Origin of the sequence: Shewanella sp. BJSY2023SW007, from assembly GCF_047314525.1 — a bacterium.
Taxonomy (GTDB): domain Bacteria; phylum Pseudomonadota; class Gammaproteobacteria; order Enterobacterales; family Shewanellaceae; genus Shewanella; species Shewanella chilikensis.
Window position 1 is genome coordinate 1 of record NZ_JBKORL010000089.1, and the last position, 57,671, is coordinate 57,671.

The following is a 57,671-nucleotide window of genomic DNA, read 5'->3' on the forward strand; positions in this document are numbered from 1 at the left end:
TCGTATGAACACTCTTCATCGAGTTAAATCGTTTTGTCGATTTCTCAATGCCTGTGAGTGTCCACACAGATTGCTTGATATATTGTTAAAGAGCAAAAGAAGCCAGCCAAGCATTTCAACTTAAAGCATTCGATGCTTGAATCTTTGACTTCCAGACCCTGTCGCGGGTCAGTGGTTGCGCATTATAGGGAGCCTGAATTTTTGCGCAACCCCTAAAAGGCGATTTTTCTTATCAAAGCCTTCGAGTGATTACTATTACACCAAGAAGTCCGATAATCCGCCAAATTAGGCCAGTGATGCCAGATATTTAGGTACATCGGCAATGCTATCCAGTACTACGCTCGCCTCATCCATGGCTTCCTGAGTCACCTCTTTGCCACTTCTGACCAGGATCCGCACCGGGATCCCCGCCGCTTTGGCGGCGCGCATATCATCAGCCTTGTCACCAACCATTACACTGGCAGCAAGATCCAGCTTAAGAAAACTGGCAGCACTGTTGATCATTCCTGCCTTGGGTTTACGGCAGTCACAATCCTGCTTGTATTCACCTATGCCCTTCTCCGGATGGTGCGGGCAGTAATAGATACCATCGAGATCCACGCCCTTGTCGGCAAAGTTCCAATCCATCCATTCAGTCAGGCTGGCAAACTGCTCTTCAGTGTAGAGCCCACGGGCAATCCCCGACTGATTGGTCACCACCACCAGCTTATAGCCTTGTTGCTTCAACGCCAGGCAAGCATCGAAGACGCCTTCGATATATTCAAAATCATCTATTTGATGTACATAGCCGTGATCGACATTGATTACACCATCTCTATCCAAAAAAACCGCTCGGTTCACTGTTTGCCTCCCAGAAAGCGAATGGCGATATTATTCCACTCATTGCGGCAAAATGCACTGTGAGAACAGGCTTATGTTGTGAGCTTGACGGCAGAGGATAAGAAAACCCGGGCATTGGAGCCCGGGATAAGTGCCTCACCCGGATGTCTGATGCTCGGGAGCACGCCCGCAGGGAGGCATCAGACTTCCGGGCTCAGCATGACCATTCAAACGGGTCGTAGTCTGCGAGCACTCTGGCATATTCAGGACTCAGACCATCGGTGGAGAAGTAATACCCCTTGCCATCGTTGCCTATGTCATAGCGTATGTCGTCATATTCCGGCATCGCCAGCAACTGTTGTCGCAGCGCTTGCTGCGCTTCGACATCCAGGCTATAAGGGGGATACCCCAAAACCGAAGCCTCAAGCACAGCGGTATGGCGACAACTGGCTTCGCGGATCTGCTGCGCCAGGGTCGCGGCAACCTCGCCGCGTTGCAGTGCCAACCAACGGTTGGCATAGCTGTCGACCATGTAACGGTCTGAATAGAAAAAGTGTTCTCCCTCTGATACACGCATCTTCAGATCCCTGTGTTCAGGCGCCAGGATCAAACGGATATACTCTTGTACCGCATCCACAGCCTTCTCTGTGTCATCCCCTGCCACAGCCAACAGCTGCGGCAGGGAAACCAGACGTCCGTGCTGGCTGAACAACCGGATAAAGTCCACCAGTTCCAGCATGCTTTATCCCGGCAACAAGCCACGGGCCTCCAGCGCATCGGCGGCATAACCCAGGCCGAATTTTTCCAGGGTTGATCTCAGCGGTGCCCCGGTTTGCCTGTCCCAACCAAAATCGTCATAGAACATATCCAACGCCTTTTGAATATCGTCCCTGTCCATCTTGATGGTGCCTTCATCGCCGAAGGCTTTGTCGGGATCCAGGTCGTAAACCCAATCACTGAGCACATCGTGCTCATTGCGCATATTGATCTCATTCATTTGAATGATGGTCAGCGCCCGGTGCAAATGCAGTACCCGCTCGGCCATAAAGTCGAGCTCAGTCTCAGTCACTTCTTTACCTGTGACCAAAGAGAACATCTGGGATTCTATGGTGCTGTCTCCGCGATAGTTACGATTCTTGTCCGGCGAAGCCAGCAAGGGGAACATCCAGTTACAGAGAGTCAATGAGTCGTGCAGCACATTTTTCACCAAAGACCACTTGGCGAACTTAACCTTGGCCGGGTTTATTGGGGTATACCATTTCACCTTATCAAAGGCCCCTTCGCCCCAGAATTCGGCGGCTATGGTTTCTATCATATCCTGAGGCAAGCCACAGTTAACAATATTGATATGGGAGTGACACTGAGCATCGCGGTTGAACACCATGTTGATCAGGGTGCCCACCTGCCCTGCGGTCTCACTGGCATGGTGCACAGCGGCGTTGGTCTTCTTATTGAAAATTTTCACCGAGGATTCTTTGTGGATATCCCAATAACCGAGATCCGGATTACGTCCATCCAGTTTCCAGCGCTCAATGAGATCCGACATGCCATCGGCCATATGGGCAATTTCCCCTTCGCGATAGGCGATACGGCGGTAAAAATCGATAAGAAACGCCGGATCTTTCTTGTCCCACAGATCCCATGGGATGCTGTCAAACTCCTCTTTAGGCAACAGATATTGGAACATATCGTGTTTTTTGAGGTACTTGAACAGGTGCGAAATCAGACCATAGTTACACCAGATGCCGTAATCGTCGATCAAGTTACCACCCAGCGCACCTGTCATAGCATGTTCTTCCGAGCCCTTCTTGGTATCCATCAGATACTGAGGCGCCAGGAATCCCATGCAGACGTTGGAGATATGTTCGCTCTTGCGACCATATTTCTGTTTCAGCTCAGGCACCTTTAGTTCACAGAAGCAGCGAATGGGGCAGGCATGGCAGCCACCGGTACGCTTCATCCATTTGTTGGCGTACTCTTCACCGAAGTACATCTCGGCCATTGAGGTACGGAAGCCTACCTTGTTACGTTCATTCCAAGGCACCTCGCCCAGCTCAATCTGCTGATCCGATTGCCCCCATTTAAGTCCGGGACGCGCCTTCCAGCGGCTAATACCATTGGAATATTCGGCCCAGGACTGCGGAGTAGAAGGCACAACCCCTTGGTTATTGGCGCCTATAATCCCCAGAATATGGTCATCGAGCCGACGCATGTTGGTGTTATCGGCGGCAATGGCCACAGCCCCTGTACCTATGATGCCTATCCCTTTGAAGTTCTTTGACCCTAGTACAGCTCCATGGCCTCCGGCAGAATGTCCACCCTGAGTCATAATCACTGACAGGGGCACCTGATTCTCCCCCGCCTGGCCTATGGCAGCCACCTGGGCATTGGGGCCCATCATTTCGGCTATCATGGCGTGGGTATCAAAAATCCCCTTACCCCAGAGCGCGGCGGCTGATTCCAATGTAACTTTACCGTCTTCAACTCTGAGCCATACCGGTGCAGCGGCGCGACCTTCAATGGCGATGGCATCAAATCCAGCATATTTCATTGCCGGTGAAAAGTGACCACCGAAATGTCCATCAGAAATCAGATGATCTTTAATCACTGGGCTGCGGGAAGTAATAGTAGTACGACCAGTACAAATCACCCCGGAACCGGTTAATGGTCCGGCGGAGAATACAATAATATTTTCAGGGTCTGTGGCCTTAATATTATCTTTATGGCCATCCCAAAGAATCTTATAGCCTATCCCCATACCACCAATATAATCATGATACTTATCGGTTGACTCTGTTGTAATATCACCGGTTGTTAAATTAACTCTTAATACTTTACCGGCCCATCCGCCAAGTTTATCTGTCATTTTCTATTACCTCATTAACCGATCAGGCCAGTATATTTTTCATATTGTTCGAGTGCAGCTTCCGCCTGTTCCCAGGTATAAAACTTAATCGCACCGGTTGGACAAACCTGGGCGCAAGCCGGTTCGCCCTGACACAGATCACACTTCACGGCTTTCATTTTGCTACGCACAACTTTGATCACTTGTTGCGGACATTTATCGGCACAATAACCACAGCCGACACAGCGCTTTTCATCTATCACTTTAGCGCCGGTTTCCGGATGAGTTGAAATAGCCTGCTGCGGACAGACCTCTGTACAAACCTCACAATGGCGACAAGTGGCCGGCACCACAGTGCGGTCGCCGCATTCCCCCCGCTGTTCTGTGTAATTGAACTGCACGCCATGAGGCCCATAGTTCATGTTGTGTTCGACTTTGACCCTTGCCAGGGTTGGGCTGCAATCGCCTTCATGGTTCCAGCCACAGGCGATTTCACAGCGACGGCAACTGACGCAGATAACCGGATTAACCACCATCAATCCACCGGGTAACACCTCAACCTTTTCATCGCTGTCGTTGTCGCTGCCACAACCGGTAAGAAAGCTGATAAGCGTTCCACCATAGACAGTGCCTACGGCAGCTCCCATACTCCCTTTCAGCATTCCTCGTCTGGTAATCATATTGCGTTCCTTAATTAGTTTAAGAAATATTATTTAAATATGCATACACCAAAAACCCGACGACTCATGCTAATTAAATCCAGACATTTTTTCCCAATCTGAGTCACATTTACTCACAGGCAAGTCGGTCAATCTCATTATCTAAAACCACAATCAAATATTAAAATTACAATCTTCTAAAAATAGAAAAACACAATTTAGACTGAACCTGCGCTTATCAGTTATAGCTGGAACATATTGACGATGGTCACAGACAAATTATTCAAATCAAATAGATTAAGCCTCGCATACATTCCTAATTAGAAATCCCGACAGAATCTAAAAACTTAAAGGAATGGGAAATGATGAAATTCAAGCCTAAAAACGCCTGGTGGAAACTATCTCCACTGGTGGTTTGCTTATTGGCTGCATGTTCCGATGGCGATGACGGCCAAGTGGGTCCTCCGGGCGAAGTGGGGATCAATATTGCCAAAGCCAAATCACTGCAGGCCAATATCGAAGCCGTCACCATAGATGAGCAAACCCGGGTTTCGGTCGACTTTTTCTTAAGCGACTCTAACGGTGTTGCCGTGACAGGGCTGGAACAACTGGAACAGGTTTCAGCCTTGGCCATGGGCATAGCCAAATTGGGCAGCGCTCAGCCCATGTACGGCGATTCAAAGCCGGTGGAGGGACGCTATGAAATAAGCCGCGCCCCCCAATGGATAAGCTATATCAATAAACTGGTTGAGCCGGGAACAGGGGCAACAGCAAAGGCCGCAGCACAGTGGCAAGCCGGGATTGAGAGTGACTGTAAACTCGATTGTCTGCAAAGCTTAGGCCAGGGGCGTTACCGTTATCAATTCAGCAAGGCACTCAATCAATACCCAAGCTTTGAAGGGCTAGATACCCAGTATGAGAGTGATAAGACTCACAGGGTCTATCTTGAACTCAAACCCGCTGCCGACAGTTCCCCGAGCAGTATGCTGATCAACAGTGTCTATGACTTTATTCCTGCAACCGGCCAAGCCGCCGCAGCCGAAGACAGCCGGGTACTGATGGATCAGCAGCAAGCATGTTATCGCTGCCACGGCAGTGACAGGGATAACAGTGAGGCGCGTTTGTTAATGCACGGCAGTAAGCGTTTTGCCTTTGAAGGCTGTGTTATGTGTCACACCAGCTATTCAGGCGACCCTGAAACCGGCTCGGCGCTTGATATGGCGACCCTGACTCACAAAATTCACCAGGCCGATTATAAGGTCGTTGGCTATCGAGGCCATGAATATGACTACAGCCAGTTGCACTATCCAGGTGATATCAACGACTGTAAGAGCTGTCATATTCCCGATGCGGCGCCGCAAGCCAACCAATACTTTATTCCCGGCAGTAACAGCTGCCTGAGCTGTCACAGTAAAGATGCCCCGGATGACTGGAATGGCAGTGCCAGTGCTTTATTCCACGATAGAGAACTCTTCCCCAGAGGATGGCAACAGAGTTGCTCAGGCTGCCATCCGGATGCCAGCAATCCAGAAGGCGCAGGTAAAATCCACTTGAGCCTTGGCAAGACAAGTAAACTCATCAAACAGGAGTATGCCTTTACGATCTCCGCTGCCGCTATCGATGGCGACAAGCTGAATATCGGCCTGGATTATCGAAGTCAAGGACGGCTGCCGACTGATGATCCGGCTATTGAGTCTTTGTGGCTGACCGTCAGTGGCGATCCCGAGCCGCTTAATCGTCCGCTCAACAATGGTCAGCACAAGATTTGGAATTTGGCCAAACCTGGGGACGACGTCACCCTTGCCATGCAGGGGCACAGTCTCAGCGCCGCCATAGGCCCGCTTCAGATAGCGGACTTCGGTGAGCTGGACAAGACTCGGGTTCGGGCGAAACTGCTTGTCTGCGCCGATCCCAATACAGGCTTTGCGGTGGCTTGCGATGCCAACTCTACCCGCATCGAGGTGATTGCCGAGAACGCATTGTCGCTCACCGGCGCTCCGGCGAGCAGCAAAGCCATTGCTGATGAAACCGCTTGCCAGCGCTGTCATGACAGCGATATGCAGCAGCGGGTTGTCAGCGCTCATACGCTGGCCAGTCATTTCCAGCCAGCTAATGACAGTTGTGGCAGTTGTCATGCGCCTCAAGGTGCCACGGCCCTGACTGATAAGAGCTGCAACGACTGCCACAACAATGGCACCAATATGTACCTGAATGCCGGGCTGAAACATACTCCGGGCATGGATCAAGTAAAAGCGGTCCGTACCCTGAATAACAGTCTGAATTACAGGGAAATGGTGCATTCGCTGCACAGTGGTACCCGTACTGTAGCCGGTATGGGTGGCGATAGAGAGGCGGCCACTTATCCCAAGCCAGCCAATGATTGCCGCGCCTGCCATAGCAAGGGTCAACTTACACTGGAAGGCCTGAGCCAAAGCGCCTCCGTGTTGGTCGCCACTCCCGGCGCCACCGAGAAAGGCCAGTTGGCTGAATACTCGCCAACGGTTGCAGCCTGTGGTGGCTGCCATATCCAGGTGGATAAATGGGCCAGCCATGCCGAAGCCTTCGGTGGCGTTTTCCAAAAAGATGCCAGTGGTGGACCTGTGTATCAGAGCGGCAGTGAAAGCTGCGCCATCTGTCATGCCGAGGGACGTAATAACGGTGTCGACAAGGTACACGGCCTCAAGGATTGAGCCACATTGTCTTATCGGACAAAACGGCGCTTAGGCGCCGTTTTTGTATGCTGTTTTTATCAATTCAGGAGCTCAAACCTGCCAATCCGACATAGCTGCGATGTTTGCACCAACTTAGCACTGCTCTGCTCGAAATCCACCATCACCTTGAACAACGCAGAAACAGGACCCCCTAGTGGTTTCCCTTTATTTATCTGAATATTCGCTGTAGTCTTAATCGGATCAAAACCGAATAACGTATACAAAGACGGGATCTATGAGCCGAACTACGCCCATCGTTCATAAAACGCGCACTCAGGTTGTGGTCGAAGTGTTGCGGGAAAAAATTCTTTCAGGGGAAATCGCAGCCGGTGAACCGTTGCGTCAGAGCGCCCTGGCAGAAGAGATGAATGTCAGCCGGATTCCGGTCAGGGAAGCCCTTTTGCAACTGGAAGCCGAGGGTTTGGTCAAGTTTGAAGCTCATAAAGGCGCCACGGCTACCGAACTATCGGTTGAACAAGTCAGCGAGTTATTTGAACTCAGAGCACTGATTGAAACTGATCTCCTTGCCAAAGCCATTCCAAACCTGCAGGATGAAGATCTGCGTCAGGCCGAAGCCGTACTGGACAAACTGGAATCCGCCTTTAAACAGGATAATGCCGTGGGCAGTTGGAGCGAACTCAACACAGAGTTCCACACAAGTTTGTACCGCGCCGCCAACCGTCCCCATACCATGGAAGTCGTACATGGTCTGAACACCAACTGTGATCGCTATATACGCTTACAGTTGTTGCTGACAGGCGGGATCCCTCGAGCCGAACAGGATCACAGGGATCTACTGCAATTATGTCGGCAAAAGAAAATAGATGAGGCCGTGGTCCTGTTAAGGGCCCACATACTGCACGCTGCCAATGCCATTCAGGAATTGGTAGCCCAACAGGTGAGCTGAAAAATCACGACCCTTTCCAAGCAATAGCGCTTTAGTTGTCCAAAAGACAGATCTGGCTTCTGTCTTTTTATTTTGAGAGTAAATTCAATGCAGTACGCCACTATTACCGGCTGGGGAAAGTGCGTTCCCCCTGCCGTACTGACCAATCATGATCTGGCTACCTTTATCGATACCTCCGATGAATGGATTAAACCCAGAACAGGGATTAGCCAGCGTCATATCAGCCACGTCAACACTTCTGAATTGGCTACAGTCGCTGCCCAGCATGCGCTGGCCGCCGCCGGCATAGAAGGTAGCGAACTGGACATGATTATCCTGGCCACCGCCAGCCCGGACACTCTGATCCCCAACATAGCCTCGACCGTACAGGCCAATGTAGGCGCAACCTGTGCCGCCTTTGACATTAACGCCGCCTGCAGTGGCTTTCTCTACGGCGTAGGCCTTGCAACCGCCCAGATAAAGAGTGGTCAATGCAAAAAAGTACTGGTTATCGGTGCCGAGCGTCTCAGCTTTTATCTCGACTGGTCAAGAAGAGAAACTGCAGTACTATTCGGTGATGGTGCTGGTGCTGTAGTACTGGAAGCGACAGACAGCCCATGTGGCGTACTGGGCTATGAGCTCAATAATGACCCAGACGGTCGTGACATTCTGAAGGCCAGTTTCGGTACGGGTATGGACAGATTTGTCGCCGAGTCGCTGGACTTCTACATTCAGTTTGACGGTCAGGAGATTTTCAAACGTGCCATCAACGGCATGGGTAAACTCAGCGCCCAAGTATTGGACAAATGTGGCTTGGACAAGGAAGAAGTCGATTGGGTAATCCCCCATCAGGCCAACGAGAGGATCATCGACACTCTGGTGCACAGAATGAAGATCCCCAAAGAGAAAGCCTTCGTCAATATAGCCAACTATGGCAATACCTCGGCCGCGACTATTCCCATCGCCATCTGTGATGCGTTGGAAAAAGGCATGATCAAGCCAGGACAACACATTCTGTCCTGTGCCTTCGGCGCTGGCCTCACCAGCGCGGCCTTGCTGCTGAAATGGGGTGATAGAGTCACACCGCTGAAACAGAGTGATGCCGAGCTGCCGCCATGCGAGCAGACAGGTATTGAACTGGTAAAACGCGCAGTAGACTATTTCTGCCATCGCGATAAGGCTTAAACGAATTAAGCAGAACCCCAAACAAAAATGCCGTTCATGGAAAGTGAACGGCATTTTCGTTTTTAGATGCCATACTTGGCCAGGAATAAGATGTCCGGTAGCTACAAAAAGTTACCTTGACGAATATAGCCTAAAACGCTTACCGGAATACACTAACTCAATTGTGCCGCTTTCTACAAAAGAGAAGGCCTCGAGGACTTATTCGCACCTTCTCTTAGGTCAGTTCTTGGCCCTACTTGAGCGGTTTGCTTATCCGGATGACTACCCGGCGGTTACGGACCCGTTCATCACTGGAATCATTGGATGCCACATGCCGCCGTTCGCCGTGTCCTTCGGTATGGATCCTGTCTCCCGGGATCCCCCTTGCGACAAAAAAATCTTTAACTGAGTCAGCTCTCTGTTGTGACACCTTCTGGTTAATACTGCGACCGCCATAACTATCGGTATAGGCATCAATCAGTACCAGCTCCACTTCAGGATCGTAGGCCAGATATTCCTGCACCCGCGCCAGTTGCGCCTTGGAATAACGGGTCAACTCAGTCCCCCCCATCTCGTAGGTAAGCACGGTAAAAGCGATATCATCGAAACTGTAAGGCAGTAGATTGGCCAAACACTGTTTGAACTCGCGGTATTTCTGGGCAAAGTTGGCCGCGGAAAGACCGACCGCCACCTTGTTGCTTTGGTTGTACCAATCGCTGTAGTAAAAAGTGGGTTCCATGCCGCGGTCCAGCTCTGCCAGCATGGACCAGGCGGCCTTTTTCGGTACTTCACCATTGAAATATTTCTGGTAGCTCAGCTCGGTAATCGCCTTGGACGTCACTCCAGGACGCCAGGCCGGTGCTTTGCTCATCAAGCGGGCATGGGTCACGGCATCGGGCTTTTGCCACATATCCAGAGTAAATTGCAAATTCAGATCTTTTCCCGCATGACTGGAAAATACGGCTTTACCGTAGGCGGGAATATCGTGCTCCAGGCTACAACCTAGAGGCGTGTTTTGCGCCACGCGCCAATGAGAGTCGTCGAGCGACGCCACATAGTGCCTGAGATCCGCCATCGCCGACAGCGGCAGACAAAGAGTCGACAGCAGAAACAGTTTACGCCACATAGAAATCTCTCTTTTCACACACCATGTTGTCTCTATCGGCAAAGAAATTCATTCCTTTAGCCTATAAAAACAACAATCGAACATGACACCCTGTTGATGTTTTAGCATAATAGCCGCTTCGTTATTTTCCAGGGGAAATGCATGACTCAGCCAAGCCTAGCCAACCAACTCAAGCACAGATTCAGGGGTTATTTCCCTGTTGTGATCGACGTAGAGACTGCTGGCTTTAATGCGCAGACAGACGCGCTGCTGGAGATTGCGGTCACCCTGCTGAAGATGGATGCAGAGGGTAATCTGGGCATAGACAGAACCCTGCACTTCCATATAGAACCTTTTGAAGGCGCCAATCTCGAGCCGGAGGCGCTGGCATTCAACGGCATAGATCCCAACAACCCTCTCAGGGGAGCCGTCAGCGAGAAAGAAGCTTTTCTGGAGATATTCAAGGCGGTGAAGAAGGCACAAAAGGCGGCCGATTGCCACAGATCTATTATAGTGGCTCACAATGCCGCCTTCGATCACGGCTTTGTCAGCAAAGCAATCGAGCGCAATGATATCAAGCGCTCGCCGTTTCATCCCTTTGCGACTTTTGACACCGCCACTCTGGCCGGTTTGGCCATAGGCCATACAGTACTGGCCAAGGCCTGCACCTTGGCCGGGATCCCCTTTGACAACAAAGAAGCCCATTCGGCGCTTTATGACACAGAGCGCACTGCCGAGCTATTCTGCTACATAGTGAACCGCTGGAAAGCCCTTGGCGGCTGGCCTTTACCTGCCACTGCCGAAACCGACACCCCACCAGAGGCTATCTAAACCGGCTCAGACATATAAGCCGACTCAAACTGGGGGATTTCCTGGCCTTAAGCCAAACTATTTGAGCGTTTGGCTTAAAGGTGCATCAGCAACCACCGACCAGAAACCAAAGACACCCCGGCTCAAAACCAAGGTCTTGAGCCTCGAGTTTAAAGCCCGGTGCGACTGTCTAATTTCAAGGCTTTAATCAAATCGAACACTTCATGGATTTCTTTAAACACTTGCTCTATGTCTGCGCTGAGATCCAGCGGCTTGAGTAGATCCAGTTGTGGCTCAAAATAGCTGTGCTGACAGGCTATTTTGACAAACAATCGCCCCTGTTTGAAACAAGCTTCCAGCTCACCTTGATAAAATCCTGATAGTGACAACAAACGTTCCATGGTCGCGGTATTAAGCACATATCTGGCTTCGAGCTGATCGTCACTGTAGACCTCAAATCTACGCTCAAAGTCCGGGTCTTCCAACCTCACCCTCGAGAGTTTGCTTCTGAACTGGGCCAAGCCATTGCCCATAAAACCTTTATCGCGGCGCACCTGGATGGTAGCGGAAAATGTCTTCGGCAGCTCAAACTCTATCACTATGCCGTCGAACAGCGTCTTATATTGGGGACCATTATCATTCTTGCCTGTGCGTTCGAGCAACGTCAGTTCCCTAAGCAGAAAAGGCACATTAAGATACTTGCCTCTGACCGAGTTTTGAAAATAACCTTTGTCATAGGAGGGAAAGAGACCATAGTCTTTATAGCTTTCCAGTTCAGGCAATCCCGGAGGATTGAACGCAAAGCTTTTACCGAAATAACCCAGCAGTAAAGGATAGATCTCCTCAACTATCTGGGTACGTAGTTCACCTATCTCACTGCCTGCCCAGATATTGGCCAACACCACCAACCCCAAAGATACCACGGCGCCACCAAAACCAATGAAGAACACCCCATCTTCGAAATCCAGCATGAAAGCGCCGTAGAAACTCATGGCAAAAAACAGCAAAAATGCCGGAATGCCGATAAAGGTGAGAGGCGCAACTATCTTTCTACGCTCTCTATACCTGGCAGCGGCTGCCTCTCGCACCGACTCATAACGTCGGCACTTGGGGGCAATCTGTTTCCCGTAATATTGGCCGAAGGCCAGCTTGTCCTGCTCCGGGATCTCCAACTCCATTGAATTCATCCTGTGTTCTTTATTTTTGCCATTTTTTCCGGGTCACCCCGCGACTATCCGAGAGATAGTCTCTCAGCCTCAGATCAAGCAGTTGCAAAATGCACAACGAACACTAAGACTGACATTTCCCCTTTTACCGCAGCATTTCACCCAATGTCACCTTTACTCCGGTAACCCGGCCCAGAGTACAAAAACGCTGTCGGATAAAACTATTCTTACGTAGGGCTTTAAAGAGACAAAAATCCGATGACTCTTGTCATCGGATAATAATTATTTCGATAAAATTGCCGGTATTACAGCTTTCCTTTTCAACAAGGAGCCACTGCAGGTTTTATACCACAACAACAAACTTGTCTCGCTGTGCCGACAGAACTCAGGCAGCGATCCGCTGTTTCAGTTCTGACCAGGCGTTATCCACCAGACGGTAGTCGGCATCTTCCAGCTCTTTGGCTGCCAGTTTCAGGCATTGCTGCATCCGCTCATTCAAGGCATCCGGCCCTTGCTCTGACTCATTTTCCAGCTCGGCCAGCACCACGGCAAAATGCCCCTGCAGGTAACCGCTGGCAAACAGGGCATCATCGTCACCGCCGGCCACTATCTCGCCAATCCACTGCTCCAATGCCTGTTCGTACTTCTCTAACATGCTCTACTCCGCTAAGTCTGGGTTGGCCACCTGATACATCACGTAATCCCGGTAACCTGTCACAATTCGATAATAGCCACTAAGTTCGCTATCCAATTTCTGGTCGCCACTATCCACGATAAGCGGCCTGCCTTCAAGTGCTTTTAGTTTGCTTTTGGTGGCAAGGATGATGATATTTTCCTTGCCAATGCGCCGGATAAGCTCGGGCGACAACTGTTGATTGCCACGACCAAGAATGTGCCCTTGGCCGCCTATCAGGGTAATGACCAACTTAACCTTTTGATTTTCAGTGGCACTCAATAACTGCGCCGCATTAAGATCCGAGGCCAGCAGGGTCTTATTCTGCACCAGATCCACCCCGAGCAGGGTGTTGTCGAGCCCCAGCTCCTCCATTACGGCCGCCACTGTACTGCCGGAGCCCATGATATAGAGCTCATCTTCCATATCACCGACCACCTCGGCGGCAATATCCGCCAGCACCAGTTCATCCACCTCGCGGCCGCCCATCTTCACCGCCTGGATATATCGCGGCTCGGCAGGCACTGTCATTTCACCATAACGCCGCGCCCTGACAAGGCCTTGGCGGAAGGCCTCTTCGTCTATGTCCATCACATCGGCGCTCATCAAGCTCACCAGGGCGCCTTCCAGCAGTTGCTTCAATACCAGCCCGGATGCATGGGGAGTAATGCCATAAACCCCCGAATGAATTTTGACCCCGGCCGGTACACCAAGCACCGGGAAGTGCTCACCGACAACTCCATAGATATCCCTTGCCGTGCCATCGCCGCCGGCAAACAGCAGCAAGTCCAGCTCCTGCGCCATCAAGGCCTTGGCGGCAGCCTGGGTATCACTGCGACTGGTATCCGTCGCCGCTTGGTAACACACCTTTGTGCGAAAACCCAGCTTTTGCGCCAGGTCGGCGCCCATGTTACCCGAGGCGGTATAGATTTGCAGACGCTCGGCAAAAGGCGCTATCACAGCCAAGGCCTGTTCCATTCGCAGACCGGCCTTGGGGGTGGCGCCAAGGCTAAGCGCCTCTTTTGCCACACCGTCGCTGCCCTTGAGGGCCACACTGCCTCCAAGCCCGGCCAGCGGATTAATGATAAGGCCCAGTCGAAACATTTTACTCATAACTCTCTCCGGCAAATGATGCTCTGCTCTTGTAAGAAATCATCAGGCGTCAATGGGGTCACTTTGTGATTGACGCCTGGAGTCGCTACCCGGAATAGCCAGCACGGCCAACATGGACAGCAAGGCGCACGCGGCGGCAAACACCCAACACCAGAAGGCGCCGCTGCCATCGCCCCAAATCAGGCCGCATACCCAGGTGCCCAAAGCGCCGCCGACGCCAAAGCTCAAACTGGCGTAAAGTGCCTGGCCCTTGCTGCGGTGGCTGATATCAAAATTACGGTGAACAAACTGGATGGATGCCGCATGGGTCAAACCGAAGGTAAAGGCATGCAGCAGTTGGCTGAGCCCCAAAAGCAACATGCTTTCGGCGCCAAAAGCCACCAGCAGCCAACGCAGCACCGTCATGCCTATACTCACCAGCAGCAGCGTCTTGACCCCATAGCGACCGAGTAACCTGGGCGCTATCATAAACATGAAGATTTCCGCCACGGCACCTAGCGCCACAAATATACCGGCGCTGGCCTCTGTGTAACCCACCTGCTTGAGATAAAGCACGAAAAAGCCGTAGAAAGGCCCGGCGCTAGCTTGAAGCAACATGGCAGACAGTAAAAACCACAGCAGCGGCCGCCCAAGTTTGAGTGCCGGTTTATCCTGCCCGGCTCCCGCCGAAGCCCGATTCGATGGCAAGGGTAAGGCACTGCCCAGTAACCCAAGAAACAGACTCAGCCCCACATAGAGCAGTACCTCGGGGCCAAACTCCTTGATGGCCCAGCCGGTGCCCACCACCAGCACGATATAGCCGACACTGCCGAAACTGCGAATGAGGCCATACTTGTTGGCTTCAGTACCCAGGGTTTCCAAGGTGATCACCTCAAGCTGCGCCAGAATCGCATTCCAGAAGAAGGTATAGAGGGCCAGACTCAGCGCCAGATAGAGAAAGCCACCATGATAAAAGAAACTCAGATAGGTCAAGGCGGCGGCAAAGGCGCCGAGCTTGATAAGCTCAGAGCGCATACCGGTGCGATCCGCCACTAGCGCCCAGACATTGGGCGCGACTATGCGGGTTGCCATGAGTATGGCCAGCAGAAAGCCTATTTCGGCGGCGTCGAAGCCACGGTTGTCAAAAAATACCCCCAGATAGGGCACCATGACACCGAGTATGCCAAAGAAGAAGAAATAGCAGGCAGAAAGCCAGGCGAGCTGTCCCCCTGCGGGAAACAGTCCGCGCATTTATCGCATTCCAAGTACAGGTGTAAGACTGCTGACATCCTGGTTTTGAGCCCGATGACGCAGCAAGTGATCCATCAAGACTATCGCCAACATGGCTTCGGCAATGGGCACAGCGCGGATCCCGACACAGGGGTCATGCCGCCCCTTGGTCACCACTTCGGCCTCTGTGCCCTGCACTGTCATGCTCTTGCCTGGCACGCTGATACTGGAAGTGGGTTTCAGCGCCATATGCGCCACTATGGGTTGCCCGGAAGAGATACCCCCGAGCACGCCGCCAGCATGGTTGCTGTCAAACCCGGCAGGCGACATCAGATCTCTGTGCTCTGAGCCCTTTTGGTTAACGACGGCAAAGCCATCACCGATTTCAACGCCCTTGACCGCATTGATCCCCATCAGCGCATGGGCAATATCGGCATCGAGACGGTCAAATACCGGCTCGCCAAGGCCGACCGGCACATTGGTGGCCACCACACTGACCTTGGCACCGATGGAATCACCGGTTTTTTTCAGCTCGCGCATATAGTCATCCAACGCTTCCAACTTGGAGGCATCGGGGAAGAAAAAGGGGTTCAGCTCTACCTGCGCCATATCCAGAGTGTCGGCGCAAATAGGCCCAAGCTGGGAGAGATAACCCTGGATCTCAATGCCGTGTACCGCCTTGAGGTATTTCTTCGCCACGGCCCCTGCCGCCACCCGCATGGCAGTTTCCCGCGCCGAGGAGCGGCCACCGCCGCGATAATCACGCAAGCCATATTTTTGCTGATAGGTATAGTCGGCATGTCCGGGACGGAACAAATCTTTGATATTGGAGTAGTCCTGGCTACGCTGATCGGTATTTTCAATCAACAGACCAATGGAGGTGCCTGTGGTCTTGCCCTCAAACACGCCGGAGAGAATACGCACCTGATCCGGCTCGCGCCTGGCAGTGGTATAACGGGAAGTCCCCGGACGGCGACGGTCAAGATCCTGCTGCATATCGGCTTCGGTCAACTCAAGCCCTGGCGGACAGCCATCGATAATGCAGCCCAGTGCAAGCCCATGGCTTTCACCAAAAGTGGTGACGACAAAGTTCTGACCTATGCTGTTTCCCGACATCCGCTTAATTTCCCCCTGGAGATAAAATGACCGAGCATAGAGGTTCGGCTATCCGAACCTCGGCTTTACTGGCCCATTGGCTAATGGGCCGCTTTATTATTCACTGTCTTTATAGATGGCGAACAGTGATTGATTTTCAACTAACTGATCTTTTGTCAGCACAAACACCCCATCGCCGCCATGTTCAAAGCTGACCCAGGTGAAAGGCACATCGGGGAAAAGCTCAATCAAATGCACCATGGAGTTGCCCACTTCAACCACCAGGATACCGTCATCTGTGAGGTAATCGGCGGCATTGGCCAAAATGCGCTTGGTGATATCCAGGCCATCGCGACCGGACGCCAAACCAATTTCCGGCTCATGGCGATACTCATCCGGCATATCGGCAATATCTTCGGCATCAACATAAGGTGGGTTGGACACAATCAGATCGTACTGCGGCGCTCGTGGCACTGCGCTGAAAAGGTTGGACTGCATGGGAAACACCCTGTCCATCACGCCGAGCGACTCAACGTTTATCTGCGCCACTTCCAGTGCATCCTCACTGATATCCAGCGCATCGACCTCAGCCTCTTCAAACTGATAGGCACAGGCGATGGCGATGCAGCCGCTGCCGGTGCAGAGATCGAGGATCCGTCTTACCGGCTTGTTGTACAGCCAGGGACCAAATCCGTTTTGGATCATTTCGGCAATCGGTGAGCGAGGCACAAGCACCCTTTCATCCACATAGAAGTCCAGCCCGGCAAAACGGGCGGTGTTGGTCAGATAAGGCACGGGTAAACGCTCGCGTACCCGGCGAATGATAAGCTCAACTATCTTGTGTTTTTCGCTGCTGGTGAGATTGGCGTGAATCACCTGCTGACCAATGTCATCGGGCAGATGCAGGGCGTGAAATACCAGGGAAACCGCTTCGTCCCACGCGTTATCTGTACCATGACCATAATAAACATTGGCGTCATTAAAACGGCTGACGGCCCAGCGCAACATGTCGCCTACCGTCCGCAATTCGGTGACGGCTTCATCCACAAAGATCTTATCCAAAATCTGACTCCGGCTTTATTCTTATTCCGCAACCATTGTAACTGAAGTCTGTTCAGAAGAAACAGGATTCAATAAAATAGCCTGATGAACGAAGAAAACGACAAAGAAGGCCTGGCGGAATTTCAGGCACTGGTATCCGGGATCACCCCGCTCGACCAGGATAAGCGCCATTTCCGCCCGCCGAGCAAAACCAAAAAACAACTGGCTGAAAAAGAAGTTCAGATCCAGGCGGATAGTTATTTTTCAGACGTTTACCAGCCATTATTGCCAGTAAACGGCCCTATGCGTTGGTGTCGGGACGATGTGGACGCCATGGAAGTCAAACGTCTGCGTAGAGGCGATTATGTGCCTGACTTTCTTTTGGATCTGCATGGTTACCGCCAAACCGAAGCCAAGCTGGAACTGGCGGCCTTGATCCAGGCCTGTATCCGTGAACACAGCCCTTGCTGTAGTGTCATGCACGGCTACGGCACCGGCATTCTCAAACAGCAGTTACCCATGTGGCTGGCGCAGCACCCCAAGGTCAAAGCCTTTCATCAGGCCCCCAAAGAATGGGGCGGCGATGCAGCGCTGTTGATACTGATAGATATTGGCGAACATCCCCACAGACGCTAACCGCAGTTGAGCTGCTCCCTTTAAATACTTAGCACTATAAATACGAAGAACCCGGTCATTGCCGGGTTGCTTGTTTTGCTGGTACTTTGTCCAAGGATCACCTTTTTAATAACGTAAGGCGCTTGAATTCAGGTTAATTGCAGCCCTGAAGGCAGCTTTAATCTGGAACCACTAGGCGATATTGTACGGCCCTTGTTGCCACATTACACTTGCCTGCTGTCCATGCACATCAATAAGTGCCACTGACGAAGTCGCAAATAACGGCGGCTCAATACCGGCCACCAATTCACTGACCATATAACCCAATAATGGCATGTGACCTATCACCAACACTTTGTCTGCCTTAAATTGTTCGGCGTAGGCCTTCACCAGGCTGGCAGCCATTTCCGGGTCAGCCGATGGTACCAATTCATCCAATACCATCCATTTACGCGGTTCTGGAAAGTGTTTTCCCAGCTCCTGCCAGGTCTGCTGCGCTCTGAGGTAAGGGCTCACCAACACCAGATCAAAGGCAGAGACTGAATCATTCAGCCAGTTGCTCATCTGTGTCGTATGGAGGCGTCCGGCATCAGTCAGTATTCGCTCCCGATCCGAGGGTGCGTCGAAACTGGCCTCACCATGGCGCATTAGAAAAAGCTGCATACATCACTCACTACAGAAAAAAGTTCTTATGGTTCTTTGTCAATTGTAGCCCTTTATAGCGCGGCAACAAACCGCACAGCTCTCAATCTTTAGTCGAAAAATCCAAGAGATATTTGCCAAAAAAGCGCAAGGCTATCAATATATAACAATCTGTCTATACGGGAGTTATCCCTTGAGCACATGCCAGTCTGTCATTTCCAGCCCCAATGACCACCGCAGCTATCGTCATCTGACTCTGACCAACGGCCTGCGGGTGCTGCTGGTGCAAGATATGCATTCTGCCCAGGCCGCCGCATCCATGGCGGTTAATGTCGGCCACTTCGATGATCCCCAATCCCGCCCCGGAATGGCGCATTTTCTTGAACACATGTTGTTCTTGGGAACCGCCAAGTTTCCCGAGGCAGGAGGTTATCACAGCTTTATCAACCAGCATGGTGGCAGCAATAATGCCTGGACGGGCACTGAGCACACCAACTTTTTCTTTGCCATAGATCCTCTGGTATTTGCCGAGGCGCTGGATAGATTCAGCCAATTCTTTATTGCGCCGCTGTTCAATCAGGAGTTGGTGGAAAGAGAAAGACACGCCATAGAGTCTGAGTTCAGCCTCAAGCAGAAAGACGATATCCGCCGTATCTATCAGGTATTGAAAGAAACGGTTAACCCGGGGCACCCTTTTTGCAAGTTTTCCGTCGGGAATCTACAAACCCTGGGCGGAGACGAGCAACAACTCAGGGAAGAACTGCTTGCCTTCTACAACAGCCATTACAGCGCCAACCTGATGACTCTGTGTCTGGTGGCACCCATGGCAATCGATGAGCTTGAGCAGTATGCCAGACGCTATTTCTCGTCAATAAAAAACCATAATCTGCAAAAAACCTATCCCGAGTTGCCACTGTTCGCCAGTGAGCAACTGCAAAAGCAGATCCACATAGTGCCGCTTAAAGAGCAAAAGCGCCTGACCCTGAGCTTTGCCCTGCCCGCTATTGATCGATTCTATCGCAGCAAGCCACTGACCTTCATCAGTCACCTACTTGGAAGTGAGAGCCACGGCAGCTTGTTTTCCAAACTCAAGGAAGCCGGTCTTATCAACGGGCTATCTGCCGGTGGTGGCATCAACGGCTACAACTTCAAGGAATACAGCATCAGTATTCAGCTGACAGACAAAGGTTTGAACCAAACCGACAGGGTGGTTGCGGCCTGCTTCGGTTATATCAAACTCATTGCCGATACTGGACTGGAAGATTGGCGCTATCAAGAAAGGGCCAATCTGCTCAAACTGGCATTTCGCTACCAGGAGCAGATAAAAGCCCTGGATCTGGCCAGTCATCTCAGTATCAATATGCAGCATTATCAGGTTGAAGATATTGTCTATGGAGACTATCGCATGGACGGCCTGGATGTCGCTGAAGCCAGAGCACTGATGAGCTTGATGACCCCGGACAATATGCGCCTGCAACTGGTGGCCCAGGATCTGGATACCGAGCAACAAGCGGCCTGGTATCACACCCCCTATCAAATTAAGGCCATAGAAGACGCCAGGCTGGCACTGTGGCGCTGCGCCAAGGCTGAAACCGGGATGGAGCTGCCAAGACCCAATCCTTTCATCGTTGAAGACGCCATAGCCCGCAGTGAACCCAGCAGGCATCCTGAGCCGGTGATTGTCGCCGAAGGTGCCGGTTACCGTATCTGGCACAAGAAAGATGATGAGTTCAATGTCCCCAAGGGGCATCTATACCTCTCGCTCGATTCGGATCAGGCCAGCCCCACGCCGAGACATGCGGCCTTGACCCGGCTGTATGTGGAGATGCTGCTCGATCATCTGACCGAACACACCTATCAAGCGGAAGTGGCCGGCCTCAGCTACAACATCTACCCCCATCAAGGCGGGCTGACCCTGCATCTAACCGGTTTTACCGGCAATCAGGAAACCCTGTTGGCGCTGCTGATAAATAAAGCCCGGGAGCGCAGTTTTACCCAGGAAAGATTCAACCTTATCAAACGCCAGTTGCTCCGCAGTTGGTATAATCATGCCCAGGCCAAACCCATCTCCCAGCTGTTCACCAGCTTGACGGTAACATTGCAAAAACGCAGTTATGAACCACTGCGAATGGCAGAGCTGTTGGAAGATATCACCCTGGACAATCTGCACGACCATGTGAGCGCCTTTTATGAAAAAATCTATCTGGAAGGTCTGGTCTATGGTGATTGGCTGGAGCAGGAAGCCCAGTCTCTTGGTAAACGACTCAGCCATATTCTGTCGCTGGTGTCCAAGCCCAGCCGTGAATCAGCAAGGGAGCTGGTCAACCTTCAGGGAAAAGGAACCGTACTCAGGGAGCTAAACATAGCCCACCCGGACAGCGCCATCATAGTCTATTACCAATCCGTGTTTGCCACCCCGGAGAAAATGGCGCTGTTCAGCCTGCTGAATCACACCATGTCGTCGACTTTCTTCCACGAACTGCGAACCCAAAGACAACTCGGTTATATGGTGGGCACTGGTTATCTGCCGCTGAACCGTCATCCTGGAATGATCTTCTATGTACAGTCACCGACCGCCGGGCCGCTGCAGTTATTGGAAGCCATAGATGAGTTTATCGCCGACTTTAACTACGCCGTGATGCAGATAACCAATGAGCAGTGGGAAAGCACCAAGCAGGGACTGATCAACCAAGTCATGGAACATGACGCCAACCTCAAGACCCGCAGCCAACGTTATTGGGTCAGTATAGGCAATAAGGATTACCACTTTAATCAGCGCGAGCTGGTGGTGGCAGAAATCAAGCGCCAAACCCGGGCTGGGCTGATTAAGTTTATGATGGATAAAATGCGTACCAAACACAGTGACCGTCTGGTGCTGTTCAGCACAGGAGAGCAACACAGGCACCTGGAACGCCTGGAAGCCGGCTCTTTGATCACTGATTTACGTGCCTTCAAACAGCAGGCTGAGCAATTTAACCTTTAATCCCTGGGCTGCTCTTGCTTAAACGGGGGAGTTTTTTCTTCCCTAATCGGTATCGCAGATTATCCCAAGAGTAAGTAAATCAGCAGCTGGAAACAAAAGGTATTATATTCAATATCAGCACAGCGTGCTTTTTAGCTGTCATTACAGTTCAATCTGCCAACAGTGACATTGAACAAATTTGAGGTAAGCTTATGTGATAGAAAGGTTTAATTTTGACAATCGGGTAACTTTCTGAAAGAGTTATCACTCACGGTACTGGCATCACTCATTATAAAATTAACTAAATTTATGCCTAATTTCCTGCTCTACCTCACAATGCTCTGGTGTTTGGTTATCGCCTTTGTCCCGGCTACAGTTGCAGCACTTCCTCTGATTGATACTCCCGCTCCGATCCTTCTAAAAGCAGAAACATACGGCGTTCCTGAAGGGCTCTCACAAAGCACAGTCACATCGATAACCGAGGATTCGGATGGTTATATCTGGGTAGGAACTCTCAATGGTCTTAACCGTTTCGATGGCAAGGAGTTCAAACAATATTTCGCCAATGACGGGACTGGTCTGAGAAGTTCATTCATCCAAAGTTTATACTCACACAAAGACCTTCTTTTAGTTGGCACCAACCATGGTCTCTATACCTATAATAAGGAAAAAAACACTTTTGTACCCATAAGCAGTATGAACAGTGCAGTTTGGTCTCTCCAACGAATGGAAGATTCAATATTAGTTGGTCTCAACGACAAAATAGCTAAAGTAGATCAGATAACTACTACAACCCCTAAAATCACATTATTGCAATCAGAAAATTTTCTTAATGTAAAACAGATTATCTCCTACAAAAATCTTTATATAACGCGCAATCACGATGGTTCTGTCTATCAGACAAATAAAGATTCGCAAGCAAGTAAATTAATATCAAAAGAGTCAATATCAATCAGCCAAGGAACGGAATGCATTTACATTTTAAAAGAAGATGGTATACACAGATGGAAAGATAATAAACTAACAAGCATATCTGTAGAAAAATACAATAACATATTCAGCTTGAAAAATGACTTATACGCCTTAAAAAATAACAAAGTATTCAACATTTCATCTAAAGGAGAAGAAAAGTTTCTAGGTCTAATCAAGGATGTGGTTCTCTCTACGTCAATGAGTTTTATTTATGCAGAAAAAGGCCGCATTTACATTCCATCTCTCAATAAAGGGTTTTCTGCGATAGATATTAAAAGCCAACTCGCTTCGACTCTTGCCAGTAATACTCAAAGCGTCTGGAATATACAAAAAAACCAGAAAAAAGACCTTCTAATATCAGATGACACACAAGTTCTTAAACTGCTGAATGAAGACCTCAACGTGATCTTATCTGTTGATACAGGACTAAAAGGCCCCAAAACAGCAGGACTTGTAAATGACACTATTTTCTACGGCTCTCTAAATGGATTGTATGCTATAAATGTCAATACTGGAACACGGTATCAAATAATTGATAGCCCTATAGTCGCATTAGCTGTCAATGAGGATGAAACACGAATTGCAATAAGTACTGCAAATTCGCTAATACATGAAGTTGATGTAAAAACACTCGGTATCGTCAGCCAATATGAAATAAGTGAAAAGCCATCAATATTCAACATTGCTTACGAAAGCAATCAACTTTATATCGCAACTCAAGTTGGTGTCTTTACTGCCAGTAACACTACAGGCGTCAAACATATTTTTAGTGATGAGATCACTTACAGCATCGCACCAACAAAATCAGGCACATACTTAGGCACTGGGACAGGCCTAAAATTCTACGATAAAGCTACAAAAAAAATATCAACAACGTATATCGCCAACAGTCCCATTTACTCAATCGCAACTGATTCTGATGGTAATTATGTTGCCACATCCATCAGAAAAGTAATAATAGGAATCTCTGGTGAAACATATCTTTTAAATGAAGATTTCGGTAGTCAATATGAATACAATACACAAAGCGCTTCAACTTGGAGAAATGGATTCCTACTGGGAGGGATCTCCGGGTTAACCATTATTTCACCCAATGACATTGTTAACTTCAAAAATAGTCATGCGCCAAAAGCCAACCTCAATGAACTATTGATATTTAATATCCCCCAATTCGTCGATAATAGTAAACTCTCCTCAGTTCTTTCGCTGTCAAATGAGATCAAACTAAAATACTCCGATTACCCCTTCACTCTTAGATTCAATAGCCCAAAGTATTCTCATATTAAACTCGAGTACGAGTACCGGCTACAAGGGCTTTCTGACGACTGGATCAGCTCCAAAGGCATTAATTCTGCAACCTATACCAATCTTTCTCCCGGAAGCTACACCTTTCAGCTCAGAGCAATAGATCCCATCACAGGTAAAAAAGGCCAAAATACCGAACTCCAAGTAGAAATAACCCCACCTTGGTGGCTCTCCAACATTGCCAAGGCGCTCTATGTTTTGATAATGCTGCTAATACTGACGGTTATCACCAAAGCCGTGCTGCGCAAGAGAGAGATCCAGCGCCAAATAGCCTTGAGTGAGGAGAGGCTAAAGCTCTCCCTCTGGGGTAGTGGTGATGAAATGTGGGACTGGGATATAGAAACCGGTCAGATATACCGCTCCAATATCTGGGGCTCCCTCGAGTTTCCCCGCGACGGCCAGCGTTCCGGCCATCATGGTGAAGAGAGCAATATTCACCCTCAAGATAGAGAGCGGGTAAGAGAAGCACTCAACAAACACTTTTACGGTGAAACAGATCATTTTGAAGCAACCTACAGGGTTAAAAGCAAAAATGGTGAATGGCTGTGGATCCTCGACAGAGCCAAAATTGTTGAGCGGGATGAGCATGACAATGCCCTGCGTATGACGGGAACCATCAAAAACATCAACAGTTTCAAGACAGCAGAAGAGCAGCTACGCCTATTCGAGCGGGCGATAGAGAATATCTCGGAAGGCATGTTTATTCTGGATGCCGATTTCCATTATGTTGAGGTTAACGAAGCCTGCTGTGAACTCACCCAACACAGCCGCAACCAGTTGCTCGGCACAACGCTGCAATTCAGCCGTTATCCTGACAATTACAATCAACAAATAAAGCAGTTATTGCAGCAATACGGCCGCTGGAGTAACGATATAGAAGCCATTAAGGGCGACGGTTCAGAGTTCCTGATGGAGCTCACCATAGATGCGATTTACGATGAGCAAGGGATCCTGACCCATTATGTTGGGGTGTTTTCCGATATCTCCCGTCGTAAACAGCAGGAAGAAGAGCTGCGTAAGCTCACCAACAATGATCTCCTGACCGGTCTTCCCAACCGCTCCAACTTGCAAGTCACCCTGGGCAACCTGGTGAAGAAAGATCATCACCACACCCTGATGGTACTTGACCTGGATAATTTCAAAAAAATCAATGATTCACTTGGTCACCAGATAGGTGATGAGCTTTTGATCCTGGTTGCACAGAGGCTACAGCAATCTATACCCGGACACACCAATCTTTATCGCCTAGGTGGGGATGAATTTGCCATTCTGGTGGACAAGAATCCGGACATAGGTTCCAGTGCAGTGATAGCCAGCCGGGTCATAGACGCCTTCGGTCAAGCCTTTGAACTGGTAGGCGAACAGCTAGTTGTCGGCGTTAGTATAGGCATAGTGCTTTATCCCGAAGACGAGCAAAATGAGCAGGCACTGCTGAGAAAGGCCGATATTGCCATGTACCATGCCAAGTCTGCCGGAGGTAACCGCTATCAGTTCTACTCTGAATCCTTGAACCGCAATGCAATTAGGCAGTTGGAGGTAGAGAATCTCATCCGCGAAGGCCTGAAAGACGATCTGTTTGAAGTCTATTACCAGCCCAAAATAAATCTGCGTAGCGGTTTAGTGTCGGGTATGGAGGCCTTGGTCCGCTTGAATCATCCTCAGCATGGATTAATCCCACCCAATGATTTTATTCCGCTGGCAGAGGAAAATGGTCTAATTATTGAAATAGGCGACCTTGTTATGCGCAAGGCCTGCTTTGCCGCCCAGCAGTGGCGTGAACAGGGATTGTTTGATGGCCGTGTGGCTGTCAATTTGTCGTCGCGACAATTCGCCCTACCCGATCTGCAGCAAAGAATCGCGTCAATTTTACGCCTGACACGCCTACCTGCTGCTAATCTGGAACTGGAAATCACTGAAGGGACTGTTATCAAGCATCCTGAAAAAGCCATTAAAGTCATGCAACAACTGGCAAAAATGGGAGTCTGTCTGGCACTTGATGACTTTGGCACCGGCTATTCGTCCCTGTCGTATCTGAAGCGATTCCCCATTCACAGCTTGAAAATAGATAAAGCCTTTGTTGACGATATCGATAAATCGGACAGAGATTTAAAGATGGTCGACTCCATCATCACCATAGCCCACAATATGGGGCTTTCCGTTGTGGGCGAAGGCGTAGAAGAACCCTCACAGCTGAGTATTTTAAAAGCATTAAATTGTGAAGAAATACAAGGGTTTATTTATAGCAAGGCGGTTTCTGAGGCTGAATTCTCTGAATATTTGAAACAAAATATGCCTGAATTATCAAGTAAAAAGAACACAATTTAGCAACCAAGTTCGAACAGCATAAAAACCAAAAAGTCATCAAAGAAAAATCAATTTAAAGTTAAGACAACATTTCTGGCATGACTCCTGCTTTATCTCTCTCAGCGTCAAGAAGTTAACCGCTGACTGTTACCACTACCCTGAGAGAGATAAGATAATGATTAAATTTATAGTTGCTACCGCCGCCGTTGTTACCAGTTCACTGGCTTTTGCCGCTGCACCAAACGTCAAATTCAAACCTGTTGAACTTGCTGCCGCGCCTAATGTGAAGTTCAAGCCTGTCGAGCTGGCTGCTGCTCCGAACGTGAAATTCAAGCCTGTCGAGCTGGCTGCTGCTCCAAACGTGAAATTCAAGCCTGTAGAGCTCGCTGCTGCTCCGAACGTGAAATTCAAGCCTGTCGAGCTGGCTGCTGCTCCGAACGTAAAATTCAAGCCTGTTGAGCTGGCCGCAGCCCCGAACGTGAAGTTCAAACCTGTTGAGCTGGCCGCCGCCCCTAATGTGAAGTTCAAACCTGTCGAGCTGGCCGCCGCGCCTAATGTGAAGTTCAAACCTGTCGAGCTGGCCGCCGCCCCGAACGTGAAGTTCAAACCTGTCGAGCTGGCCGCCGCCCCTAATGTGAAATTCAAGCCTGTCGAGCTGGCTGCCGCGCCTAATGTGAAATTCAAGCCTGTCGAGCTGGCCGCAGCCCCGAACGTGAAGTTCAAACCTGTCGAGCTGGCCGCAGCCCCGAACGTGAAGTTCAAACCTGTCGAGCTGGCCGCCGCGCCTAATGTGAAATTTATATACGCCTGACCCCGGGCCTTGGAGGACTAATTATGATCATATCAATCAAAAAGTTATTGGGTCTAACCAAACCAGAGCGTAAAAGAGTGAAACTGCCGGAGGGTCTGTGTCACCTGGAAGTGGTGCCAGCCAGAGGCTGGTGGAACTAATGGAACAGCGAAAAAACAAGGGAGCATTTATGCTCCCTTTTGCTGTGATTTGGAATCAATAGACAACTCTAGAAAGCATGCTTGCTATCGCCGGGTCGAGTGGTTTTGCGGTGCGCCAATTGCCTATGTGCATTAAATAACAACATGGCAGCGGGTCCCAAAAACAACCCGGCAGCCACCCAACGTTTAACCCCCATCCCCGCCTTGAAGGCTGAATGTCCCAGAGTGTAAGCGGAGACGCCCAAAGTCCCCGCCAAAGCCATCGCGCCTGCCAGTATCAGTGTCAACTTGCCTCACCTCACTTGTTGCAGCGCATCCCTTCACTGTCCAAAAGAAAGCCGGAATACTACCCCAGAAGCGCTCAAAATAACAGCAAAAGGTCAGTAGTTCGCCACCCGAGTCTGGCAAAAAAATGGTTCGACAAAAAATAGCCTGACAACCAATCCCCTGACGCTACTCCAGCCTTAACATCTCACCACAGGACTTTTGCAGCAGACTGCGACAACGCCACAGGCCAAGCAGTGCCACCAACAAGGCGCCACAGAGGGGAGCCAACAGCCACCATTGCCAATGAGGGCTGACTCTGAGTTCAAACACCTGAGTTTTCAAAAGCCAAAGCGCAAACTCCGCCACTGTGACCGCCAGAATGCCCGCCACGGCACCTAGCAGTGCAAACTCCAACGCCGTGGCAAGCTTAAGCAAGCTTCCCGGCGCACCAAAGGTGCGTAAAACCGCCAGCTCTCGTTGGCGACTGGCCATGCCGGCTTCGGTCTGCGCTATCATCACCAGAGCACTGGCCAATACCACCAGCACCAATACCAGCGTCAGCGCCAAAGATACCTGGGCGACTATCTCTTTGAGCTGAGCCACCATAGCCCCCACATCTATGATGGAGACAGTGGGGAAGTTGCGGATAATCTCAAGCACAACGGCCTTTTGGCCATCATCCAGATGAAAACTGGCCATTGAGGTATAAGCAAATGGCGCCAAGGCTTCCTGACTGAAAATCATAAAGAAGTTGGGTTGCAAAGTTTCCCACTGCACAGAACGAATACTGGCCACCTTGACAGTCAGCGTTTGGTTATCGATAACAAAACTCAGGCTGTCTCCAACAGTAATTCCCAAACGCTCGGCCACCCCGGACTCCACTGACACCTCATCGGTTTGCCGATTAAAATGGCCGTCAAGGATCTCATTGTTGGGCGGCAAGGTGTTTCGCCAGGTGAGATTCAGTTCCCTTGAAATCCCAAGGCGCCCTCTCTGCCCCTGTTCCTGCTCTTCGGCAGTAATCACCTCCTCACCATTGATAGCGCTAAGTCGGCCACGGATAACAGGGTAGATATCTGTGGCAGCAATCTGGCGCTGAGCCATAAAGTCCGCCAGCGGCTCTACTTCATCCGGGGCTATGTTAACCAGGAAATAGTTCGGCGCATCCTCAGGCAACTGCTTCTGCCATTCGCTGAGCAAGTCCTGACGCAACGCCATTATAGTCAGCAATAACACCAAGGCGCTGGAAAAGCCCACCAGTTGTACAGCGTTTTGTCTGGCGCGGCGCCGAAGGCCCGCCAGTGCCAGCGACAAGGGGTTGGTCGTGCGCATGCCAACACTCTGCCCCAGGCGGATTAACAAAAAACCCATCAGGCTGAGCAGCACCCCGAGCAACACCACGCTGGCCACCACTGTCAGGGTCAAAGGCAAAGAGCGCGAGTAGAGCCAGCCGAGTAATCCCATGGCCGCCAAACTCAGCAGCAGATGCAACCACATACCCAGACGTATTCCTTCAAGCTGGCGTTGCAACACCCTGAGCGGCGGAATAGCCAGCAGCCGCATCAGCGGATAGGCACTGAACATAAAGGCGCTGATAAACCCTGTAGCCAGCCCCAAGAGAAGCGGTCTGAGCATAGGCGGAGAATAGGCGGCAATTTCCGCGGGTAAGGCTCGGCTGATGAGATAATCCAGCACCAGGCCACCGAAGATCCCCAAGATCACTCCAAGAAAAGTCACCAGCAGCAGATGCAGACCGAACAATAAACGGATTTGTCTTGCACTGGCGCCAAAGGTTTTCAGCATGGCAACAACATCATAGTGACGCTGGCAATAACGCTGGGCGGCAATGCCGATGGCGGCACAGGCAAGGGCTATCCCCAGCAAGCTTGCCAGCAGCAAGAATCGCTCCGCCCGCTGCACCGCCCCGGCAATCGGCGAATCGCCGGATTGTACATCAACCCAACGTTGGCTACTGGTCAGCAGTGGCTTGGCGTATTCTTCAAAACGGCTCAGCGCCTGGTTGTTCCCGACAAACTGATAAAGATATGTCACCCGGCTGCCGGGTTGAATGACCCCGGTTGCCGCCACATCATCAAGGCGCATCAACACCAATGGGGAAGAAGCAAATGGATTGAAACCGGCATCGGGCAGCCTGTCTATCTCCTTGGCCAATGCCATCTGGGCGTTACCCAGCTCAACACTCTTGGGATACCCCAGCAGGCCCCCAAGACGCATTTCAAACCACAGTTCACCTGGCTGCGGCAAGGTACTGGTTTCCCCTTGACGCAAGACAATTTTGCCCTTGAGCGGATAGGCATTATCAACCGCCCTGACAGTGACCAATTGAAAGGCATCACCGCTGTAAACCATAGAGTTGAACTGCAAACTCTGCGATTGCTTCAGCCCTAACGCGTTGGCCTGCTGCAGTATGCCTGCATCTATGGGGACGGGTGAATTAATGATTCGGTCGGCGGCAATAAACTTGGCCGCCTGGCCATTGATGGCGAGCTGCAATCTGTCACTGACCCGGGCCAGACCGGTGACAGACAACACCGCCAGAGTCAAGGCCAGCACAATCAATACCAACTGCCCTTGCTTGAGTTCGCGGCGAAACAGGCGCCATGCCAGCGTCCATTCCATCAGCGCCCCTCCTCTGCCGTTACCGATGCCGCCGACACCTGGCTCTCTGTCTTGGCCTCATGCAAACCGGCCTCTTCCGGCGGGGTTTGCTGCCCCTGTTCATACAATCGCCCTTCGTGCATCTCTAACTGGCGCTCACAGCGACTGGCCAATTGCATATCGTGGGTCACCAGAATCAAGGTGGTCGAACTCTCGCGATTGAGCTCAAACAACATGTCGGCAACCTTGTCGGCGTTGTGTTTATCCAGGTTGCCCGTGGGTTCATCGGCAAACAGCACCTTGGGTTCGCTGATAAAGGCTCTGGCGATAGCAACCCGCTGCTGCTCACCGCCGGAAAGCTGTTTCGGGTAATGATTGAGCCTGTGCCCGAGGCCAACTCGCTCCAGCATGGCTTTGGCCCGCTCTCTGGCATCCTTGATACCCGCAAGTTCAGCCGGCAGCATGACATTTTCCAGAGCGTTGAGGGTATCAACCAACATAAAAGACTGAAAAATAAAGCTGACTTTCTGCTTACGCAGCGCAGCCTTCTGCTCTTCATTCAGCCCGGCCAGGGCACTGCCATCGAGCCAAATCTCACCGGACGAGGGGGTATCCAATGCCGCCAGCAGGCCCAGCAGGGTTGATTTGCCTGAACCTGATGGCCCAAGAATGGCCACACTCTGGCCCGGCTTGACATCCAAATTGATGCCACTCAGGATAGTCAGGTCACCTTCCTGGGTAGTGACAGTTTTTACGAGATGGGAAACCTTAATGGCACTGTTATTCAAAATTGCTTCCTTATGCTTGCGTCCGCTGGCATTGATACCAGTCATATTCTTGTTCTCTGCGCTGCCCGTCAAGGCCGCTGATATACTGATCCTGGGGGATAGCCTGGGAGCCAGTTACGGCATGGCCGAGAAACAGGGTTGGGTCGAAGGGCTGAGACAAGCCTTACCCGAGCATAACATTGTTAATGCCTCTGTCAGCGGCGAAACCACGGCCGGTGGCCTTAGAAGATTGCCTCAATTACTGGAGTCGGTAAAACCCTCGCTGCTATTAGTGGAGCTTGGCGGCAATGATGGTCTGAGAGGCTTTTTGCCAACGGAGCTGAAAAAAAATCTTACAAAAATCATTGCACTGGCCCGTCAATCCGGCGCCAAGGTGCTGCTTTCCGAAGTCATGGTGCCACCAAACTACGGCCCCAGATATGCCAACGCCTTCAGCGCCGTTTATAGTGACCTGGCCAAGCAGCCCAACGTCACCCTAATGCCCTTCTTTATGACAGAGATAGCCCCCTTCCCCGAGTTGATGCAGGCCGATGGGCTGCACCCGAACGAAAAGGCCCAGCCCAAGATCACCGCCTTTGTGCTGCCCTGGGTTGAATCGGCAATCGAAGCCATCAAAGCCCCCGCCACAGACGCATCTGCGCCGGCAACAGGCGGATAAGACTATCGCCGGACATAATAGCAGCCGGACATAATAGCCGCAGGACGACATAGCTAAAAACGACTAAAGGCTGCACCTGAATACCCTCACCTTGTGCCCCATCAGTTCACTTTCTTCCAGCGGCAGCATTCCCAACTTGAGGGCTATCGCTTCCGAGCCCAGGTTGCCATCCATGATCAGGGCTATCAACTCATTCACGGCGCAAATCGCTTTTATTTCTGGCAATGCATGGCTGGCTGCTTCATAACCCAGTCCCTGGCCCCAGTATTCAGGCAGATACCTGTATCCCAACTCAACCTTGCCGAACTCCGGCAGGAACTTGGGGCCGCAAAAACCTATCACCTTGCCATCGGCCTTATGCTCAACTGCCCAGCGACCATAGCCATACTTGCGGTAGTCGGCAAAAATGACCTTTTCAAGCACCTGACCGGCCTCTTCAACATCCTTCAATGGCTCACCAGGGATATACCTCAGCACTTCGGGAATACTGTTCATGGCAAACAAGGCCTGCTGATCACCATCTCGGAACTGTCTCAAAATTAATCTGGGGCTTTCGGTAATCAAGATTAATGACTCCTTTAATTCAGCTTGTTGCCTTAAGGTTGGCTAAAGTTTATTAATGTTTAATAAATCATAACCATAGATTACACTAGGGCGGGCGCGATAAGTCTATAGCCGATCGGATTGAAAGTTGTTTTGTCGCAATGAGAGTGCAGTGCAACCCGGCTAGTATGCCCATACCAGCGTGATAACATGAAACAAGGAAAGCATATGTCCCTGCAAAAAGTCTATATTCCCCTGGCCACCCGTACCAGCCAGTACATCATGGCTGAAATACTGATGACAGATGCGCTGCTCAGTCACTATGCCAGTTACGAAAACTGCTACCGCGAGATCAGCAAGTTGGTATTCCAGTTGGCAGAAAAGGAAGATCTGCACAACATTCATGTGATCGCCAATGACAAACTGCCTGTGGTGCGTTTTCACACCGAGGCCTACTGCTTCCAAACTGCCGAACAGATCCTGTTCTTTTACAACCCGGCCTACCATGAAGCCCAGAATCTTTTCTTCCAGCCGGACTACAAGGCCCGCAAGTTAAGACTGCTGTTTTTGGCTACAGGTAAGGATATTCGCGCTAACGCCGCCAACTTCCACAACCGGGTCAACGCCGTATTGAATGGGGTATTGGACAACCTACCGGAGCAGGAGTTAAAGGTCAAAGTCCGCGATCACCAGCACATGGCCTACGATCTCTTCGCCCGTGCCAAGGGTGAGAAAAAAACCTATGGCTACAAACTAAGAGATATCTATCAGCGCTACAAGTCACGCAGGTGCAAACTGCCGGAAGATCACAGCTCATTGGCCTATGTCACCGTCAGTCTGCCGTTGAGCCGCCGCCTAAAACAGAGCGTACTGGAAGAGGAGCATACCGAGGACTTCAGCCCTCTGTACCAGTTCCTTGAGGACAAGTTCCGCAGCGCGGCGGCCGGCAAGCAATTGCACCGCACCGCCATGGTAGCTAATGGCTTGATGCCTTTGGTTCGCAACAGTAAGTTCGAGAAGGTGGAAAGCACTGCCGAAGCCCAGATGATAGGCTTTGATCCTGCGGCAACCGACACTCAGTTTGTCAGCCATTGGGATGGAGGTAACTTGGTGGAATCGGTGCACTTTTTGCTGGTCGCCGGTAAAGAGGATTATACAGAGCCTGGTTATGGCCGCTATATGAACCAGGTGGAAGCGGCTTTGAAAGACTTTGCCGAAGCCATAGGTTTGGATCCGGAGCGCCATGAACTGGTGTTAAGATTCCATCAGCACATCAGTTACAAGCGTTAAGACTCAAAAAAGCCGGGCTAGTTTTGACAATGCAGCTCAGCCCGGCTTTTACCTTGTTATTATAGGTGTGCTATGAATGAGTCCCCTGGGCTCGGCTATTTCCGCCCCGTGACCACATTGATTCTGGCCACATCCACCAGATCGCTCACCTGATACTTGTCGAACAGCTCCAACAAGGCATCGCTGCCCTGCTCCAGTTTCAACATCATCTCTTCTTCATAAAGCGGCACCAGGCTATAAAAATTGATGCACTTGTCCCGGTCAATCTCCAAGGTGTGGAAAGCGTCATCAAGTAGCAGCGACGGCAGAACTATCATGCCATTTTGACGGGTATTTTCGGCAAAGGGTTCGGCAGGATCACCATTGGGTATTGTGTGTCCCCAGCCCAGCCAGCTGTCGTATTTATGCGGAAAGCGCGCCAAAAACTTAAGCTGTCTTACAGGCCAGTACCACTTTTCATCGCTGAAGGCTTCCTGACTTATCTGCCAGTACGCCGGCAAGGTGATCATCAGCTCCATAAACCTGGGAATATCCGCCTCTTCGGGGGTACTCATAGGCAAGTCACTCATGCCGGAAGTCACCAGAGTATGGAAAGGTCGCTCGTCTGTCGGTGCCACATAATGCACATCAATATGCACAGTATCCGAGATAACTTCATGAAAGACCCAGGTGACTTCACCAATATGGCGCTCAATATGTTCGCTTATCTGGACGATACACTCTTCCCCCATAGGCGATTGCCACTCCTTTTCACCATCCGTGTATCTGAAAATGGGATCACCGGAAAGGCTGTATTCTTGTTCATCCTTACTCATGCCAACTCCTTTTGATTCTGACGCATGAGGTTTTATCACTGCCGGCGAACTAAATCCAGAATAAATGATGAAAAACAAATAGTTGTTAAAATAGTGTTTATATATGGCGATAATGCTTCAATCTGTTATCTGTCGTTACTTGCATTATTTGACGCTAATTTGGCCGGATTTCACATTGTCAGTCGGGAAATCAACCGGGATCTTGTTAACCGAATAATAACAATAATCAGGAGAGATTATGTTCAACAAGAAAAACCCCCTGACTTTGGCGTTGCTGGCAGCCGGGTTAACCCTGGGACTCATTGCCTGCTCGGATGACGACAATACGTCTCAAACCACTGAACCGCCGGTCGTGACGCCACCGCCGCTAACCAGCCCCTTCCCCGAAGGCGCCATCATGGTTGAAGCCGGAGACAATTTGACAACCCGAATTCAGGAAGCTCTGATCAACGCCCAGAGTGGCGCTGTAATCGTGTTGCCAAAGGGCCGATTTGAGATAGATGCCACCTTGTTGTTTGACGGCGATGTCGACGGTGACGGCAGCTATGCCAGCAATGTCACTGTCATGGGCTATGGCCGCGATGAAACCATTCTCGACTTTGCCAATGCCAACGCCGGTGACGGTATTTTTGTGCAAAACGCCCTCAATATCACCATCAAGGATCTATCGGTCTATGAAGCCAAAAACAACGGCATCAAGCTGAAAAATACCAATGGCATCATACTGCGCAATGTCTCCGCCGTGTGGGAAGGTGAGCTGGATCAAGGCAATGGCGCCTACGGCCTTTACCCGGTGGAATGCGAGAATATTTTGATTGAAGACAGCTATGTCCGCGGCAGCGCCGATGCCGGTATCTATGTGGGCCAGTCTGAATACATAGTCGTCAGGCGCAATATCGCCAAGGAAAACGTCGCCGGTATCGAAGTGGAAAACTCGCGCTTTGCCGATGTCTATGACAATGAGGCCATGGGCAATACCGGTGGTATTCTGGTATTCGACCTTCCCATTGGCAACCACAAGTACGGCTCCAGCGTACGGGTATTCAACAACAAGGTTTATGACAACAATACCCACAACTTCGCCAACGCCTCTGCCAACCCGGCCGGAGTGCATATTGTTCCTCCCGGCACCGGGGTGATCATACTCTCCACCAACGATGTGGAAGTGTTCAACAACCAGATCAGCAACCACGATACCCTGGCGGTCACAGTCTCCAGCTTCTTTATCGCCGAGCCGGATGTCTCTGCCTTTGCCGCCAGCTATGCCCAGCCGGGTCAGGCCATTGAAGATGGCTGGCGCGCCACACCGCGCAACATCTATATCCATGACAACCAGATAAGTGGTTTTGCCACCAAGCCCAACGGCTATCTTATCGAGGATATCATCAAGGCCTACATCTACAGCCATGGCCGCTTCCCGGGGATCCTCTACGATGGCCTGGGTGAACTGCTCGCCAACAATGGTACCGGCGCCTATCTCGGCTTTGGTGAACTCCCCTTCAACCCTGACGGCAGTGAAAATGTCTGTGCCAGCAACAATGGAGATGTCAGCATTGGGCAGCTCTACGGCAACAGCAATACCGATGTCAGCATTCCCGATGTCATGTATGAAGCCAAGCAGCAGCAACTGTTGCAATGCTCTTTGGTCAGCCTACCTGTGCATACCGTCACTTTCGGCGAACAGATCTTCGGCTGCGGCGTGGATGATAATACCGAAGGTTGTGACGGCGGCGTTCTGGTCGGCGGTGGCGGTACTATAGGAGAAGGTGAAGGCGGCCTTGAAGGCGATGGCGACCTGTCGCTGTGCAGTGCTCAAGGCTCTGGTGTGAACTGGGATGCTCTGACGGGTGCCAATTGCAGCAGCCTGGCACAGTACCGCCTGTTTGCCGACGCCTCTATGCCGGCGGCCATGCCAAACAGTGGCGGGATCCCTTACAAACTCAACACGCCGCTGTTTACCGACTATGCCAGTAAGTATCGCTATGTGTTTGTGCCGGAGGGGAAACAAGCCAACTACAGCAGCAATGAGGCCTTTGACTTCCCGGTAGGCACAGTACTGGTGAAAACATTTGCCCTGCCCACCGATACCGCAACCAGAGGCGTGGACAATGAAACTATGATTGAAACCCGGTTGTTGATCCACAGAGAGTCGGGCTGGACCGCCCTGCCCTATGTCTGGAATGCCGAGCAAACAGATGCCACTTTGGCCAAGGCCGGTGCCATTCAAGGCAAGAGCGTGGTGCACAAGGGGCAAACCCTGAACTTTGACTATGTTGTCCCGTCAATGAATCAGTGCAAGCAGTGTCATCAGTTCAAGGCCGACAGCGCCAGTCAGGCGGTGTTTATGCCGATTGGTCCCAAGGCCCGCCATCTGAACCGTGACTACCCCTACCAGGATGGCAGCGCCAACCAACTGCTTCATTGGCAAAGCGCGGGTATTCTCAGCGGCCTGCCAACCCTTACCAGCGTCGACAAGGTACCAGCCTATGTGGATGGTGATGAAGCCACTTTGACTCAACTCAGTGACAGCGAGCTGATGCAAACTGCCAAGGGCTACCTGGATATCAACTGCGCCCACTGCCACAGACCCGAAGGTAATGCCTCCAATACCGGGCTGAAACTGGAATACCAGCGCAGCTATGATGAAGACAACGGCTTCAGCCACGGCACCTGTAAATCGCCTGTAGCCTATGGCGGCGGCACTCTGGGCTATGATGTGGTACCGGGTAATCCGGCCGAGTCCATCATGCATTTCCGGATGCAGAGCAATGAGCCGGGCGACAGAATGCCCGAAATTGGCCGTAGCCTCAGCCACGAGGAAGGAGTCGCGCTGATAAGCGAATGGATTAAACGTTTACCAGCGGCCAACTGCTCCAACTGAAGCTGAAGTCAAGCTTGCGTATAAAAAGTAAATCATAGATCCGTACGCACCTGGAAATGCAAACGGCTGTTAAGTCATTGATTCGTTACCAAGTAACAAATACTAACGACTCCAGCCGTTTTTCTGTCGAACCTTTGTCAAAGCTTTGAAGTCGCAATCATAAATATGAGCGCTGCCTTCCAGCTAGCGCACCTGATGCCTTATCTCAAAAGAGCTATGCTCGGCTTGATATTATTGCCAAGTATGACAGGGCTCATTGGCAATGCCGGTCTCAAGCAAACTTGTCGATCAAAGTATGGCTAACCTGACCTCTTGAGCCTACTCAAAACAACCGCAAGCTGACTGATAAACAGACGGGTTATGAGCCAGCAAGCTCTCAAAAAACAACTTAAGCACTATCGTTTTAGGTTAACCAAACAGAAACCTTGACCCAATGCTGACAGCCAATTACTCATCCCCTTGTTTGAGCTGTACCAGGTATCAATTGGAAGGTTTGAATAACAAAAACAAGCTGCTGAAGCGAATAGACTATGGCTAGCGGGATACCGCATACCTCTTTTGGGAAAGTCAGAGTGGCGTTTGAAAGTCAGAGTGGCGTTCGCAGGAGATCAGCGATGAACCAAAAAAAAATAAAGCCCCATACGGGGCTTTATTTAGCTGGCATAGCATTAGAGTGAAACGTTATGGATCCGCGCTTTCTCTTTTATGTATGACAGATAGCTGGTGGCGCTACGTGCTGTCTTGGAGTCTTTTGAGGCCAATTCAGCACGGCGGTATGCCGACTTATAGTCTTTCAGGTTCAGGTAGGCCAGAGCCAGCTCAAACTGAGCTTCGCCAGGATTTTCCAATCCGGCATCCAGCGCTTGCTTGAGTACTGGAATCGCTTCCTTGAACTGCTGATCCAAAGCCAGCAAACGACCTTGTTTCAGGTACAGCTTGCCATCGTTACCGGCAGCTGCTGCTTGACCATAATAAGCCGCGGCCTTCTTCAACTCCTTGGCGTTGTGGAAGAAACCGGCCAACATAGACAGGTTTTTCTCACTTTTTTCGATAAGCCCTTGCTTCATGTGCTTCTCGAAAATCACTGCGCCGCGATAAGCCGAACCTTTGGACGCCAACAGTTGCGACAAACGAGTGATGTTATCAGCAGTTTCCAGGAAACCGTTCTGATAGGCCAAATCGTATGTCACTGTAGCCTTGTCGAAGTCCTCGGTCAGCAGATAGAGCTGAGCCAACTGAACCCAAAGACGCTTATCGTCCTGAAACAGGGGCACCATAGTTTCCAGAACACCAACCGCTTTCTTGTACTGCTTGAGGTTGAAGTAAGCCTGGAACTTAAGCTGGTAAAGGTTCTTATCAGGCTTTTCCGCCAGTGACAAACCTTTATCCGCTGTTTTCAGCACATTTGGATAGTCTTTCAGTTCAGTATAGGCAATACCGATACGACGGTAGACCACAGGATCTTGCTTACAGGAGAAATCCATCCACTTGTTATAGTAGGTGATAGCTTCTTTAAACTTCTTCTCCTGCAGCAGTAGATCCGCATACAACTTCAGAGTTGCACTGTGGTCGGTTCCACCGAGGATATCTGCCTCTACTGCCTGCTTCAGGTACTTGATGGAAGTGCCCATCTGACCTTTTTCAGCGTAGAAGTTACCCAGCATACGGGCGATATAAGCCTTGTCGAAGTCATTACGGGCGTTGGCTTCAAGCAATACGGCGATTGCTTCGTCCAGATTACCGTCCTGATAGGCTTCAAAGGATCTCTGCACCTTTTTGGCAGCAGTTTGACCCACAGCCTTGGCCTGACGTTGGTCAATAGGACATTTCTCAGCGGCCTGGGCGATTGGCGCCATCAGCACTGCACTGCCTGACAAAGTCAACAGCATGGCTGCAGCAAGCTTATTCACTTTTTGCATCTTATCTGTCTCCTTGATTCAGGGTGAAGTCCAGCTGAACTGTCATACCGGGTTGCTTCATCGGCTTACCGTCAACAATCTTCGGCTTGTACTTCCACTTCTTCAGTGCACGAACCGCTTCACGATCAAAGATCCTTCTTGGTTCCGCCTGGATAACTTCAACATCATCAACACCACCGAGTTCGTTGATGGTAAAGCGCAGTTGTACCCAACCTTCTTTACCGTCACGCGCCGCAGCAATGGGATACTGAGGTTCAATCCGCACGATAGGTGTTGCATCACCGTCGCGGGTCATCATGTTGCCCAGCTTAAAGCCTGTGCTTGGACCGCCTGCTTCTACTCCACCCATATTGAATGCCATATTGGTATCAATATCAGAAGAGCTATCCGGTGGCGTTTCCGCTGGCTTCGGTGGCTGCTCTGGTGGTGGGGGTGGCTTAGGTGTCACCCTTGGTTTCTTCTGTGCCTTCGAATCCTGCTTGTCCATTGTGATCTCGATAACTGGCGTTTCGGTTGAGGTGTCGCCACGTTGCGCGCCACCTCCGACCAGGAATGCCATAAACCAGAACAGACCAAAAGTCACAGCAGCACCAATAATGATAGATACTAGTGCTCTTAACATATCAGTCGTTCCCCGCAGATACCGAGACCTTATCAATACCAGCAGCCTTCACCTGATCCAGTACTTTAACAACCAAGCCGTGTTGGGCTTCTTTGTCTGCCTGGATCAGAACGGCGGCTTCTGGCGCCTCTGCCAACATACGTTCTACGTTAGCAGTTACTCGTTCAATATCAACCTGACGGTTTTCCATCATAATCACGCCTGTTTTACTGACGCCGATAAAGATGTTCGCCGAAGGTTTTGAAGTCGCTGTGGACGCCTTGGGTTTGTTGTAGTCCAAACCGGATGGCTTCACAAACGAGGTGGTCACAATGAAGAAGATCAGCATGATGAACACGATGTCGAGCATCGGGGTCATATCGATCTGTGCTTCCTCTTCTACACTGGAATGCTTCTTACGTGCCATGTTCAATCTCTCTCTAGTGGTGTGGCAGGCTGTCTTTCAGCTTTTCCAAGCTGATTTTCATCTTGGCGTCCAAACGAGTGCTGAAGAACACCCCGGACAATGCCGCGACCATACCAGCCATAGTCGGCATAGTGGCCATAGAAATACCAGCTGCCATCAGACGAGCATTACTCGTCCCCTGAACTGCCATAACATCGAACACTGAAATCATACCTGTCACAGTACCCAGCAGACCTATCATAGGACAGATGGCTACCAATGTTTTGATGATCAGCATACGTGCATTCATATCTTGCTTCGCTTGGGATACCCAAGCTTCACGGATACGGTGTGCATACCAGGAGGTGGTTTCCTCCCTGGCATTCCATGCAGTAATGATCTCTTTATGATTCTTAGGTGATACCCAGTTCAGATACCAGAATCTTTCAAGCATCAATACCCACATGAGAAACAGCACCGCCGCTACAAGCCAGAGGACATCGCCTCCGGAGGCCATGAAGCCCCTGACGGAATCCCAAATGTCCATCAGGTATAGCATCATTAGTCAGCCCTCTTCTCTGCGTGTTCAGCAATAATACCGGCACTTTGCTCTTCAAGGATTTGAACAATAGATTTACTGCGAGCCACAACGATAGCATGACACAGCATCAGTGGCAGAGCCGCAATCAGACCCTGTACTGTAGTTACCAGTGCCATAGAGATACCACCGGCCATCAGTTTTGGATCGCCAGTACCGAACAGCTGGATGCTCTGGAAGGTTGCAATCATACCGGTTACGGTACCCAGCAGACCCATCATAGGAGCGATAGCCGCCAATACTTTGATGATAGAGATACGTGTTTCCAGCGCTGGCGTTTCTTTCAGGATGGCTTCATCCAGTTTCAACTCCAGAGTCTCAACGTCAACATCTTTATTCTCTTGGTACACTTTCAGTACACGGCCCAGAGCGTTGTTACCTGGATTGGCAACATTCTTGGCCTGAGACTTAACGCGAGCACCGATAACAGTCAGAGTAACCAGACGCTCCAGCGAGATCAGCAGACCCAGAGCCAGCAAGGCAATGATGATGTAACCAATGGTACCACCGGCCTCAATACGATCTTGGAAGCTGGCCTTCTGAGTGAAGATATTCAGCAGAGTACCGCGGGCAGGGTCTACATACAGCTTGGCTGTACCTGAAGTGGCTTTTTCGAAGTCAGCGATAGGCTTAACCTGATAACCTTCCGGCTGCTGAGACAGCTCCTGGATCAGACCCAGCTCGTGATTCAGAACCACATACTTATTATCAGCCAACAGGTTAAAGGCACCGACACGATAGATGGTGGTGTTGTTCACGTTACCATCAATGTCAGTTACTGAACCTTCAAACTTAACCACTTTGCCAGATTCGGCCATTTCGAAAAGTTGCTCTTCCCAGAAGCGCTCCAGTTCTTCAATCTTAGGTAGTTGCTTACGGGCACCCAGGTCCTGAACGAACTTGTCACGTCCTGGATACTGGGCACTGACGTTGGAGTTGATCAGCTTACCGGCGAAATCGCCTGCTTCGCCTTTAACCACACCAAACATTTCACCCAAGTCACCCTGAGCGGTTTTCAGATCTTCTTCGAGTTGAGCAATTTTACGCTCGTTGTCGAGGAAGGCCTGGTTCAGGTCTTTACCGCGTTGAGTTTCAGCAGCCAGCGCATCTTTTTCACGCTTCAGCAGGGCAGCCTTGTCGCCACGCTCGGCTTGGAACTCTTGTTCACGCTTAGCATTAATTTTGCCTTGAGCGGCACGTTCAACTTTAACTTGCTGCAGCAGTTGATCAATCGTCTTAGGCGCCTCTGCGGCACTGGCCATACCGGCAGACAGTGAGAAACTGGCAGCAACGACGGCGGTAGTGATTAGCTTTTTCATTATTGTGCAGCCTCCGCAGCTGGAATTGGTAGTGCGAACAGATCCAGAGCCCCTTGTTTACGGGCGATACGAATACCCTTGGTGATGTCACGCAGATAGCTGTCATCCAGCTTATCCCAACCCTTGGTTTCAGAGTTGTACATCCAGGCAGTCTTCTGGTCCAGGCTCTGAGCGTACAGAGCTACGCGGCCCAAGCGGAAGAAATCAACCAGCACTTCTTTACCATCAAGGTTCAGCTTACCGGTTTCAACGTCAACAAAGCTGCCGTACTCACGCTCGATGCTGTAAGCATCCAGGATCAAACGGAACTTTTCAGCCAGAGTCACTTCGGCAGTGTTAAGCAAGTCTTTGAGGTTTTTAACGCGCTGTGCACGGTCTTCAGATTTGAATGGCAGATCCAGAGCCACGAACTGCTCCAGGGCATCAACCATTTTAAACATCAAAGGAACAACACCTTGACGCAGTTTGTCTACGCCATTGATATCGTCCTGAATGGATTTCATTGTGGCTTCCTGATCAGCGACCAGTCCTGCCAGATAATCATTGTAGGCTTTGAGAGATTCACGCTCGTCAGCAACGGCGGAATATTCGAAAAGCATATCTTGAGCCTGGTCAAAATACTTATCGATCTTCTTCTGTGACGCAACGGCGTCTGACTGCAGACGACCCGCGGCTTTTTGCGCGTCGGTAAGAGGATCTGCAACGACTAAGTTGCTGCTGGCGAGTGCCAGCGCGCCAACAAGCGCAGAAGCGATTTTTGTTCTATTGCTTACCTTGGACATAGTTCCCAACCAATTTGAAGTGATTAAAAAGGTTTAACTTTTCAGCAACAGTGCCCCGAATATCCCTATTTCAACGGCAGATGGTGCTATCAAGTATGTCTTTCTCTTGTGATTGTTAGTTTTTTATCTTCCCTTTCCTATGCCCCTGAAGGCATAGACCCGCTGGCATCATTTCACAAAATGTTGACCTGTGTCAACATTTGAAATGAGGCGAAAACGCTGGAAACTAAGGCTAACTGTGTGATTAATCATCAATGGCTTTTTTTTACATTTAGTGATCAATTGTCAGCCACCTTCTTAGGCGATGAATAGCGGTAAAAACAGCATAAGCTAATATTTAACCTTATGATTTATATATAATTAAAAAGCATAAGCCGGTGCGATATGTTTTATCAATCTTGAAAGAATTCAATTCGACAGACCGATGGTAATCCACTTTTTCCAAGCGATTACTGTCCTTGGGAAAGCGGTTTAACCACAAAACCATCTCCCCTGCTCTCTTGCCATGAAATCAATTGGCAGCCAGGTTCGATTGCAGTTGTTACGCAATAGTGTTTTGTCAATTTGCGACTATGTCTTACTTATATAGAGTTTAAAAAGTAAAAACCCCGGAAGGTATCCCGGGGTTTCATTCATTGAAGCTGACTTAATTCATCCAAAGATGAAGTTTGTCATTAGAACTTCATGCTGGCACGAACGAAGAAGTAGCGGCCCAACATATCATAAGTATAAGGGTCGGTATTCGAGTCGTTGTTACCAGTGTAGTACGGAGGCTCTTTGTCAAACAGGTTGTTAACACCGCCGGATACACGGATGCGGTCTGTGATATCGTAAGAACCTGACAGGTCATGGTAAACCACGCTGTCTACTGAAGGCGCGTAGCAGCTGCCATCATTTTTCTTACAAGCAAACGAGTCCATACCGTCGATGTAGCGAGCTTCATAAGTGACAGTCCAATCATCACCGGCAGCGGTAATGTTCAGGTTGCTCTTGAACTTGGCATAAGCACCCACGCCACCTGTGATATAGCCACGATAGTCAACCGCATTACCATCCGGGTCAAACTCTTCATACTCACTCAGGATAGAGCTGTCCCAGCCGGCCTTCCAGTCCAATCCAAAGGCATCGAATACGTAGGCAACGTTGATGTCGTAACCTGAGGTATTGGTAGCACCTATGTTCTGCAGACCGTTGTCGAACTTGATACGACCGCTATTGTCGAGCTCAATATTGGAAGACTGACACAGCGCAGTGCCTGTGTTGATCTTGTTCCCACCTGCATCCAGACACTGGTTGGCAATATAGTTGTTGTCAACTGAAGTAATAGTGTTGGAAATCTCGATGTCATAGTAATCGACGGTCAGAGACAGACCTTCTACAAAGCTTGGTGAATACACCAGACCCAAAGTAGTGATATCAGCTTCTTCAGGAGTCAGCATTTCGTTACCACCAACAGTCACTTCAGCCTGATCCTGATCAGTAGCAGGGTGAACAATCTGCTCGAATGATGGTGACTTACCACCATACAGTTCGTATACAGTTGGCGCACGGAAGGCAGTGGACATACCACCGCGGATCATCAGGTCATCATAGACACGCCAGGTCAGACCCAATTTCCAGGTAGTATCATCACCGAAAGTGCTGTAATCGAAGTAACGCATAGCGGCGCTCAGATCCACTTGCTGCGCCAAAGGCAATTCGCTCAGCAGTGGAATCGCCAATTCTGCGTAAAATTCATTAACGCTGAAATCACCGGAGGTTGGCTCAACGCGAGGATCGTTTGCCAAGCCCTGAGAAGTCAGAGAATCCGGAGTATAGTGAGCAGCCTCTTTACGATGCTCGTAACCCGCGGCAAAACCCATTATACCGGCAGGCAATTCAAACAAATCGCCGGACAGAGTCGCCGCAATGATATCCAACTCGCTGCCACCGCTGTTCACTTCGGTATAGATGTATGGCTTGATGCTCTCACCTTCCCATGATGATTGCAGGAAAGGATCGAAAGTGCCTTCAAGAACTGCAGCATTGATGGAACCCAAGTTGTGCAGGTTAGCTAAAGTATCGGTTGAGTCGTTCTTACCTTTGTTGTAAGAAGCATCCCAGGTCCAGCCGTTTTCAAACTCACCTTCCAAGCCAACAACGATACGTATGGTGTCTACTACTTGGTCAAAGTCACGGGTACCGGACTCAACCATACGACGACCATAAGCCAGTGCTTCACCGGGTTGCACCCAAGGCAGCAGCTCATCGGTCATCCAGCCACCGGCTGACTTAGGATTGTAAACCCAAGCAGAGTTGTTCCAGATTGGCTGAGGCGCCATTTGCTGATTGGACCAACGCTTGGAGTACATGGCTTCGGTGAAGAAACGAATCGATTCGGTCAGTTCATAAGTACCCGCCATGGACAGGTTCAAACGCTCCATTGGCGTCGACAGATAGCTGTCTTTGGCATAGTTGTATCTGTCGGCATCGCTGAACTCATGATAAGTTCCACCCAAGCCACTCAGGTCCGCTTCAGACATACCATCAAAGTATTGGAACTTAGGCTTGCCTTCGCCGTTATCGACGTACTCACCATAGTAGCCCTTGTCACCTATGGCATAAGCGCCTTCGGGTCCGGTGCCCACGATACCAAAGTTGTTGTCACCCCAGATGTGACCGCCTTGAGAATAGCTACTACCACCGCAGTACAGGCTACGTTCCCCTTTTGGACCTGTTTCTGCAATAGGACACTTTGAAAAATCACGGTCAGCCTGGCTGGCATCACCGCGCTTGGTGTATTGAGCATTAACAACGACATTACCTTTCTCGAAGGTGTTACCCAATGTCATGTCGATGCTGGACTCGTCAGCGTCACCTTCACCTGAAAGACCAGTTTGAACGTTGATTTCAAAACCGTCGAAATCTCTTTTCAGAATGATGTTAACCACACCGGCAATCGCATCGGTACCATAAATGGCAGAAGCGCCATCTTTCAGTACTTCGACACGCTGGATCATGGATACCGGAATGGTGTTAAGGTCAACAGAAGAAGCAGCACCGGTACCGGATGCAATCATACGGCGACCATTCACCAGAACCAAAGTACGGTTGTCACCCAGACCACGCAGGTTGATACGCGAGTTACCGCCTGAGCCGTTGTTGATACCGGCGTTGGTCATGGCACCACCGGCAGAGGTCATTTTTTGCAGAACGTCGTCAATATTCACTGCACCTGACGCTATGATAGATGAAGCATCGATCACACTGACAGGGCTTGCAGTTTCCATATCGGTGCGCTTGATACGAGAGCCTGTAACCTGAATACGCTCTACATTGTCAGCACCTTCTTCGGCCGCCAAAACGGTTGGAGCGCTAAAAGCAGTCGCTGCAACACCACCAACCAATGCCAGACGCACTGCGTTGGTTAACGAATTATTCTTATACATACTTATCTCCCTTTCGACATCTTGTGTCTTGGTAACGGATCCAAATGCTTTGTCCGGATCCTTTAGTTGTTTGCTGGTAGACACGAGTTTACCCGCAACAATTTCACGCAAATAAAATCACATAACAAACATTTTATCAACATTTGAAACGTTAATATTGCATATAAAATTAACAACAAAAGAGAGATGAGATTATTTCATTTAGCATGAATCTAGTGGCTCTTACACCAAGATTGCCCACTTCAACCAGAGCTGAAAACATTAACACCATGAATTAATAGAGTTTTATAAAAACCATCTCACCCCTCTCAATCGTAACAAACGCGTTACATATCTCTTTCTGGTAAGACGTACGAACACTTTTTTCCCCAATAAAAAAAGCGCCTTTCGGCGCTTTTTTAAACAACTCTATTAACAATCAAAGGGTGTAACGAATACCGATAGCGATACCATCATCTTCAGATAATGACATTCTAGCTTCTTGCGCTTTATCGGCGCTGGTAAAGTCGCTGTAGTCTTTACGTGCTTCAACATAAAGAACCGTATTCAGATCCCAAACAAAGTGTAAACCTACAACCACAAACTGACGCTTGAACACATCGTTAGGATCGGCATTAAAGTTTGGTTGAATAACATAGTCTTTCCCTGCATCCAGAATGTTATAAGACACAAAAGAACGTAGACCATTATCAAACTTGTAAGAAACTAAGGTTTCAACACCATAGGCATCTTTAATCAAGCGTCCGATGTTATCAGTATCATGATTTTCTTCTTTGTGAGCATTTGCGGCAACATATAATCCATTCTTGTCAAAATCACCCCAAGTAGCGCCCACACCATAGATTAAATCAACAGCGGTTTTGTGCTCACCAGTACCATAGACCACATCAAACTCACCTCGGTTTATACCCGCCATTAAGCTGAATTTATCTGTGGCCTTGTAGGTCAAAGACGCACCATAGGTGTAATCGTAAGTAACCTGTTGCGCTTCTTTCTTACTTGCATTCCATTCTGCTTCACAGGCACTCTCAGTGATGTTTTCGATGTCGCATGTATAGAAGCTACTGTTTTTTAATTGTGCCTGAACCGCAAAGCTCACATCACCGATGCTGTTACGGTATTGAACAACTTTATCACCACGACCAACACCGTTTACCGCGCCATCGTCTTTGTTGAAAGTGTAAACACCAGCAGCATTACCATCCCACACAAAACCGTAGTTAGTGTTGTATACCACGTCGTACCAGGCACCCCATTGTTTACCAATAGTGATAGTGCCATATTTATCGTGGCTAATGCCTGCGTAGCCCAGACGGTTGTAGAAGAACTCATCCTGGACTGATTCGAAGCGATTGTTATAAACAATATCGCTGCTGCCAACAGGGTTCACGCCCCATTCCAATTTGGCAAATGTGTTCCAACCGTGGGTTAACTCACGACTAAAACCAAAATTAATCCTGGAAGCACCATTGACGACTTCCGTTTCACCCTGAGTATTGATTACTCGGACATCAACGAAACCACCGATTGAGACTGCATTTTTTTGATCTTTATAGATTTCAATGGCTTGTACCGATGGAACGGCTAAGAGTCCTGCCAGGACGGATGCGATGAGAGTCTTGTTCATTTGTTGTAACCTTAAGTGTTTTCAGCCTGCCTACCCCATTCCGTTGTTTTATTTCCTTCCAAGGGGAGCGAAGATTAGCAAAAGCTCCGTAAAGCGGCAAAGATAAAAATCACATTTTTTATTACTTTTGCCTTAAAAAAAACCATAAAGGTCGTAAAAATCCAGAAATAAAACCACACATTAACTTTGTTAACTTTTTGAAACAACTTTAGTGTCAGATTAAACTCAGCTGTCCAGTGCTGATTGAGGTAAAACTTTCTTTCATTATGGAAAGTATTGGATCGGCTATCGGCTTGATTTGCCTTTCAATATAGTAGTCATAATCAATGGCTGAACGTCTGAGGGAAACTGCTTCGGGGCCATTGATTGTTACCAGATAATTAATCCGGGTGCCCAAACGGCCATAACTCAAATCGCCGGTGTGCTCCAACAGTTGTCTGGCCGCCTTGACATGGGGTGATGCCTTGGCCTGATAGGCATCCAATTTACGCCTTAGTCGCTTGGAGAAAATAAGCTCATTATCATAGTCACCGCGTTTGAGCGCTTCTATTTCTGTGGCCAGAAAGCCCACCACATCCAAATGATTGAACATACGCCGGTACAACTCGTATTGAATCCGTCTGGCCAAAGGGCTCCAGTCACTGCGAACCTGCTCCATGCCTTTGAAGATGATATCCAACTGACCTTGGCTATTGCGGCTGGCACCGACATAGCGCTTTTTGGAGCCTTCTTTCGAATCTCTGAGGGTGGGCATCAGAAACTGTTCATAATGGCGCTCAAACTCGAGTTCCAGATGACTCTGCAGCTGAAAATTATCCGCCAAATGTTGTTGCCACTTGGCGGTTACCCTGGCAGCCAACGCCCTGCCGAAGGCTTGCGGATCTGTAATGTCATGCTGCTGTCCCAGCCAAACAAATGTCGAATCTGTGTCGCCATAGATGACACTCATGCCTTCATCCTCAATCCAACGTTTGGTCTGCTGCATGATTTCATGACCGCGCATGGTAATTGAGCTTGCCAATCGGGCATCGTGGAACACACAGCCCCGAGAGCCCAGTACCCCATAAAGCGAATTCATGATGATCTTGATTGCCTGAGACAGGGGCGCATTGGCTTGGGCCTTGGCACTTTCCCGCTCTTGGGCCAACTTGGCAATAAGCGTTGGCAATATAGGTTGTTTACGGCTGAATCTTGCACCGAGAAAACCGGGTACCGTCTCGGCTTCGGGTTCACCCATACCCAACACCAGCCCCATGGGGTCGATTAAAAAAGTACGGATGATCGAAGGATATAGACTCTTGAAGTCCAGCACCAGAATGTCCCGGTAAAGGCCCGGAATGGAGTCCATCACATAGCCGCCGGGACTCTCCAGGCCGTCACTGGCCGGTGCTGCTGGCGCCACAAATCCGGCCCGGTGCAAGTGTGGCAGGTAGAGATGATTGAACGCCGCCACCGAAGCCCCTACCCGACCAAACTCCAACCCGGTCAGTTGCGCCCGGGCCAAGGCAAAATTCAATAAATCGGTTTTATCGAAAATATCCAGTACCAGACGGCAATCGGTCAGATTGTAGTGGGCCAATGCCAATTTATCCTCTTGAAAGAGCTGGTTTATCTCCTGGCCGCGATCTTCAACTTTATCTATCGCCTTGCCTTCACTCAAGAGTGCGCGGGAGACGAACTCGAGCGAATAGCGCTCAAACTGATAGAAGGCGGCCTTGAGCCAGTCTATACCGTCCAGCACCACTCTTCCGGGCAAGGAGAGGGTTTCCGGCCGATACTTGCCTTCTACCAACCAGGACATGGGCACGCCTCCCCGCCCAAGCCGTGCTTCTATGCCATGATGGACGTAGCGTCGGCTCAGCAGTGCCAGGTCAAAATTGACAACCGACCAACCTATTATGATGTCCGGATCCCAGAGACTGAACCAGTCAATCAAAGCCTGCAACAGAGCTGCTTCATCCCTGACCCAGTGGATATAGTCAGGCCCGCCCTGGGCTTGACCTATCATGTACACCCGCTGAAACAGCGCTCCATCGCGGTCACGACCGTAGAGTCCGGCGGAATAGAGCTCGCCCTGCATGCTGCATTCAAGATCGAGGGAAATAACAGCCAGTTCTATATTGTTGAGCGAGGCTTTCCTGGCGCGGCTGGCAACAAACCGTTGCAGCGCGCCGCTTTCCTCGCTGAAATAACCGTAAAACTCGGCATCGAGCGCAATAAAGCGTTCAATCAAGAAACGCTGCTGGGGTTTAAGATCGGCTTCATATAAGGGCATTCCCTGATCCTGGGCCTGCTTTTGCAGTAACCGCATCTGTTGCCGACTGCGACTGTAAAGCGCCGCAACCTTCTCTTTGGCGAAGTTTCTCAGCGCCAACGGCTGGGCCCGTACCTGGCTTAAACTCTGGCATAAAACCGCCGCATCCTTCTCTTTGGCAAAGCAAACCTGTTCCTGCTCCGGCACCTCAACCAACACAGGCCCCTGCTCGGTGGCCAGATAGTATTGCAGGCATAATCCCTCATTTCTCTGAGCCAGATGACGGGTAAGAATACGACCCTTAAGGGTTTGCGGCGTGTTTTGGGGCATGTGTCGGGACAATCGCGTTTTAGTGGTTTATTAGCATAAGAAATTACTGGTATTATATACAGGATAATTTTCCAGAACCGAGTCTCATGCTAGCAGCCCATGTAAAGACCCAGATCCGTGAGATCTACAAGGACATTGCCTCCGCACTGCCCAACTTCCGTTCCCGCCGGGAGCAGAATTATATGGTGGCGGAGATCTCCAAAACACTTGCCGGTGAATACGACAAGCAGCGGCGGATCATGGTGATTGAAGCAGGCACTGGTATAGGTAAATCCCTGGCCTATATTCTGGGAACCATACCCCTGGCGCTGGCCAGCAAGAAAAAAGTCTGTATTGCCACCGCCACAGTGGCGCTGCAGGAACAGTTGCTGCATAAAGATCTGCCGTTTTTTCTGCAACACTCCAAGCTCAACTTCCGTTACGGTCTGGTCAAAGGGCGTCAGCGTTACGTATGCTTGGCCAAGCTTGAGATGTTGGTCGGTGACGGCAACGGCAGCCAGATGGCCATGTGGCAAACCAAGCCGGATACCTCACAGGTTGAGCAGTTGCAGGCTCTGCTCAAAGACTATCAGGATGGCCGCTGGAATGGTGAACTTGATACCCTCAAAACGCCGCTGCCAGACCACCTGTGGCAGCAGATAGCCTGTGACAAACACAGCTGTCATCGCCAACTGGCCAGTCACAGCCACTGCCCCTTCCACAAGGCCCGCGAAGATATTGACACCTGGGATGTGCTTATTGCCAACCATAGTTTATTACTGGCCGACCTTGAACTGGGTGGCGGTGTGATTCTGCCGGACCCGGAAGAAGTTTATTACGTTATCGACGAAGCCCATCACCTGCCGAATGTGGCCAGGGATTTCTCCAGCGCCCAGGCCACGCTCAGAGGGGCCTGTGATTGGCTGGAGAAAGTCAGCAAGACCACTGCAAAACTGCAAAACCAAATAAAGAGCAACAATATCATCGCCCCGGCGCAGGCGATGTTGGATCGCATCGAAGAGTTAACCGGTCTGCTGAATCAGGTTGCCCACTACTGTGATACCCAACCCAAACTCTTTGCCAACCCGGAAAACCGCCTGCGGTTCGAACATGGCAAGCTGCCGGACGCCCTGTTGATCCAGGCAGAAAACCTGGCCACGGCCTCCAACGATGCCCTCAAGCAATTCAACAAGATGCAGGCTATCCTCAGCGAAAGCGTCAAGGATGGTGAATTGCCAAGGCATCAGGCCGAAGCCCTCTTGAGTGAAACCGGCTTTATGATGCAGCGCCTAGAAAACCTGCAAAAGCTCTGGAAAATGATGGCCAAGGAGGACAACCCCAAAGGTGCCCCCACCGCCCGCTGGATTGAAGCCCTCAGCGGCAAGCAGCAGGACTACCTTTTCAGTGCATCGCCAATCGAGGTCGGCTATATGCTGGAACATATGTTGTGGGAAAAAGCCGCCGGCGTCGTGCTATGTAGCGCCACTCTCAGAGCACTGAACCGCTTTGAGCATTTTGCCTATCAGGTTGGCCTGTCACTCAATGATGGCAGTCGCTATCTGGCGCTGCAATCTCCTTTCGATTTTGAAAACAACGCCACTCTCTACCTGCCGAAAATGCGCACTGAGCCAACCGAAGACACCTACACAGAAGAACTCGCCAGCCAGATAAAGCAGTTGGTGGAGGGTGAAATGGCCACTCTGGTACTGTTTGCCTCCTACTGGCAGATGGAAAAGGTGGCCGATCTACTGCGCAACAAGCTGGTATCAGAACCACTGATCCAGGGCAGTGCCCCACGCCAGCATCTACTCGAGCAGCATAAGCAGAAATGTGACAAAGGTGAGCCCAGCATTATCTTTGGTACCGGCAGTTTTTCCGAGGGTCTCGACCTTCCCGGCGACTACCTGACCAATTTAATAGTGACCAAGCTACCGTTTGCCGTGCCAACCTCGCCGGTAGAGCAGGCCCATGCAGAATATGTCAAAATGAAAGGCGGTAACCCGTTTTTACAATTGACTATTCCGGATGCGTCACGGAAACTCATCCAGAGTTGCGGCCGCCTGTTGCGAAAAGAGCAGGACTATGGCCGAATAACCATATTGGACAGGCGTTTGGTAACCAAAAGATACGGATCGTCGCTGCTCGATGCCCTGCCGCCTTACCGCCGCGTTATCGAATGATGCGCTCAATCAGGATGTAAAGTGGATATTCTGCTCGAACCCAGCAGCTGGGCCATATTGGCCGCAGTCGGCCTGCTGGCCGGATTTATTGATGCCGTAGTCGGTGGCGGCGGCCTGCTGTCCATTCCTGCCTTGCTGACCGTGGGCATGCCGCCTCATCTGGCTCTGGGGACCAATAAGCTGGCTGCCTGCTTCGGCTCCTCCATGGCGGCATTTACCTATTACCGCAAGCAGTTGCTGACGCCAAAGTTCTGGCTGTTCGCCTTTATTGCCACCGCCATAGGCGCCGTTATCGGCAGCATTGCCGTTTATCTCATCGATACCCGTTGGCTGGAAAAAATTCTGCCACTACTTATTATCGCCATCGCACTCTATTCGCTGTTTTCACCCGGAGCCATGGGCTGTAGCCAGTGTAAACCCGTCACCGAAACGCCGGCAAAACATAAACAGATACTTCAGGGGCTGGGGCTTGGCGCCTACGACGGCTTTGCCGGCCCGGGCATTGGCGCCTTTTGGGCGGTCAGCTCGACCGCACTTTACCGCCTGCCCTTCCTGCACAGCAGCGCCTTGGCCAGGGCAATGACTTTTGTCAGCAATATCACGGCATTGATGATTTTCCTGCTGCTAGGTAAAGTGCACCTTTTGGTCGGTGTGGTGATGGGCTTGTGTATGATGCTGGGTTCTTATATCGGCGCTCACTCGGCTATCCGCTTCGGAATGCCGTTTATCAGGCCACTCTTTATTGCTATTGTGGTGCTTATCGCCGCCAATCTAGCCTGGAGTGCCTGGTTTTGAACACTAATCAACTGGTACAACGCCTGCGGGAACAACTCAGGCAGTTGGAGCAAGAAGTGCTGCAACATGATGCTTCTTTACCAGCGGCGCAGCGCAAACTGCTGCAGGATACTGAACGCTTCAACAGCGAACTGTTTATTCAGCATGGTGCCCAGCTCTATCCCTGTGTGGAACAGCTGCACAAGAGCATAGATCAGCTGGAAAAACAGTTGCGCCATCAGTTGGCCCAACACACTATAGCCTTAAGCTGCGAGCGTATTCAGGACAGGTTTGTCGCCCTGAAACGGGCCCTTGGCACCACAGGTCTCAACGCCAGGGTCCAGAAGCTACAGCAGGCCAGCAAGCGGAGAAGCTACCAACAACGTCAGGGCCGCCGACACCAGGAAAGTGGTTTTGGCTGGATAGCTGCAGGTGTTATGCAAAACAGCCATCAATTGTACGAAGAGCTGAACAAACATCTGAACTGGGCCAAAAAAATAGAACAAAAGATTGAACAATTGCAATCAAAGCTTGAAAACTGTCATAGTACTGACAAAATCCCCGTCCAGAATGACATCCTTTTGATGCATCGCCGCCTCGGTAAGTGCAGGCAGGCGATCAGCTATATTGAAGATCGCATTCAGGCATTTGAACGTCCGCATCAGAGTTACAATCGTTAAGGAGCAACAATGAAACTACGCTTGACCGCCTCGGCCATACTGGCCCTGCTCAGCACTTCCTCGGTATTTGCGGCCAATCTGACCATCCCTATGTCTTTTGAATATCTGGCTCTGGATGGCAAAGAAATTGAAACCAGCAACTTCAACCACAAATCTGAGCTGGCACTGTCCGAAGGTGTCCACAAGATTGCTATTCGTTATCATGACATGGTCGATGATGAGTTTTCCGACAGTCAAAGCTTCGTTAAGTCTTCTCCTTTCATTCTGACCTTGAAAGCCGAAGGCGACAACGAGTACATCCTTAAGCCTGCCGATGGTGACTACGTCAAAAAACCCAAAGAGTTTGCCAAAACCCCTCAGGTCGTCATTACCCGCGCCGATAAGGGCCAGGTCAACTACCAGGTGGAACTGACTCAACTGAAAGAAACCACTTTCCTGTCACAGCTGTTCAATGGCAACAAGGGTCCAGATGTTGAAACCGCCGCTGCAGCCGTAACCTCAGGTAACATGGCCGCCAACCAACCTGTGGCACCTGTATCCCAGCCATCACCTGTCAGTGCCATGACAATGCCAGCAGCTTCCAAGGCCAGTGGCCAAGGTGGTGACAGTGCCGCCCATGCCCAGCAAATGCTGCAATACTGGTGGTTACAGGCCGATGAAGCGACTCGCAAAGAGTTCATGAGCTGGGCCATCAAACAGCTCTGATAGATGCTCCCTTTGGTGTATCACGCCAGCTATTCTAGGCTGGCGTTACCATCCCGGCACAGATTTCCAATCAGCAAATATCAACGCCTGTTTGAGTATCTGTGCCAAACTCCATTTTCCGGGCAATTTAGCCTCTGTTCCCCAAATCCTGCAAACCAAACTGCCCTCGCCTCTGTGCATTGTCCTCTATATGTTGCCGGGTTTATGCACAACCAGTTGGTTCCTAAGGCAATGCGCCGCATAGGCTTTCCCTGGAGCGAGCATCTGCTAGCGCGGACACTGCACTCAGTCGCCGGTACTGAGCTGGCGGCGCGAAAAGCGCTCGAGCACGGCATAGCGCTGCATATCAGCGGTGGTTACCATCACGCTCACCAAAACTTTGGCAGCGGTTACTGTATTTTCAACGACCTGGTCTACAGTGCCAGACGCATGATAAACCAAGGGCTGGCGGACAAGATTTTGATTATCGACTGCGACGTCCATCAAGGCGACGGCACAGCCACCATGACAGCCGGCGATGCGAACATCATCAGTTGCTCAATACACTGCCGACAAAACTTCCCCGCCCGTAAAGCAGACTCTCACTATGATATCGAGCTTGAAAAAGGCGCTGCTGATGACGAGTACCTCTCAACGCTGGAGCAGATACTGCCTTTGCTGCTCTTGACTCATAGGCCGGATCTCATTCTTTATGACGCTGGGGTCGATGTGCATGCTGAAGATGAACTCGGTTTGCTGCAGCTCAGCCTTGAGGGCATATTCAAACGGGATATGAGCGTATTGCGTCATGCCAGAGACGCGGCAATACCAATAGCCTGTGTCACGGGAGGCGGATACTGCAAAGACCCTCTACAATTAACATTCAGACACAGTCAATTATTTCGCGCCGCGACTAAGCTGTATCGCTAAAGGCTACGAACCAATTGCTACCAACCAAGCCTAACGCAGCAAAACTTTGGGAGCGTCACCTATGCAGCTAGAGATCCGCAACTACTACGAAGTGATGTTAATGGAAATCCTCACTGAAGAGGGGTTGATGGATGAGCTGCCAACCGACTATGTGGCAGATCTGGCTTGTATCACGCTCAATCAACTACCGGTGCGCTACATTCACCATCTGGTGGACACCTATTTCTACGGCGACTACCAAGAGCAAGATAGAATGCGCAACGAGATCTACCAGGCATTAGAGAAATCGCGGGCGTTTTTGAAATCCAAATTGCCCCCGAAACTGGAAACCGAGCAGCAAGCGCTGGGGTAGCACAGGCCCAGTTATCAAGAAACACGGATAACTCTGGGTTTGAGCCTCACCAGCGGAAATAAAGTCGCCGCTCTGCTGCTATTCTTTTACTTCTTGGCGGTCTTGTTTTGGCCGTTAATGAGGTGGTAGCCAAGCCATCGCAGTCCATGTAGCCAGCTGTTTATACCAAACGAAAGTGTTAATGGTAGCCATTGGCGCGTCTTCTCTATAGAGGGGCTGCGCTTCTGGCGCATCAAATATCGTGTCGGGAGTAACAGAGATAAGGGTGGAAATCGGCTTTAGCTAGACTCAAAGTGTACCACCTTGTGTATCACCAAGGTTTATCTCAAGCTAACCATTTGAAAAGGTTTGGAATTGGAGGTTCCCCCAGAGCCACACCCCGGCACATGAGTCACTTGCTACGGTTGCTCCCTTCCGGGCCTGGCCGGGTTCACAAGTTATCATTGCGGGGAGGACGCGAGGTAAGCATCCATTCACACGCTTGAAGACACCTAAGTGGATTAATCTGTTGAATGACCCACAATTTGTATCACTCATTTAATCCTATGGCAAGGTATGACAGGTTCCTAATCTATTTCATTAGCTGGGCTTCTTTATGTGTGATAGCATGGTTTAGGTGACTGTTTTTTATACTGCAATGTAGTCTAATTTTATTAAGAAGTGGATATGTCTATTTCAGAGGAAGCGTTACAGCCAAAGTGCCCAATCTGTGGTGCTCAACCAGTTCATACTGATGAACATCAAAAGTTTATGATTTGTAAAGATTGCGGTCATAAAGAGAATTTTGATGACTTTATGGAAGAGTTTAAGTCTAAGGTTTTGAATGAAGTAGAGAACTCTTTAACCAAGTCTCTCGAGAAAGCATTTAAGGGTAGCAAGAACATTAAGTTTACTAAAAGGTAAAGTAATGGAATTGACAGTTAGTATGGTGAATTTTATAAGTGTTATAGCTGCGGTGTTAGCAGCGCTTTTTGCTGGCGGCTCTTTATGGCATAGCGTTAGAACGCATAACAAGCAAGAAGATCTAATTAGGGAACTAGGCTACCTACAGCGAGAACTAACGGCATTAGACTTAAGAAATGCTAAAGAGCGTGAGTTAACCAAAGAAAAGGCTGCGTTTACCGCTAGGTTTGTTGGTTTCGGGAGCAATGGTAGTAAGCACTTAGTTATTACTAATGTTGGTTCGACTCAAGCTAGGGATGTTAGGATTGACTTTGATGAGAGAACTCATTTTGTTCTGCCGTCAGAGGTTGATGAGCTATTCCCGTGTGAACTAGATAGTTCAGAATCTGTTAAGTTGCTGGCAACAACCTCGCTTGGCAATAAAGCGACAAGGGAATCATTTACTTTGTCGTGGGTAGATGGTTTGGGTCGTGACAGTAAAAAATTTAATGTCCAGTATCGCTAATTAATTACGCTTGTATCCTGACTACTAGTCACCTTAAAAATACCAAAAATTTCTGAGGCCTTTCTAGATAAGGCGTTTGCCCCAATTCCCCCCCGTACCCCCTATCGATTTATTTTCTGCCCTTCGTTTCCCCAAGACACTCTCAGACCAACCACAGACACCATCCATAGGCTCAACAAACCATCGTTTTATGACACTGGGAATCGTGGGTCTTATCTGGTATCAACAAAATAGCATTTGACATTGTTGAACCCCAAGATCATTCTTGATACCGATTATGACACCACCGAGAGTTAACTCATGAGAACCTTTGCTTACTGTCGTGTTTCCACTGTCGAGCAGAATGCCGAGACTCAAGCCCACCAGCTCAAGGAGCGCATCCCAGAGCTACTGGATAGTCGTATCATTAGCGAGTCTATCTCTGGAGGCGTAGCAGCCATGGCTCGGCCAGCTTTCAAGAACCTAGTAGACCACAAGTTGGAAGCTGGAGACCGCCTAGTGGTCTTGAAGCT

General features: G+C 50.2%; 46 protein-coding genes and 1 other RNA gene (1 of these 47 running past the window's edge). 20 read left to right on the forward strand and 27 right to left on the reverse strand.

The genetic code is table 11. From position 1 onward, the window contains the following. Positions 1-285: 285 nt before the first annotated feature. The 4 genes from gmhB to ACMHXE_RS14610 form a co-directional block, all read right to left on the reverse strand. The gene (gmhB, locus tag ACMHXE_RS14595; RefSeq protein ID WP_096142695.1) at positions 286-840 is read right to left on the reverse strand and encodes a D-glycero-beta-D-manno-heptose 1,7-bisphosphate 7-phosphatase; all 555 of its coding nucleotides are present in this window, start codon (positions 838-840) and stop codon (positions 286-288) included. Between the two features lie 193 nt (positions 841-1,033). Then, positions 1,034-1,558: a hypothetical protein gene (locus ACMHXE_RS14600; protein WP_071237957.1), complete on the reverse strand. Its 525-nt coding sequence runs from the start codon at positions 1,556-1,558 to the stop codon at positions 1,034-1,036. Between the two features lie 3 nt (positions 1,559-1,561). Next, a complete protein-coding gene (locus tag ACMHXE_RS14605) occupies positions 1,562-3,685 on the reverse strand; it encodes an aldehyde ferredoxin oxidoreductase (protein ID WP_101053458.1) in 2,124 nt (707 codons plus the stop codon). A 14-nt stretch (positions 3,686-3,699) separates the two neighbouring features. Further along, a complete protein-coding gene (locus tag ACMHXE_RS14610; RefSeq protein WP_039035623.1) occupies positions 3,700-4,344 on the reverse strand; it encodes a 4Fe-4S dicluster domain-containing protein in 645 nt (214 codons plus the stop codon). A gap of 341 nt (positions 4,345-4,685) precedes the next feature. Between ACMHXE_RS14610 and ACMHXE_RS14615 the strand changes: the two genes are divergently transcribed. The 3 genes from ACMHXE_RS14615 (at position 4,686) to ACMHXE_RS14625 (ending at position 9,105) form a co-directional block, all read left to right on the forward strand. Beyond that, the gene (locus ACMHXE_RS14615; protein ID WP_413732663.1) at positions 4,686-7,013 is read left to right on the forward strand and encodes a multiheme c-type cytochrome; all 2,328 of its coding nucleotides are present in this window, start codon (positions 4,686-4,688) and stop codon (positions 7,011-7,013) included. Positions 7,014-7,269: 256 nt separating this feature from the next. Beyond that, entirely contained in the window at positions 7,270-7,941 is a 672-nt protein-coding gene (locus ACMHXE_RS14620; RefSeq protein WP_101053454.1) for a GntR family transcriptional regulator, read from the forward strand. Positions 7,942-8,028: 87 nt separating this feature from the next. Next, a complete protein-coding gene (locus tag ACMHXE_RS14625; protein WP_101053452.1) occupies positions 8,029-9,105 on the forward strand; it encodes a ketoacyl-ACP synthase III in 1,077 nt (358 codons plus the stop codon). 232 nt (positions 9,106-9,337) lie between these two features. On the opposite strand, the gene ACMHXE_RS14630 is transcribed toward ACMHXE_RS14625, so the two are convergent. Then, positions 9,338-10,210, reverse strand: a complete 873-nt coding sequence (locus ACMHXE_RS14630; RefSeq protein ID WP_101053450.1) for a flagellar protein MotY — start codon at positions 10,208-10,210, stop codon at positions 9,338-9,340. Positions 10,211-10,351: 141 nt separating this feature from the next. On the opposite strand from ACMHXE_RS14630, the gene rnt reads away from it, so the two are divergent. Continuing rightward, positions 10,352-11,020, forward strand: coding sequence for a ribonuclease T (gene rnt, locus ACMHXE_RS14635; protein ID WP_101053447.1), 669 nt, complete (start codon positions 10,352-10,354; stop codon positions 11,018-11,020). 149 nt (positions 11,021-11,169) lie between these two features. On the opposite strand, the gene ACMHXE_RS14640 is transcribed toward rnt, so the two are convergent. The 6 genes from ACMHXE_RS14640 to prmB all read right to left on the reverse strand — a co-directional run bounded on the left by ACMHXE_RS14640 (position 11,170) and on the right by prmB (position 17,317). Then, positions 11,170-12,186: a DUF3137 domain-containing protein gene (locus ACMHXE_RS14640; protein ID WP_101053445.1), complete on the reverse strand. Its 1,017-nt coding sequence runs from the start codon at positions 12,184-12,186 to the stop codon at positions 11,170-11,172. Positions 12,187-12,550: 364 nt separating this feature from the next. After that, the gene (locus tag ACMHXE_RS14645) at positions 12,551-12,820 is read right to left on the reverse strand and encodes a YfcL family protein (RefSeq protein WP_025010460.1); all 270 of its coding nucleotides are present in this window, start codon (positions 12,818-12,820) and stop codon (positions 12,551-12,553) included. Positions 12,821-12,823: 3 nt separating this feature from the next. Continuing rightward, a complete protein-coding gene (locus ACMHXE_RS14650) occupies positions 12,824-13,951 on the reverse strand; it encodes an ATP-NAD kinase family protein (protein ID WP_413732666.1) in 1,128 nt (375 codons plus the stop codon). A 42-nt stretch (positions 13,952-13,993) separates the two neighbouring features. Beyond that, a complete protein-coding gene (locus ACMHXE_RS14655; RefSeq protein ID WP_101053441.1) occupies positions 13,994-15,181 on the reverse strand; it encodes an MFS transporter in 1,188 nt (395 codons plus the stop codon). Continuing rightward, the gene (gene aroC / locus ACMHXE_RS14660) at positions 15,182-16,276 is read right to left on the reverse strand and encodes a chorismate synthase (RefSeq protein ID WP_413732668.1); all 1,095 of its coding nucleotides are present in this window, start codon (positions 16,274-16,276) and stop codon (positions 15,182-15,184) included. It lies immediately after the preceding gene. Between the two features lie 96 nt (positions 16,277-16,372). Further along, positions 16,373-17,317, reverse strand: coding sequence for a 50S ribosomal protein L3 N(5)-glutamine methyltransferase (prmB, locus tag ACMHXE_RS14665; RefSeq protein ID WP_101053439.1), 945 nt, complete (start codon positions 17,315-17,317; stop codon positions 16,373-16,375). Positions 17,318-17,401: 84 nt separating this feature from the next. On the opposite strand from prmB, the gene smrB reads away from it, so the two are divergent. Further along, a complete protein-coding gene (gene smrB / locus ACMHXE_RS14670) occupies positions 17,402-17,932 on the forward strand; it encodes an endonuclease SmrB (RefSeq protein ID WP_039035610.1) in 531 nt (176 codons plus the stop codon). Between the two features lie 171 nt (positions 17,933-18,103). On the opposite strand, the gene sixA is transcribed toward smrB, so the two are convergent. Next, positions 18,104-18,574 (reverse strand): phosphohistidine phosphatase SixA, encoded by a 471-nt coding sequence (sixA, locus tag ACMHXE_RS14675; RefSeq protein ID WP_101053437.1) that lies wholly within the window; start codon positions 18,572-18,574, stop codon positions 18,104-18,106. Positions 18,575-18,746: 172 nt separating this feature from the next. On the opposite strand from sixA, the gene ACMHXE_RS14680 reads away from it, so the two are divergent. The 3 genes from ACMHXE_RS14680 to ACMHXE_RS14690 all read left to right on the forward strand — a co-directional run bounded on the left by ACMHXE_RS14680 (position 18,747) and on the right by ACMHXE_RS14690 (position 26,907). Continuing rightward, on the forward strand, positions 18,747-21,536 hold the full coding sequence (locus tag ACMHXE_RS14680; RefSeq protein ID WP_413732670.1) for an insulinase family protein: 2,790 nt from the start codon (positions 18,747-18,749) through the stop codon (positions 21,534-21,536). 288 nt (positions 21,537-21,824) lie between these two features. Next, positions 21,825-26,117 carry an EAL domain-containing protein gene (locus ACMHXE_RS14685; protein WP_413732672.1) on the forward strand — a complete coding sequence of 1,431 codons (4,293 nt, stop codon included), beginning with the start codon at positions 21,825-21,827 and terminating at the stop codon, positions 26,115-26,117. A gap of 154 nt (positions 26,118-26,271) precedes the next feature. Next, positions 26,272-26,907, forward strand: a complete 636-nt coding sequence (locus tag ACMHXE_RS14690; RefSeq protein ID WP_101053430.1) for a hypothetical protein — start codon at positions 26,272-26,274, stop codon at positions 26,905-26,907. Between the two features lie 208 nt (positions 26,908-27,115). Here the strand turns inward: ACMHXE_RS14690 and ACMHXE_RS14695 are convergent, their stop codons facing one another. From ACMHXE_RS14695 to ACMHXE_RS14705, 3 genes are all read right to left on the reverse strand, one after another. Next, positions 27,116-27,334: a hypothetical protein gene (locus ACMHXE_RS14695; RefSeq protein ID WP_413732674.1), complete on the reverse strand. Its 219-nt coding sequence runs from the start codon at positions 27,332-27,334 to the stop codon at positions 27,116-27,118. 166 nt (positions 27,335-27,500) lie between these two features. Beyond that, a complete protein-coding gene (locus tag ACMHXE_RS14700) occupies positions 27,501-29,954 on the reverse strand; it encodes an ABC transporter permease (RefSeq protein WP_413732676.1) in 2,454 nt (817 codons plus the stop codon). Next, positions 29,954-30,766 carry an ABC transporter ATP-binding protein gene (locus tag ACMHXE_RS14705; protein ID WP_224866400.1) on the reverse strand — a complete coding sequence of 271 codons (813 nt, stop codon included), beginning with the start codon at positions 30,764-30,766 and terminating at the stop codon, positions 29,954-29,956. The genes ACMHXE_RS14700 and ACMHXE_RS14705 overlap by 1 nt, the downstream gene beginning before the upstream one ends. Here ACMHXE_RS14705 and ACMHXE_RS14710 point away from each other — a divergent pair. Continuing rightward, positions 30,705-31,379, forward strand: coding sequence for an arylesterase (locus ACMHXE_RS14710; protein WP_101053466.1), 675 nt, complete (start codon positions 30,705-30,707; stop codon positions 31,377-31,379). The two genes, ACMHXE_RS14705 and ACMHXE_RS14710, sit on opposite strands and share 62 nt — an antisense overlap. Before the next feature lie 63 nt (positions 31,380-31,442). On the opposite strand, the gene ACMHXE_RS14715 is transcribed toward ACMHXE_RS14710, so the two are convergent. After that, positions 31,443-31,943: a GNAT family N-acetyltransferase gene (locus ACMHXE_RS14715; protein WP_412486743.1), complete on the reverse strand. Its 501-nt coding sequence runs from the start codon at positions 31,941-31,943 to the stop codon at positions 31,443-31,445. 207 nt (positions 31,944-32,150) lie between these two features. Between ACMHXE_RS14715 and ACMHXE_RS14720 the strand changes: the two genes are divergently transcribed. After that, positions 32,151-33,212 carry a DUF3083 family protein gene (locus ACMHXE_RS14720; RefSeq protein WP_159353249.1) on the forward strand — a complete coding sequence of 354 codons (1,062 nt, stop codon included), beginning with the start codon at positions 32,151-32,153 and terminating at the stop codon, positions 33,210-33,212. Positions 33,213-33,307: 95 nt separating this feature from the next. On the opposite strand, the gene ACMHXE_RS14725 is transcribed toward ACMHXE_RS14720, so the two are convergent. Then, positions 33,308-34,027 (reverse strand): suppressor of fused domain protein, encoded by a 720-nt coding sequence (locus ACMHXE_RS14725; RefSeq protein ID WP_286996623.1) that lies wholly within the window; start codon positions 34,025-34,027, stop codon positions 33,308-33,310. A 238-nt stretch (positions 34,028-34,265) separates the two neighbouring features. Between ACMHXE_RS14725 and ACMHXE_RS14730 the strand changes: the two genes are divergently transcribed. After that, complete coding sequence (locus ACMHXE_RS14730; RefSeq protein ID WP_413732679.1) at positions 34,266-36,908, forward strand: SO2930 family diheme c-type cytochrome; 2,643 nt, start codon at positions 34,266-34,268, stop codon at positions 36,906-36,908. Positions 36,909-37,576: 668 nt separating this feature from the next. Here ACMHXE_RS14730 and ACMHXE_RS14735 read toward each other — a convergent pair. From ACMHXE_RS14735 to ACMHXE_RS14775, 9 genes are all read right to left on the reverse strand, one after another. After that, positions 37,577-38,827, reverse strand: coding sequence for a tetratricopeptide repeat protein (locus tag ACMHXE_RS14735; RefSeq protein WP_101053416.1), 1,251 nt, complete (start codon positions 38,825-38,827; stop codon positions 37,577-37,579). A gap of 1 nt (position 38,828) precedes the next feature. Continuing rightward, on the reverse strand, positions 38,829-39,449 hold the full coding sequence (locus tag ACMHXE_RS14740) for an energy transducer TonB (protein WP_039035600.1): 621 nt from the start codon (positions 39,447-39,449) through the stop codon (positions 38,829-38,831). Position 39,450: 1 nt separating this feature from the next. After that, on the reverse strand, positions 39,451-39,855 hold the full coding sequence (locus ACMHXE_RS14745) for an ExbD/TolR family protein (RefSeq protein ID WP_025011238.1): 405 nt from the start codon (positions 39,853-39,855) through the stop codon (positions 39,451-39,453). Between the two features lie 13 nt (positions 39,856-39,868). Then, positions 39,869-40,396 carry a MotA/TolQ/ExbB proton channel family protein gene (locus ACMHXE_RS14750; RefSeq protein WP_082014355.1) on the reverse strand — a complete coding sequence of 176 codons (528 nt, stop codon included), beginning with the start codon at positions 40,394-40,396 and terminating at the stop codon, positions 39,869-39,871. Then, positions 40,396-41,751 carry a MotA/TolQ/ExbB proton channel family protein gene (locus ACMHXE_RS14755; RefSeq protein ID WP_039035599.1) on the reverse strand — a complete coding sequence of 452 codons (1,356 nt, stop codon included), beginning with the start codon at positions 41,749-41,751 and terminating at the stop codon, positions 40,396-40,398. Before ACMHXE_RS14755 ends, ACMHXE_RS14750 begins: the two co-directional genes overlap by 1 nt. Next, positions 41,751-42,533 carry a DUF3450 domain-containing protein gene (locus tag ACMHXE_RS14760; RefSeq protein ID WP_039035598.1) on the reverse strand — a complete coding sequence of 261 codons (783 nt, stop codon included), beginning with the start codon at positions 42,531-42,533 and terminating at the stop codon, positions 41,751-41,753. The genes ACMHXE_RS14755 and ACMHXE_RS14760 overlap by 1 nt, the downstream gene beginning before the upstream one ends. Before the next feature lie 674 nt (positions 42,534-43,207). After that, the gene (locus tag ACMHXE_RS14765; protein WP_101053414.1) at positions 43,208-45,961 is read right to left on the reverse strand and encodes a TonB-dependent receptor; all 2,754 of its coding nucleotides are present in this window, start codon (positions 45,959-45,961) and stop codon (positions 43,208-43,210) included. Positions 45,962-46,379: 418 nt separating this feature from the next. Then, positions 46,380-47,588: a porin gene (locus ACMHXE_RS14770; RefSeq protein WP_413732682.1), complete on the reverse strand. Its 1,209-nt coding sequence runs from the start codon at positions 47,586-47,588 to the stop codon at positions 46,380-46,382. A gap of 214 nt (positions 47,589-47,802) precedes the next feature. Then, positions 47,803-50,172: a DNA polymerase II gene (locus ACMHXE_RS14775; RefSeq protein WP_286996625.1), complete on the reverse strand. Its 2,370-nt coding sequence runs from the start codon at positions 50,170-50,172 to the stop codon at positions 47,803-47,805. Positions 50,173-50,258: 86 nt separating this feature from the next. Here ACMHXE_RS14775 and dinG point away from each other — a divergent pair, with 86 nt between their 5' ends. The 6 genes from dinG (at position 50,259) to ACMHXE_RS14805 (ending at position 55,751) form a co-directional block, all read left to right on the forward strand. Continuing rightward, the gene (dinG, locus tag ACMHXE_RS14780; RefSeq protein ID WP_101053408.1) at positions 50,259-52,331 is read left to right on the forward strand and encodes an ATP-dependent DNA helicase DinG; all 2,073 of its coding nucleotides are present in this window, start codon (positions 50,259-50,261) and stop codon (positions 52,329-52,331) included. Positions 52,332-52,352: 21 nt separating this feature from the next. Then, a complete protein-coding gene (locus ACMHXE_RS14785) occupies positions 52,353-53,126 on the forward strand; it encodes a TSUP family transporter (RefSeq protein ID WP_101053406.1) in 774 nt (257 codons plus the stop codon). After that, complete coding sequence (locus tag ACMHXE_RS14790) at positions 53,123-53,785, forward strand: primosomal replication protein (RefSeq protein WP_101053404.1); 663 nt, start codon at positions 53,123-53,125, stop codon at positions 53,783-53,785. Before ACMHXE_RS14785 ends, ACMHXE_RS14790 begins: the two co-directional genes overlap by 4 nt. Before the next feature lie 9 nt (positions 53,786-53,794). Then, positions 53,795-54,490 (forward strand): DUF2057 domain-containing protein, encoded by a 696-nt coding sequence (locus ACMHXE_RS14795; RefSeq protein ID WP_101053402.1) that lies wholly within the window; start codon positions 53,795-53,797, stop codon positions 54,488-54,490. Between the two features lie 3 nt (positions 54,491-54,493). Beyond that, entirely contained in the window at positions 54,494-55,399 is a 906-nt protein-coding gene (locus ACMHXE_RS14800; protein ID WP_413732684.1) for a histone deacetylase, read from the forward strand. 61 nt (positions 55,400-55,460) lie between these two features. Then, the gene (locus tag ACMHXE_RS14805) at positions 55,461-55,751 is read left to right on the forward strand and encodes a late competence development ComFB family protein (protein WP_413732686.1); all 291 of its coding nucleotides are present in this window, start codon (positions 55,461-55,463) and stop codon (positions 55,749-55,751) included. Between the two features lie 363 nt (positions 55,752-56,114). On the opposite strand, the gene ffs is transcribed toward ACMHXE_RS14805, so the two are convergent. Continuing rightward, an RNA gene (gene ffs, locus ACMHXE_RS14810) (signal recognition particle sRNA small type) lies at positions 56,115-56,212 on the reverse strand. Positions 56,213-56,417: 205 nt separating this feature from the next. Between ffs and ACMHXE_RS14815 the strand changes: the two genes are divergently transcribed. The 3 genes from ACMHXE_RS14815 to ACMHXE_RS14825 all read left to right on the forward strand — a co-directional run. Beyond that, positions 56,418-56,654 (forward strand): hypothetical protein, encoded by a 237-nt coding sequence (locus ACMHXE_RS14815; RefSeq protein WP_100145522.1) that lies wholly within the window; start codon positions 56,418-56,420, stop codon positions 56,652-56,654. A 4-nt stretch (positions 56,655-56,658) separates the two neighbouring features. Then, positions 56,659-57,159, forward strand: a complete 501-nt coding sequence (locus tag ACMHXE_RS14820) for a hypothetical protein (RefSeq protein WP_100145520.1) — start codon at positions 56,659-56,661, stop codon at positions 57,157-57,159. Between the two features lie 300 nt (positions 57,160-57,459). Then, positions 57,460-57,671: the 5' portion of a recombinase family protein gene (locus tag ACMHXE_RS14825; RefSeq protein WP_071477084.1), read on the forward strand. It continues 361 nt past the right edge of the window; 212 of the gene's 573 nt are visible here — the first part of the coding sequence; its start codon is at positions 57,460-57,462; its stop codon lies off the right edge, out of view.

Coding starts and splice junctions, on each gene's coding strand:
- aroC (WP_413732668.1), bottom strand. CDS start 16,276: ATGTCGGGAAACAGCATAGGTCAGAACTTTGTCGTCACCACTTTTGGT.
- ACMHXE_RS14720 (WP_159353249.1), top strand. CDS start 32,151: ATGTCCCTGCAAAAAGTCTATATTCCCCTGGCCACCCGTACCAGCCAG.
- ACMHXE_RS14760 (WP_039035598.1), bottom strand. CDS start 42,533: ATGTCCAAGGTAAGCAATAGAACAAAAATCGCTTCTGCGCTTGTTGGC.
- ACMHXE_RS14730 (WP_413732679.1), top strand. CDS start 34,266: ATGTTCAACAAGAAAAACCCCCTGACTTTGGCGTTGCTGGCAGCCGGG.
- ACMHXE_RS14610 (WP_039035623.1), bottom strand. CDS start 4,344: ATGATTACCAGACGAGGAATGCTGAAAGGGAGTATGGGAGCTGCCGTA.
- ACMHXE_RS14710 (WP_101053466.1), top strand. CDS start 30,705: ATGGCACTGTTATTCAAAATTGCTTCCTTATGCTTGCGTCCGCTGGCA.
- ACMHXE_RS14820 (WP_100145520.1), top strand. CDS start 56,659: ATGGAATTGACAGTTAGTATGGTGAATTTTATAAGTGTTATAGCTGCG.
- ACMHXE_RS14640 (WP_101053445.1), bottom strand. CDS start 12,186: ATGAATTCAATGGAGTTGGAGATCCCGGAGCAGGACAAGCTGGCCTTC.
- ACMHXE_RS14645 (WP_025010460.1), bottom strand. CDS start 12,820: ATGTTAGAGAAGTACGAACAGGCATTGGAGCAGTGGATTGGCGAGATA.
- ACMHXE_RS14805 (WP_413732686.1), top strand. CDS start 55,461: ATGCAGCTAGAGATCCGCAACTACTACGAAGTGATGTTAATGGAAATC.
- ACMHXE_RS14600 (WP_071237957.1), bottom strand. CDS start 1,558: ATGCTGGAACTGGTGGACTTTATCCGGTTGTTCAGCCAGCACGGACGT.
- sixA (WP_101053437.1), bottom strand. CDS start 18,574: ATGCAGCTTTTTCTAATGCGCCATGGTGAGGCCAGTTTCGACGCACCC.
- ACMHXE_RS14750 (WP_082014355.1), bottom strand. CDS start 40,396: ATGATGCTATACCTGATGGACATTTGGGATTCCGTCAGGGGCTTCATG.
- rnt (WP_101053447.1), top strand. CDS start 10,352: ATGACTCAGCCAAGCCTAGCCAACCAACTCAAGCACAGATTCAGGGGT.
- ACMHXE_RS14745 (WP_025011238.1), bottom strand. CDS start 39,855: ATGGCACGTAAGAAGCATTCCAGTGTAGAAGAGGAAGCACAGATCGAT.
- ACMHXE_RS14685 (WP_413732672.1), top strand. CDS start 21,825: ATGCCTAATTTCCTGCTCTACCTCACAATGCTCTGGTGTTTGGTTATC.
- ACMHXE_RS14650 (WP_413732666.1), bottom strand. CDS start 13,951: ATGAGTAAAATGTTTCGACTGGGCCTTATCATTAATCCGCTGGCCGGG.
- ACMHXE_RS14735 (WP_101053416.1), bottom strand. CDS start 38,827: ATGCAAAAAGTGAATAAGCTTGCTGCAGCCATGCTGTTGACTTTGTCA.
- smrB (WP_039035610.1), top strand. CDS start 17,402: ATGAACGAAGAAAACGACAAAGAAGGCCTGGCGGAATTTCAGGCACTG.
- ACMHXE_RS14705 (WP_224866400.1), bottom strand. CDS start 30,766: ATGACTGGTATCAATGCCAGCGGACGCAAGCATAAGGAAGCAATTTTG.
- ACMHXE_RS14620 (WP_101053454.1), top strand. CDS start 7,270: ATGAGCCGAACTACGCCCATCGTTCATAAAACGCGCACTCAGGTTGTG.
- ACMHXE_RS14690 (WP_101053430.1), top strand. CDS start 26,272: ATGATTAAATTTATAGTTGCTACCGCCGCCGTTGTTACCAGTTCACTG.
- ACMHXE_RS14800 (WP_413732684.1), top strand. CDS start 54,494: ATGCTCCCTTTGGTGTATCACGCCAGCTATTCTAGGCTGGCGTTACCA.
- ACMHXE_RS14770 (WP_413732682.1), bottom strand. CDS start 47,588: ATGAACAAGACTCTCATCGCATCCGTCCTGGCAGGACTCTTAGCCGTT.
- ACMHXE_RS14630 (WP_101053450.1), bottom strand. CDS start 10,210: ATGTGGCGTAAACTGTTTCTGCTGTCGACTCTTTGTCTGCCGCTGTCG.
- ACMHXE_RS14700 (WP_413732676.1), bottom strand. CDS start 29,954: ATGGAATGGACGCTGGCATGGCGCCTGTTTCGCCGCGAACTCAAGCAA.
- ACMHXE_RS14655 (WP_101053441.1), bottom strand. CDS start 15,181: ATGCGCGGACTGTTTCCCGCAGGGGGACAGCTCGCCTGGCTTTCTGCC.
- ACMHXE_RS14765 (WP_101053414.1), bottom strand. CDS start 45,961: ATGTATAAGAATAATTCGTTAACCAACGCAGTGCGTCTGGCATTGGTT.
- ACMHXE_RS14615 (WP_413732663.1), top strand. CDS start 4,686: ATGATGAAATTCAAGCCTAAAAACGCCTGGTGGAAACTATCTCCACTG.
- ACMHXE_RS14755 (WP_039035599.1), bottom strand. CDS start 41,751: ATGAAAAAGCTAATCACTACCGCCGTCGTTGCTGCCAGTTTCTCACTG.
- dinG (WP_101053408.1), top strand. CDS start 50,259: ATGCTAGCAGCCCATGTAAAGACCCAGATCCGTGAGATCTACAAGGAC.
- ACMHXE_RS14795 (WP_101053402.1), top strand. CDS start 53,795: ATGAAACTACGCTTGACCGCCTCGGCCATACTGGCCCTGCTCAGCACT.
- ACMHXE_RS14725 (WP_286996623.1), bottom strand. CDS start 34,027: ATGAGTAAGGATGAACAAGAATACAGCCTTTCCGGTGATCCCATTTTC.
- ACMHXE_RS14740 (WP_039035600.1), bottom strand. CDS start 39,449: ATGTTAAGAGCACTAGTATCTATCATTATTGGTGCTGCTGTGACTTTT.
- ACMHXE_RS14815 (WP_100145522.1), top strand. CDS start 56,418: ATGTCTATTTCAGAGGAAGCGTTACAGCCAAAGTGCCCAATCTGTGGT.
- ACMHXE_RS14775 (WP_286996625.1), bottom strand. CDS start 50,172: ATGCCCCAAAACACGCCGCAAACCCTTAAGGGTCGTATTCTTACCCGT.
- ACMHXE_RS14605 (WP_101053458.1), bottom strand. CDS start 3,685: ATGACAGATAAACTTGGCGGATGGGCCGGTAAAGTATTAAGAGTTAAT.
- ACMHXE_RS14625 (WP_101053452.1), top strand. CDS start 8,029: ATGCAGTACGCCACTATTACCGGCTGGGGAAAGTGCGTTCCCCCTGCC.